Consider the following 55,340-nt stretch of genomic DNA (forward strand, 5'->3'; position numbering starts at 1 on the left):
GCAAGCCGAACCCCGCCCAGACCGCCAAGGAGCGGCTGCAGATCCTGCTGGCTCATGAACGCGCCGGCGGCACCAGCCCGGATTTCCTGCCGCTGCTGCAGCGCGACATCCTCGAGGTCGTCCGCCGTCACATGGAGATCGACGGCGAGCAGGTCGAGGTCAAACTCGAACGCGGCGCGGAACTCTCCAGCCTCGAAATCAACATCGAACTCCCCGGCGCAACTAAGCTGAAGAAAAAAGCAGGCTAGGGCGAGCCGAGCTGGAAAAAGCCGCCGGATAGCGCTCTGTCAGACGTCCGGAAAACCGGGGGTTTGGGCAAGATCGATTCGTTCGGGCTTGTTGATCAATCTTATATGAATACCCCACCACGCTGCATTCGCATGCGTCAGGTCGTCCCATGCGGGTGTTGTCGAATTAGTCAAATTCGATGAATTAATTTTTAAAATTCAAAGATAAACGGCAAATTACCGGCAGGTCATCAGAACCGCACGGTTCATATAAATGCCAATTAGCGTATTGCGCAGTCACTGCTGGCGCATATGCTCAATTTGCAAGCTAGCAATACTCGTGCCCGTCAACGATGCCATGCGAAGGGAAGCACAATGGTCAGTTATGTCTTGGACCCTAATGCGATTGCGACCGGCGAATTCATCCCTGGTATCGGGGGATCGGCCGGGACGATCGATCCCGAGGGGTATCCGGTCACTGATTTCGTTGAGGCAATGGGTGGCGATCCTGCCAATGCGCAAATCATCGTCAGTGTCGAGGGCTCGGCCGAGGATTATGCGGACGGCATTCCCCCCGGCACGCTGATCACCTTGGAGATCGACGTGGATGGTGACGGGGTCGGCGATTATGAAATCAGACCTGCCGGCCAAAACCAGAGCGAGCTTCGCCTGGACAACCAGATCAGCGGCAATGCTGGTTTCTTCGACGGCGATTTCGGAATTTATGCGCCGGGCAGCGATGTGCCGCTCAGTTCGGGATCGGGTCGTTTCTTCCTTACTACCGAACCCGGCGGCTTCACCGACGATGGTTTGCTGATCGAGCCGGGCGACAACCTGAATATGGACGATGTCGATGTCCTGCCCTGCTTCACCCGTGGTTCGCTGATCGACACGCCTGACGGGCCGCGTCTGGTCGAGGAACTGGCGCTTGGTGATCTGGTCATGACCAAGGATCATGGTCCGCAGCCGATCCGGTGGATCGCCTCGCGTCTGGTCGGGGGGCATGCCCTGGATCGCCATCCGAACTTCCAGCCCATCCGCATTGCCGCCGGGGCCTTTGGTCCTTCGGTACCTGCGCGGGATCTGGTGGTTTCGCCGCAGCACCGGGTGCTGCTGTCCTCGCGCATCGTGCAGGCCATGTTCGGGACCGATGAGGTTCTGGTCGCGGCCAAGAAACTGCTGGGCCTGCCGGGGGTCACGCAGGAAAATGTATCGAGCGTCGAGTATTTCCACATCCTGCTGGACCGCCACGAGGTGGTGCGCGCCAATGGCGCCTGGACGGAAACCCTGTTGACCGGCCCGATGGCGCTGAAAGCGCTTGGCCCCGAGGCGGTGCGGGAAATCTCGTTGCTGTTCCCGGAGCTGGCCTCGCCCAGCTATGTCGCGCCTCCGGCCCGGCGGATTGCCGAGCCGCGGCGCGTGGCGCAGATGATCGCGCGGCATCTGAAAAACCAACGCGATCTGGTAGAGATCGAAAAGCGCGCCTGACCGTCAATCGGTCAGCAGCAGTCCCTTGCGGCTGGCGATATCGTCGCGTCCGGCGATCTTGCCCATGAACTTGCCCGGCCAGCCATAGGGCTGGCTGTGGCGGGCAAACAGGCAGCCCGCAGTTTCCGCGTGAACCGGAATCTCATCGCCCAGCGGGTCGAGCAGCGTGGCGATCAGCTGCCCCTCGGCCACCTCGTCTCCCAATTCGGTATGATAGACGATCAGCCCTTCGGACGGGGACTTGATCTGGGCCATGGCGGTCAGTCCGGTGGCCTCGCAGGCCAAGGACGGCAGGTCGGGCAGGGTCTCGCCGGTGATGTAGCCGCGGCGGGCGAGGATGCGGAACAGCGCCTGCGCCTGATCGCGGGCCAGACCTTCATCGACATCGTCATTGCTGCCCATTTCCAGCGTCGCGGCCAGGCAGGCATTCGGAATGGGATGATCCGGATAGAGGCGGGCCAGTTCCCACCACGGGCCGCTCAGCGCCTCATCAAAGGGATTCCCGCCCGAGATTTCGGCCAACAGGACGGCGCGCGCGCCGATCTCGGCAGCGATGTCCAGCGCATCCGGCCATAGCGGCGTGCCGGTGTAGATATGCGGCAAGGCCTGATTGTCGGCATGCAGGTCAAGCACCAGATCGGCATCATGGGCCAACAGCATCAGCCGGTGGCGCATGGCCTCCAGCGCGGTCGTGGGCTGCATGTCGTCAAGCACGCCGCACATGGCTGCGCGGCAGGAGGCGACGTTCTGGGCAGCATCCGGGCTAAGCTGTAGCGGTGGCAGAAGCGCGGCCAGATCGGGATAGTTGCGGTTGAAATTCTCGCCCGAGGCGGTTTCCTTGCGGCCGTAAAGGAAGCCGTCGGGACGCTGGGTCAGGCCCAGCGGATTGGCCTGCGGCAGGATCAGGATTTCGCCCACAATACGGTCCTCGCGCGCGGCAAGTTCCAGCATGGGGCGCAGCAGATGCAGCGCGAACATGCCGGGAAATTCGTCGGCATGCAGTCCGGCCTGCAGATAGGCCTTGGCCCCCGAACCGGGGCGGCCATAGCGAAAGGCGGTGATCTTGTGAACCCGTCCCTGCGCATCGGCGGGAAGGGGGAATTCGAGGCGTTCGCCGATTGCGGGCAGGGTCATCCGGATCGTCCTTGCTGCGGGCGCGGGACGATCCAGCCTTGCCGGGAACCCGGCAAAAGCAGGTTCCCGAGCCTGTTGGTCTGGTCAGGCGTTGAAGAGGAAATGCAGGACGTCGCCGTCCTTGACCTCATAGGACTTGCCCTCGACGCGGAACTTGCCCGCCTCGCGTGCGCCGGCCTCGCCCTTGTAGGTGACGTAGTCGTCATACGCGACGGTTTCCGCACGGATGAAGCCGCGTTCGAAATCGCCGTGGATGACGCCAGCCGCCTGCGGGGCCAGCGTGCCCTTGTGAATGGTCCAGGCGCGGGCCTCTTTCGGGCCGACGGTGAAATAGGTGTCCAGCCCCAGCAGCGAGTAGCCAGCGCGGATCAGGCGATCTAGACCGGCCTCGTGCAGGCCCATTTCCTCAAGGAACATCGTGGCTTCCTCGGCGGGAAGCTGGCTGATTTCCTCTTCGATCTTGGCCGAGATGACGACATGGCCCGCGCCCTGTTCGGCGGCCATTTTCGCCACGCGATCGGACTTGCTGTTACCTTCCGCCGCCTTGTCCTCTTCGACGTTGCAGACGAACAGAACCGGTTTCGCGGTCAGCAGTTGCAGCATGTCCCATGCCTTGCGGTCTTCGTCATCGACCTTGATGGTGCGGGCAGGTTTCCCGGCTTCCAGCGCGGCTTGCGCGGCTTTCAGCAGTTTTTCCTGAGCCACTGCTTCCTTGTCCCCACCCTTCAGCTTGCGGGCGATATTGGCCAGACGACGCTCGACCGATTCCAGATCGGCGATCATCAACTCGGTCTCGATGGTCTCGGCGTCCTCGATCGGATCGACGCGGCCCTCGACATGGGTCACGTCACCGTCCTCAAAACAGCGCAGCACATGGGCGATGGCATCGACTTCGCGGATGTTGGCCAGGAACTGGTTGCCCAGACCCTCGCCCTTGGAGGCGCCCTTCACCAGACCAGCGATATCCACAAAGGTGATACGGGTCGGAATGATCTGCTTGGAGCCCGCGATCTCGGCCAGTTTGTCCAGACGCGTATCGGGAACCGCGACCTCGCCGACATTCGGCTCGATCGTGCAGAAGGGGAAGTTCGCGGCCTGTGCGGCGGCGGTTTTGGTCAGCGCGTTGAACAGCGTCGACTTGCCCACGTTCGGCAGCCCGACGATCCCCATACGAAAGCCCATGATTCACCCCTTTTCCCGGAAAACTGCCGTCTTTTATGGGCGGGCGCGGCTCAAGTCCAGTGCGGGGCGTTGATCTTTCCCCGTGCAAGGGGATAACCCTTGGCGGCGGATTGGAAACGGCGGACAGGGAACCGGGCGCATGAGCAGAATCGACGACACTTTCGCACGGCTTGCCGAGACGAATGGCAAGGCCTTCGTCGCCTATATGATGGGTTGCGATCCCGATTTCGACACCTCGCTGCAGATCATGAAGGGCCTGCCGGAAGCGGGCGTCGACATCATCGAGCTGGGCATGCCCTTCACCGATCCGATGGCGGACGGCCCGACCATTCAGGCGGCGGGACAGCGCGCGCTGGAAGCGGGCGGCAGCGTCACCCGCGTGTTGGACATGGTGCGTGCCTTCCGCGAGGGGAACAGCACCACCCCGATCGTGCTGATGGGCTATTACAACCCGATCTATGCACGGGACGGGGGTGTTGATCGCTTCATCGCCGAAGCCGTCGCAGCGGGCGTTGACGGGCTGATCGTGGTCGACCTGCCCCCCGAAGAGGATGCCGAACTGTGCCTGCCTGCGAAAGCTGCGGGCCTGAACTTCATCCGGTTGGCGACACCGACCACCGATGATCGTCGCCTGCCTGCGGTCGTGCAGAATACCTCGGGCTTTGTCTATTACGTCTCGGTCACAGGGATCACCGGCGGCCCGGCCGCCAATGCTGCCGAAGTCGCCCCCGAGGTTGCGCGCATTCGTGCCTCTGCCGGCCTGCCGGTCGTCGTGGGCTTTGGCATCTCGACGCCCGAAGCGGCATCGGCCGTCGCGGGCGTCGCCGATGGCTGCGTCGTCGGTTCGGCCATCGTCAAGCTGATCGGCGAGGGGCGCCCGGTCCCCGAGGTGCTGGACTTTGTCGCCAAGCTGGCTGCCGGGGCACATTCCGGCAGCTAAGAACAGGGTTCGCGCAACCGTTCGTGTTTTCAGAACACGGGGTTGCGCGCCCTGACCATGGGCAAGCGCCGTCTTCGTGCTAAGTTTCCAGCACAAGAAACGGAGAATGCCATGCCCACCCTGTTCTACCATGCCGGTGCCTGCTCGCTTGCACCCCATATCGTGCTGGAATGGATCGGCGCGCCCTATCAGGCGGTGCCGGTCGAATTCGGCTCATCCGAGCTGCTGGCGGTAAACCCCGCCGGGGCGGTTCCGGCGCTGCGCGAGGATGACGGCTGGATGCTGACCCAATGTGGCGCGATCCTGCGCTATCTTGCACTCAAGCATCCCGAGGCAGGTCTGGACGGTGGCGCGGGCCCTCGGGCGCAGGCGGAAATGGACCGCTGGGCCAGCTTCCTGACCGGCGACCTGCATCCTGCCTTTTTCCCGCTGTTCCTGCCGCAGCGCTATACGACCAGCCGCGACGAGGACGACCGCAATTCCGTGCAGGAAGCTGGCCGCAAGCTGGTCCGCCGCAAGCTGACGCTGCTCGACGACCATTTGCAGGGCCGCGACTGGATGCTGGGCAAGCGCTCGGTGATCGACGCCTATGCCTTTCCGATGATCCGTTGGGCGGCGAAGCTTCTGCCCGAGGGCATCTCGGGCTGGGCGAATGTCTTGGCTTTGCATGACCGTATCGCCGCCGATCCGGCGGTTCAGAAAGTCCTGGCCCTTCAGGAGGCCGCATAAGGAGAAGTCTCATGACCACCGGCATCCATCACGTCACCGGCATCACCCGTCGCGTTCAGGCGAATGTCGACTTCTACGCGGGCTTTCTGGGCCTGCGGCTGGTCAAGCGCACCGGCGGCTTCGAGGATGCCGAGCAGTTGCACCTGTTCTATGGCGATAAGCTTGGCTCGCCCGGCTCGCTGATCACCTTCCTTGTCTGGGAGGACGGTGCGCCGGGCCGGGTCGGCCATGGTCAGGTCGCGGAAATCGCGCTGTCCGTTCCCCCGGACAGCATCGGTGACTGGCTGACCCGCGCCATGACCGCGCGCATCCCGGTCGAGGGCCCCAGCCGCGAGTTCGGCGAAACCGTGCTGCGGCTGAAGGACCCGGACGGGGTGATCGTCAAGCTGGTCGGCGTCGATGCTCCGGCCACTGCGCCGTTGCCCGATCCGATTGCGCCGACCCGCTTGCGCGGGGTCACGCTGTTCACCGAAGATGCGGCGGGCACGCGGGATTTCCTTGGCCAGTTCGGCTACCGGGCTGAGGCGGCTTCCGGTGCCGTGCAACGCATGGTTTCGGACCGGGATGCCGTCGATATCCGCGATGCCAGCGGCTATTTCCCCGGCATTCCCGGTACCGGTACGCTGGATCACGTGGCCTTCCGGGCGGCATCGGTCGATGAGGTGCGTGCACGGCGGTTGGCGCTGAAGGATACCGATGTCACCAGCGTCCATGACCGGAAATACTTCCTGTCGCTCTATGTCCGCGATCCCGCCGGGATATTGCTGGAATATGCCACCGACGCGCCCGGCTTCACGCTGGACGAAACCTCTGAGGAACTGGGCCGGACGTTGTTCGTCCCACCCCATGATGCGGCCCGCGCCGAGGATCTGCGCGTGATGCTGCCGCAATTCGCCCTGCCGGGCGAGGAAAGGATGCCGATGCGCGACTTGCATTTCACCCACCGCTTCCATCGGCCCGAAAACCCGGATGGCAGCACGATCATCCTGCTGCATGGGACCGGCGGCAATGAAACCGACCTGATGCCGCTGGCCCATCGCATCGCACCCAATGCGACGCTGTTGGGTGTGCGCGGCCGCTCGACCGAGGAGGGGATCAATCGCTGGTTCCGTCGCTATGATGCCGTGACCTACGATCAGGCCGACATTCGGTCCGAGGCCGAGGCCTTTACCGCCTTTGTCGAGGATGCCACCCGCGCCTATGGGCTTGATCCGGACCGGATCGGCTTCCTTGGCTATTCGAACGGCGCGAACCTGCTGGGCGCGATCCTGCAACTGCATCCCGATGCGGTGCGCAAGGCGATCCTGCTGCGTGGCATTCAGGTTCTGGAAGCACCGCCCGCCAGCACTGCCGAGGCGCTGCAGGGTGCCAAGGTGCTGATGCTGAACGGCGCGCGCGATCCCTTTGCCCGGATGGCCCCGGCGCTGGAGCAGCAGTTGAGCCGTCTGGGTGCCGAGGTGGACAGCCAGACCCTGCCGGTCGGTCATGAGCTTGCGGCGGACGACCTTCAGGCCAGCAAGGATTGGCTGGCCTGAAGAACCGGGCCCTCCCCGATTGGGGGAGGGCCTTTTCGTGTCAGACGATGATCAGGTCATCCTGCAGGCTGGCGATGCTGGCGTAATCGTCGATTGTCAGCGTCTGGCCATTGGCGAAACGGAAAACGATGTCGCCGCTGACATGGATGGCCATGTTCAGCACCTGCGCCACGCTGCGCGCCCCGCCGCCCCACAGGGCGTCGTCGATGCGAAGCGTGTCGATATTGTTCTGGAAGTCCATGACCGTGTCCCGCCCCGAGGCAAAGACGAAGGTATCGGCGCCGCCATTGCCGAACAGCCGGTCATTGCCAGCCCCCCCATCCAGAAGGTCATTCCCCGCCATCCCGCGCAAGGTATTGTTCAGCGCGTTGCCGGTCATCTGGTTGGCCCCGGCATTACCCGTGCCGTTCAATGCTGCACCTGCCAGCCGCAAATTCTCGAAATTCGAGGCAAGGGTGAAACTCGCGCTGGAGGTCACGGTATCCGTGCCGCCATTCAGCCCCTCGATCAACTGATCCAGACCGTCGGTCAGGTAGGTATCGTTGCCGCCGCCGCCGCTCAGCGTGTCTCGACCGCCAAAACCCTGAAGGGTGTCATTGCCGCGCAACCCGTCAAGCCTGTTGTCGCCCCAAGTCCCGACGAGCCGGTTGGCCAATTCGTTTCCGGTCCCGTTCCGGGCATCGTCGAGCAGGACGAGATTCTCGAAGTTCGCGGCCAAGGTCCGGCTGGTGTCGGAGTAGATCGTGTCGACACCAGAATTCACGGCCTCGATCAACACGTCATGGTCGTCGGCGTGATAGGTATCGTTGCCGTTGCCTCCAATCATTGTGTCGCGGCCGCTGCCGCCAAAGATCGAATCGTTGCCGTCCAGACCCACAATCCGGTCATTGCCGTGATTGCCACCGATGATATTGTTCGACGCGTTGCCACGCAGGAGGTCATTCCCTGACCCTGCGCGCAGGTTCTCGATCACCGTGTTTTCGGCAATGACGATGTTTCCGGTCAGCCCATAGGCATCGGAGATACCAGAAGCGGCCAGATTGATACGCTGGTTGTTGGTATCTCTGGACAGGTTCAGTATGTCGTTGCCGCCGCTGTCGACGATGGTGAAGGTGATGTCGTCGCGCGCATTGGTGGCCAGCATGTTCGAGATGCGGGCATAGTTCCCCCCCGCATTGCTGTCCTCGCCATAGACCGTGTTGCCTTCCCGCAGCGTGGCTGGCCCGTACAGCTCCCGGATCGCAGCGATATCAGCGATCATCGCCGAGGCGACAAAGGCTCGACTTGCGTCGATCGCGGTATTGTCGTCCTGGCTGAAGTACGACATGACCGTCGCCTGCCAACTGTCATTGGCATAATGACTATCGACCCCGTAAGTCGCCGATCCATTATAATTTCCGGCATGACCAAGGCCAAGTGCATGGCCGATTTCGTGAATATAGGTCTGGAAGGAATAGGTGTTGAATCCGGTGCCGGCGGCATCAAGCCATCCCGTCTCGACATTGACGATCGACGACGAAATCACATTGCCGAAGACAGTTGAGGACGACCAGGCACCGGCTTCATTGTCGTCGAAGGTAATATGAACGCGCCTGCCGCTGTCGGGATTCACGACATTGAAGCGGATACCACTGACATCGGTCCAAGCCTGCAACGCGGCGACTGCCAGACGGCGTCCGGCCGCGTCCAATCCTGACACGTCGACATTCAATGCCTGTCCTGGATCGACGTCAAAGGCGCGCCGGCTGCGCCCGCTGCTTTCCCAATACCCGTCCGTCAATTGATCGGCGATCTGCGCAGTGGTGAAAACCGGAGGCGGCGGCACCTCTGCCAACTCCATCGTGTAACGACCCGTATAGCGCGAATTGAACGAATCTGCCTCGATGTAATAAGTTCCGCCCTCGGGAATCGCGATGGTCACACGGGAATTCAGCCCATTAAAGTCATCGTTCGAGGCGACCTCGTTCCCGGCCGAATCGAGCAGGCGCAGATATGGGTCGGACAGCGGAAAGCTGCCTGTTCCCTCCAGTTTGATGGTGTAGGTGCCGGCCTGCAGGTTGACGCGTACCCAGTCCGTATCGCCTGCGTGGCCCAGATTTCCGCTGAACGTATCGCCGACATTCATCGTGTAGGTGGTGTTGTGATTCCCGGCGGCGTCGCCGACCTCGGTCCTGTTGATCCGTGACGTTGAGGATGGCGGTTCGTCCAGCGCGCCCTGAATGCGGTCGGAATGGGGCATCTCAAATTCCTTCTGTCAATGAAATGATGTTGCTCAAAGAGGGGTATGGTCGAGCAAGCTGGCCGCGAATGATCGCAGCGCGCTTTCGGGAATCGAGGCGTGGTCCATTATGGAAAGCTCTGCTTCCTGACCTTCCCGCATAGGGCCGCCATCCACGACTCCAATCCGGGCACGCAGGCCGTGCTGATCAGAGTCACTGGCCTTCAGGATCAGCTGGAATTCAGCATCGGGCTGATCAGAGAAGCCGCGGCGAGCGAGTTCGTCGCGCACGGCGTCGCACAGGCGTATCGCGGCAGGACCCTGCGTTTCGCAGGACAGCCGAATCGGGCGGAGGGATTCTGACCAAGCGTGCTGGGGCAAAACCAGCAAGACACCCATGCAACTGGCAAGCAGGCGGGGCGATTTCATTCGGCATTGGCCACGCCGGGTTTTGGGATTCTGCAAGTGCATGACCGGTACCGAAACTAACAACTCAACTGATGCCAAGCTATCTCGACGGCTGGCCCGGTCCACAGCTAATCGTCAAATGGTTAAAAAAGGGCCCTCAAAGGGGCCCTTTCTTTGTCGTTCTGGTTGGGCTTCCTCAGAAGTCCATCTTCACGCCCAGCGTGACGGTGCGGCCCGGCGCGTACAGCGGAAAGACGTTGCGCGGCGAATACTGAACGTAGCTCGAACGCTCGTAGTAGGTTTCGTCGAACAGGTTATCCACGTTCAGGTGCAGGGCGACGTTCTGGTAGTTCTCGGGACGCCATTCACCATAAAGGTTGACCACGGTGTAGGAGGAGTGATCCTCGAAGCCGGCCTCGGTCAGGTAATCGCCCGACAGATCGCCAGCCCATTCCAGCGTGCCGCCGAATTTCAGGTTATACTGCGCCAGTTCCTGATCGACATAAAGCGCGGCCAGAGTGCCGACCGGGACGACAGTGCCGCCATTGGGCAGGACATCTTCGCCGTTCTGGGTCACGTCAGCCTTGGTCAGGCTCGCACCGACGCGGCCCGTACCCCAGCTGTAGTTCCCTTGCAGGGTGAAGCCCTTGCTGCGGTAGTCATCGGCATTGACCAGTTGGTTGGTCACTTCGGCATCGTATGAGGCCAGCCCCTTCAGGCGCGTGTCGAAGAAGGTCAGGTTGCCGGTCCAGTTGCCCTGGTTGGCGTTCAGACCCAGCTTGACGTTGGTGGCCTCGGCGGGCTCATAGTCGGCGGCGGTGGAAAAGGCCTCGTCACGGGCATGCAGCAGACCGTATTCGCCGATGTCATAGCCCAGCCAGGTCTGCGACGCGCCGGCAAAGATTTCATAGCCTTCGGCAAACTCGTAGGACGTGGTGGCGTTCACGCTGGCGCCGGTATCCGAGCGCTGTTCGCCGTTCCAGTCGGTGAAGCGCTGGTGGTCCAGACGCATGCCGGTCGATACGTCGATGCCATTGTCGAATTCGAACCGGCCCTGCACGAAGGCGCCGATCTGCATCGTCTCAAGCGTATGCACGCCCGGAGCACGGTCGCCGTAATTGTCGATGCGGTAATCGTCATAGGCCCAGTCGACACCGGCCGTGATCTTGCCTTGCTCCATCGAGTAGGTGTTTTTCAACACGCCGCCGATGGTGGTCGATTCCAGATCCATGTCGCCGTTGATCGGACGCAGCGGGTCGGTCGCGTAGTTCGGCCGCCAGTATTCGTTGCGGCTGATATAGACCATCGCCTCGGGGTCCCAGGCGTCGGTCGGCGCGGTCGAGCTGTATTTAAGGCTCAGCGTATTACGCGAGACTTTCAGCGGGAAGACCTCGTCCGTGTGGTCAAGATCCATGTTCATCTTGATGACGCGGTCGGCATCGTCCTTGCTGTATTCATAGGCCAGTTCGACGCGGTGGCCTTCGAATTCATAGCCCAGCTTGGTCAGCGCGCCCTGAGTGGCGGGCTCGGTGCCCGGCATTTCCTTGCCGTCTCCGTTTTCATAATTGTCGCCATTGGCGGCGTGCAGCATGACGAACCAGTCAAAGCCCTCATAAAGGCCGAAACCTGCCAGCGAACCCGACGCGCCGCGACCGTTGGTGCCATAGGACAAGCCGACGCGGCCGCCCATGGTCTGGCCTTCGGCCAGCATGTCCTTTGCACCGACGGTTTCATAGCGCACCGCACCGGCAGCCGCGCCAAAGCCGGAATCGGCGGCGGCAGCGCCAACCTCGACTTCGACCGATTTCAGGAAGGCAGGGTCGATCACGTTCGAGCCGGTATGGTGCCAGCTGGTGACGCCCTGCGGCACGCCGTCGACGCTGACGGCAAGGTTCGACTGTTCCATGCCAAAGACATGGATCCGCTTCGAAGGACCGGCGCCGCCCGAAACGGTGATGGCCGAGTCACGGGCGAACAGTTCGGAAACGTCCGCAGGTTGCATCGCCTCGATGTCCTCGGGTGTCACGGTGACACCGCCGGTGGCCTCGACCTGTTCCTGCCCATTCGCTACGAGGGTAATCGGGGCCAGCTGGATGCCGCCTGTCTCAGGCGTTGTCGCCAGATCCTGCGCCGACAGACCTGTCGCGAGTGCGAGCGAAGACACGCCCGCCAGCAAGAAAATGCTGCGGATTTTCATATACTTACCCTGTAATCGGTTCAAAACTGCGCGGACCATAGGGAGGGCGCGCGGTGATTCACAAGTGTTTCACTCAAGAATTATGGGAAATTGTTAACTGAAATAGTCGGAATTGTGATAAATCTGCCGCAGGTTGTGACCTGTCCATGAGCCGCCTATCAACCTGCAAGGGGCTGGCATGAGAGGGGAAAATGGGGTTAAGCCTCGGCGGACCCAATCACGCACAGCCGGACAGCGCCATGAGCATCCATCTTTATCAGAATGACCTGCCCGACGGTCTGGACCTTGGGCCGCTCGTCGCCATCGACACCGAGACGATGGGGCTGGACATGCGACGCGACCGTCTGTGTCTGGTGCAGCTGTCCTCGGGCGACGGCTCGGCGCATCTGGTGCAGATCGCGCGCGGTCAGCGCAAGGCACCGAACCTGACGCGCATGCTGGCCGATCCCAAGGTGCTCAAGCTGTTTCATTTCGGTCGCTTCGACATTGCCGCGCTGGAGGCTGCCTTTGGTGTCGTCACCGCGCCGGTCTGGTGCACCAAGATCGCTTCGAGGATGATCCGCACCTTTACCGACCGGCATGGGCTGAAATACCTGCTGAGCGAAATGGTCGGTGTCGACATCTCGAAGCAGCAGCAGACCAGCGACTGGGGGGCCGAGACGCTGAGCGATGCGCAGCTGGAATATGCCGCCTCGGACGTGCTGCATCTGCACCGACTGAAGGCCGAACTGGAAAAGCGGCTTGAGCGCGAAGGCCGCATGGGTCTGGCGCAGGCCTGCTTCGACTTCCTTCCCGCCCGCGCCCATCTGGATCTGATGGGCTGGGGGGATGAAAATGACATCTTCCATCACTAGGTGAGGACCATGAACGCATATCTTGATACTGCCCGCCGGGTGGTCCGCACCGAGGCCGACGGTCTTCTCGCCTTGGCCGACAGCCTTGGCGACAGCTTCGACCGCGCGATCGGTCTGATCCTTGCTGCCAAGGGCCGGGTGATCGTCTCGGGGATGGGGAAATCCGGTCACGTCGGTCGCAAGATTGCGGCGACGCTGGCCTCGACCGGGACGCCCGCCCAATTCGTCCATCCGGGCGAGGCGAGCCATGGCGATCTGGGCATGGTCACCGAAAGCGACGTGGCGCTGGTCCTGTCCAACAGCGGCGAAACGCCGGAACTGTCGGACCTGATCGCCCATACCCGGCGCTTCAACATCCCGCTGATCGGCGTGGCCAGCCGGGCCGACTCGACGCTGCTGCGCCAGTCCGACGTGGCGCTGGTGCTGCCCAGCGTGCCCGAGGCCTGTGGCTCGGGGATCGTGCCGACGACCTCGACCACGATGACGCTGGCTTTGGGCGATGCGATCGGCATCGCGCTGATGGAGCATCGCAAGTTCACCCCCGAGCATTTCCGCACCTTCCACCCCGGCGGCAAGCTGGGCGCGAAGCTGTCGCGGGTCGGCGACATGATGCATCTGGACATTCCGCTGGTTCCCGAGGATGCGCCCATGTCCGAGGCGCTGCTGGTCATCAGCCAGAAGGGTTTTGGCGTGACCGGCGTGACCGACGCGCAGGGCCATCTGGCCGGGATCATCACCGATGGTGACCTTCGCCGCCACATGGATGGGCTGCTGGGCCACAAGGCCAGCGAAGTGATGACCCGCAATCCGCGCAGCATCTCGACCGAAAGCCTTGCCGAAGAGGCTTTGGCCCAGATGCAGGCCCGCAAGATCACCAGCCTGTTCGTCGTCAAGGACGACGCCCCGGTTGGCTTGCTGCATATCCACGACTTCCTGCGCACCGGGATGGTCTGAGCCATGCTGCGGTCGCGGATCGTCGCCTGGTTGCGGGTGCTGCTGCCGCTGACCGCGCTGGCGCTGCTTTCGGTGCTGTTCCTGCTGGGACGGCACCCCGAGCCGAATGCGACGATTCCCTATGCCGATGTCGACCCGCAGGATCTGGCCGAGCGGCAGGCGATCACCAATCCGACCTATACCGGGGTGACCACCAACGGTTCGCAACTGACGATCACCGGGACCGAGGCGGTTCCGGGCGGCTCGCAGGATGAGGGGACCGTCCAGACGATCCGCATGACGCTGCGCGCCAAGGACGGCCGCGCCGCCGAGATCAGCGCCGGCACCGGCAAGGTCGAGGGCGATCAGATCGCGCTGCAGGACGGCGTGCGCATGACCACTGCCGATGGCTGGATCGTCACCGCGCCCGAGTTCCACGCCTCGACCAGTGCCGGGACCTTGGCCGCCGACCGCGAGGTCAATGTTCGTGCGCCTTTTGGCGATCTTACCGCGGGCCAGATGGAACTGCGCCCGGTGGCCCCTGACCAGCCCGATCATATTCTTGATTTGAAGGGCGGAGTCCGGTTGATATATCGACCGTGACCCCGATGAACCGCATGGCTTATGCAGCTGCCGCCCGGCCATGCCGCGCGCGCCGGCGACAGAAAGGAATCCTGATGAACCGGCTTGGCCTGCTGCCCCTTGTCCTGACCCTCGCCTTTGCTGGGGTGGCCGCCGCGCAGACCACCGGCTTTGGCAATCCGCAGGACGTGAAAGCCCCGGTCGAGGTGACCGCCGACAATCTGCAGGTCGACCAGAAGACCGGCGAGGCGGTGTTCACCGGCAAGGTGCTGATCGGGCAGGGTGCGATGCGGCTGTCGGCCGACCGCGTCAGCGTGACCTATGCCGATGGTGATCAGCAGCGGATCAAGACGCTCAGGGCCGAAGGCAATGTGACGCTGGCCAGCGGCACCGATGCCGCCGAGGCAAAGACCGCCGATTACGATGTCGAATCCGGCAATGTCGTGCTGAAGGGCAATGTGCTGCTGACCCAGGGCGCGAATGTGCTGGCGGGCGAGACGGTGACGGTGAACCTTGGCACCGGACAGGCCAGCGCCTCGGGCCGGGTGCGCAGTGTGCTGCAACCGGGGAGCAACTGATGAGCGACACCGCCTCTCAGGGCCTGCGCGTTCGCGGCTTGCGCAAATCCTATCGCAACCGGCCCGTCATCCGCGAGGTCGGGTTGACGCTGAACCGCGGCGAGGTCGTGGCGCTGCTGGGGCCGAACGGCTCGGGCAAGACGACCTGTTTCTATTGCGTCGCGGGGCTGGTTTCGCCCGATGCCGGTCAGGTGCTGATCGACGGAGAGGATGCGACACAGCTGCCGATGTATCGCCGCGCCCAGATGGGCATCGGCTATCTGCCGCAGGAAATGTCGATCTTTCGCGGGCTGACGGTTGAACAAAACATCACCGCCGTGCTGGAGTTGGTCTGCCGTGATGCGCATCACCGCCGCGACCGGCTAGAGACGTTGCTGGGCGAATTCTCGATCGAACACCTGCGCAACGCCTCGGCCATGGCGCTGTCGGGGGGTGAGCGTCGTCGGGTCGAGATTGCCCGCTGTCTGGCGGCGAATCCCTCATACCTGCTGCTGGACGAACCCTTCGCGGGCGTCGATCCGATTGCCGTGGGCGAGATTCGCGGCTTGGTCCATGACCTGAAAAGCCGCGGCATCGGCGTGCTGATCACCGATCACAATGTCCGCGAGACGCTCGAGATCGTGGATCGCGCCTATATCCTGCACGATGGCCATGTCCTGAAATCCGGCACAACCGCCGAGATTGTCGACGATCCGCAGGTTCGCCGCGTCTATCTGGGCGAGAGCTTCCGCATGAACTGATCGGCCGTTCGGGGCCTGCGGCAATTCGCGCCCGTTGACAGAAGGGCAGGGCTGTCACCAAATGGATATCAGGAGAGGCAGAGGAACCTCTTCTGCATACCCGGGCGGCATGACCGCGAGGGCGTCGTGCGGAAACGGCCGGGCAACCGAAAGGACGGACCACCATGCGCTATCAGATCAGCGGAAAACAGATTGATGTCGGGGATGCACTCACGACTCATGTGAAGACCGAACTGGGCGGGGTCATGGAGAAATATTCCCAGCGTCCCACCGACGCGACCGTCATCTTTTCCCGTAACGCGCATGAATTCATCAGCGATGCCGTGGTGCATCTGTCGACCGGCCTGACCGTTCAGGCCAAGGGTGCCTCGACCGAGATCTACGCCGCATTCGACCAGTGCAAGGAGCGCATGGACAAGCAGCTGCGCCGCTACAAGCGCCGGCTGAAAGACCACCACAAGGACCGGGTCGAGCCGGTTGCCTTCGAACAGGCGGGCATGTATGTGCTGGCCGCCGATGAGGATGAATGGGAAACGCAGGAAGATGGCCTGCAACCCGTCATCATCGCCGAGATGGAAACGCGTGTTCCTACGCTGTCCGTCGGTGAGGCGGTGATGCAGATGGAACTGGCCGGCTCACCACTACTGGTGTTCCGTAATGAGAAACATGGGGGCGTGAACGTGGTCCACCGTCGTGACGACGGCAACGTGGGCTGGATCGACCCTCGCAACTTGCGCTAGACTGACCGACAAAGCAGTCTGGTTGAATGAATTGTCCCGGTCACGCAATCCGTGGCCGGGGCTTGGACAATTTCGGGCACCATGCAAATCAGCGATATTCTATCACCCTCCGCCGTGCGGACGATGACCCAGAGCACCAGCAAGAAGCGGTTGTTCCAGGAAATCGCCGAGCAGGCGCGCAGCGTCTATGGCGTCGACGCGACCCAGACCCTCGACGCGCTTCAGGAACGGGAATCGCTGGGGCCGACCGGCGTCGGTCATGGCGTGGCACTGCCCCATGCCCGTCTGCATGGGTTGGACCGTGTGGTCGGTCTGTTCCTGCGGCTGGAGAAGCCGCTCGATTTTGACGCGGTGGACCGCCAGCCGGTGGATCTGATCTTTGCGCTGCTGGCACCCAAGAATTCGGGCGTCGATCACCTCAAGGCTCTGGCGCTGGTGTCGCGCACGCTGCGTGACCAGGACCTGCGCGCCAAATTGCGCGCCAATGACGATGCGGTGGCGCTGCATGCGATCCTTTCCGCCGCTCCGGGGATCAAAGCCGCCTGAGGGGTGAAATCCCCGCCGATCCATGCTAGGCTCTCGCCACCAAATGGGGGAGTTTGGCCATGACCAAGCATATTGCCGACAAGTTGCAGGAATCAGGCCCCGGCCGCCTGCGCAACTTCACCCGACAGGAACGCGAAGCCGGGCTGCACCCGTCGATCGCCATCCTGCATGAGCGGCCAAGAAACGCTGCCGAGGCCAAGGGTCGCCGTCTGGCGGAATTCACGCGGATCGATCGCGGCCACCGCGTCTGAGGCATCGCCTGAAATGAAACCGGCCGCAGCATATCGCTGCGGCCGGTTCTTTTTGTCTGAAGGTCGGCTTACGCGCGGACCAGCTTTTCGTAATCCGCGGCGATATCGCGGGTGGTCTGGCCGACCTGGAAATGCCAGTCGCCGATCTGGCCAACCGGGGTGACCTCGGCGGCGGTGCCGGTCAGGAAGCATTCCTGGAAGCCGTCCAGTTCCTCGGGCTTGATGCGGCGCTCATGCACCACGACGCCCTTGTCCTTGAGCATCTGCACGATGGTCTGGCGGGTGATGCCGTTCAGGAAACGGTCGGCCAGCGGGGTGTGAACCTCACCATCCTTGACGAAGAACACGTTCGCGCCGGTCGCCTCGGCGACATAGCCCTCCCAATCCATGAACAGCGCGTCCGAGCAGCCTTTGGCCTCAGCGGCGTGCTTGGACATGGTGCAGATCATGTAAAGACCGGCAGCCTTGGCGGCGGTCGGAATGGTTTCGGGGCTGGGACGTTTCCATTTCGCGATGTCGAGCTTTGCGCCCTGCCATTTCGCGTCGCCGTAATAGTTGCCCCATTCCCAGGCGGCGACGGCCATGCGCACCGGATTGCGTGCAGCCGAGACGCCCATATCCTCGCCCGAACCGCGCCACATCACCGCGCGCACATAGGCATCGGTAAAGCCATTGGCCTTCAGGACCGCTTCCTTGGCCGCGTCGATTTCCTCGGCGGTGTAGGGCGAGGTCATGTCCAGAAGACGGGCCGACTCGATCAGCCGGAGCGAATGTTCGTGCCCTTTGAAAATCTTGCCGCTATAGCAGCGCTCGCCCTCGAATACCGAGCTTGCGTAATGCAGGCCATGGGTCAGGATGTGGACATTGGCGTCGCGCCAATCCACAAGCTTGCCATCCATCCAGATTTTGCCGTCACGATCGTCGTAAGCGCCTGCCATTTTGTCCTCCGGCCGGTCAGTTTTTTCGGATTGTTGCGTCAGCTAATCAGTTTCCGCATATAAAGTTGCGCAACACAGGGCTTCAGCTATCCATTGGTGATTGGAAAGTCAACAAGTCTGACGTAATAAGAGCCATGCAATACGGGGGAACCATGCAGAACAAAGTCGGCATCGCGCCCGTTTCGGGTGAAAATCTGCTGTTCCTGACCGACGATCAGCTGCGTCGCGGGATTGAGGCAATGTTCTTTGCCTATCGCGCCTTCACGGCCGATCCGGACCTGATCCTTGCCGACATGGATTACGGTCGTGCCCATCACCGGGCGCTGCACTTCATCCATCGCGATCCGGGGCTGACGGTCACGGCGCTTCTTGACGTGCTGGGCGTGACCAAGCAATCGCTGAACCGCGTGCTGCGCACCCTGATCGAGGACGGTCTGGTCGAAAGCCGCGTCGGTCATCGCGACCGCCGCGAAAGGCAGCTGTTCCTGACCGAAAAGGGCGCGGCCCTTGAGCGGCGCCTGTCCGAAACCCAGCGCGCACGCATGCGCAGCGCCTATCGTGCTGCCGGACCACAGGCGGTCGCGGGTTTCAGACAGGTGCTTGAGGCGATGATGGACCGTGATACGCTGCGGCAGTTCAAAGCCCTGAAAGATCTACCCGACCCGTCATGACCCAAACGGACCAGCCCTTGGCCCATATCCTTGTCGTCGATGACGATGAGCGCATCCGCAGCCTGCTCCGTCGCTTTCTCATGCGCAGCGGTTTTCTGGTCACGACCGCACGGGATGCGGCCCATGCCCGGCGGCTGCTGGCCGGGCTGGATTTCGATCTGATCGTGCTGGACGTGATGATGCCGGGTGAGGACGGCGTGTCGCTGACCCGCCATCTGCGCCAAAGCCGCACTGTTCCGATCCTGCTTCTGACCGCGAAAAGTGAAACCGAGGATCGGATCTCTGGCCTCGAAAGCGGGGCAGATGACTATCTGGCGAAACCGTTCGAGCCGCGCGAACTGCTGCTGCGCATCGCCGCCATTCTGCGCCGCATTCCTGCCTCTGAGTCGAAGGGACCGAAATTCCTGTCGATCGGGCAGTTGCGCTATGACGCCGACAAGGGAGAGTTGTGGCAGGGCGAATTGCCGCTGCGCCTGACCGGCACGGAGCACGCGCTGCTCAGGCGCTTGGCGGACACGCCGCGGCAGCCTGTCAGCCGGGCCGAGCTGATCGAGGATCTGGGCCGCAGCCCCGGCGAGGACAGCGGCGAGAACTCGGAACGCGCCATCGATGTCCAGATCACCCGCCTGCGCCGCAAGATCGAGCCCGACCCGAAAGAGCCGCGCTACCTGCAGACGGTACGTGGGACCGGTTACATGCTGGTTCCTGACTGATCAGCCTTGCGATGGTAGAGGCGTCATTATTGTGAAACGGTGAAGGGCTGAGCGCGGCGCCCGGTCTTTCACCGTTTCCTAAATACCCATGCCAAGCGTGCCGCGGTCGATGCGCATGAAAAAGGGGCCCGAAGGCCCCCAACTCATGCCAGCGCGCCGTGGCAGTGCTTGAACTTGTTCCCCGAGCCGCAGGGGCAGGGATCATTGCGCGAGGGGTTGCCCCAGGTGGTGGGGTCGGTTTCGTCGAAGCCAGCGACGCGGCCCGAGACCTCACCACCCTCGGCCTCTTCATGCTCGGGATGCATCTGCGCCTGCGAGGCTGCCAGCTGCTGCTGATAGTCGCGCATCATCTCTTCGCGTTCGGCATCGGTCAGCGGACGGATGCGGGCAAGCTGCTGGGTCACGTCATAGCGCAGCCCGTCCAGCATCGAATCGAACAGCTGGAAGCCTTCGGTCTTGTATTCCGACAGCGGGTCGCGCTGCGCATAGCTGCGGAAGCCCACGACCGAGCGCAGATGCTCAAGCGTCACCAGATGCTCGCGCCATTTGGCGTCGATCTGCTGCAGCAGGACCTGCTTCTCGATCTGGCGCATGTTTTCCGGGCCGAACTGCTCGGCCTTTTGCGACATGTAGGCATCGACGGATTGCTGGATGCGCTCGCGCATCGTGTCGTGGTCCACCCCGTCCTCGGCCGCCCATTCCTTGACCGGAAGGTCCATGTTCAGGCGGTCGATGATGGCCTCTTTGAGGCCCTCGGTGTTCCACTGCTCGGCATAGGAGCGCGGCGGCATGAATTCGTCGACCAGATCATCCACGACTTGGTTGCGCATGTCTGCCGCGACCTCGCCAACCTCGTCGGTATGCATGATTTCCAGACGCTGGCTGAAGATCGCCTTGCGCTGGTCGTTCATCACATCGTCGAATTTCAGCAGCTGCTTGCGGATGTCGAAGTTGCGGCCTTCAACCTTGGCCTGGGCGCGTTCCAGCGACTTGTTGACCCAAGGATGAACGATCGCCTCGCCATCCTTCATGCCCAGCGTCGACAGGACCTTGTCCAGACGCTCGGAGCCGAAGATACGCATCAGGTCGTCTTCCAGCGACAGGAAGAACAGCGAGCGGCCGGGGTCGCCTTGACGGCCCGAGCGGCCGCGCAGCTGGTTGTCGATACGGCGCGATTCGTGGCGCTCGGTGGCCAGAACGAAGAGCCCGCCGGCGTCCAGCACTTCCTGCTTGGCGGTGGCGTGCTCTGCCTCGATGCGGGCGCGCAGTTCATCGGGATGGGCTTCGGGATCGGCGGCCAGCGCCTCCATCACCTTCATCTCGACATTGCCGCCCAGCTGGATGTCGGTGCCGCGACCGGCCATGTTGGTGGCGATGGTCACCGCACCCAGCTTGCCGGCATCGGCAACGATCTGGGCTTCCAGCTCGTGCTGGCGTGCGTTCAGGACGTTGTGCGGGATGCCGGCCTGATCCAGCATCTGCGAGAGCATTTCGGACTTCTCGATCGAGGTCGTGCCGACCAGCATCGGCTGGCCCTTGGCATGGGCTTCCTTGATCGCTTCCAGCACGGCGGCGTATTTTTCCGCGGCGGTGCGGTAGACGCGATCATGCTCGTCGATCCGCTGGATCGGACGGTTGGTCGGAACCTCGACCACGCCCAGCTTGTAGATCTCGGCGAATTCCTCGGCTTCAGTCGCGGCGGTACCGGTCATGCCGCCCAGCTTCGCATAAAGGCGGAAGTAGTTCTGGAAGGTGACCGAGGCCAGCGTCACGTTTTCCGGCTGGATCTGGACGTTTTCCTTGGCCTCGATGGCCTGATGCAGACCGTCGGACAGGCGGCGGCCCTTCATCATCCGGCCGGTGAATTCGTCGATCAGCACGATCTCATCGTCGCGGACGATGTAATGCTGGTCGCGCATGAACAGCTTATGCGCGCGCATCGCCTGGTTGGCGTGGTGGACGATGGTGGTCGATTCCGGGTCGTAAAGCGTCTGGTCCTGCGGCAGGACGCCTGCGGCCTGCAGGCGTTTTTCCAGATACTCGTTGCCTTCCTCGGTGAAGGTGGCGTTGCGGGTCTTTTCGTCCAGCTTGTAATGCTCGGGCGTCAGTTCGGGCATGAAGGCGTCCAGCGTGCGGTACAGCTCGCTGCGGTCCTGCGAGGGACCCGAGATGATCAGCGGCGTGCGCGCCTCGTCGATCAGGATCGAATCGACCTCGTCGACGATGGCGTAGAAATGGCCGCGCTGGACCATCTGGTCAATCGAGCCCTTCATGTTGTCGCGCAGGTAGTCGAAGCCCAGCTCATTGTTCGTCGCATAGGTCACGTCGGCCTGATAGGCCTGCCGCTTTTCCTCATCGGGCTGGAACGGATAGACGACGCCCGTGGTCATACCCAGCTGGGCAAAGACCTTGCTCATCCATTCGGCGTCGCGCTTGGCCAGATAGTCGTTGACCGTGACGACATGGACGCCCTTGCCCGCCAGCGCGTTCAGGTAGGCGGGGAAGGTCGCGACCAGGGTCTTGCCCTCACCGGTCTTCATTTCCGCGATATTGCCCTGATGCAGGAAGATCCCGCCCATCAGCTGCGTGTCGAAGGCGCGCAGGCCAAGCGCGCGGCGCGCCCCTTCGCGGCAGTTGGCGAAGGCTTCGGGCAGAAGCTTGTCCAGATCCTCGCCGCCCTGCGCACGGCCCTGCAGCTCGCGCGTCTTGGCGATCAGGTCCGCGTCCGACATGGCGCGGAATTTGTCTTCCAGCGCATTGACCTGCGCGACCAGCGGACGCACAGATTTTACCTTGCGGTCGTTGGGAGTTCCAAAGACCAGTTTCGCCAAGTTTCCGATGCCGAGCATGTGAGCCTTCAAAATCGCGTATCTGTGGAAGCGCGGGACGTTCCGCCCACTTGCCGCCACCGTTCGCCATGCCCTATCACATGGGCCGGAAAAACGGCGACGGGCGCGCATTTTCGGTTGGGCCGGATGTATGCGTCAGATGCCTTACTGTCAACGCTCACGCCGGTTCACCCCTGCGTGGACGTGCCCGAAATGAACCAGTCCCGGAAAGGGGAAACGATGCTGAAAACGCTTCTTGCCGCTACTGCCCTCACCGCTGTCTCGCTTGGCGCGCTGCCCGCGCTCGCGCAGGATGCGGATACGGTGGTCGCGACTGTCAATGGCGAGACGATCACGCTGGGTCAGCTGATCGCCATGCGGCAGGGACTGGATGCCGAGCAGACCCAGGGTCTGCCCGATGCGGCCCTGTGGGATCTGATGCTTGACCAGATGATCCGCCAGACCGCCGTGGCACAGGTCGCCTCGAAGGATCTGAGCAAGCGCGATGCGATCGGCCTCGAGATCGAGCGCCGCGCCTATCTGGCTGGATCGGCACTGGAAAAGGTCGCCGCCGCCGAGCCGACCGAAGCTGAACTGAAAGCCGCTTATGACCAGATCTTCGGCGGCGAGACCGAGCCCAAGATCGAATACAATGCAGCCCATATCCTTGTGAAAACCAAGGAAGAAGCCGAGGCGATCGAAAAGCAGCTGAAAGAGGGCGGCGATTTCGGCGCCATTGCCGCCGAGAAGTCGACGGATCCGGGTTCGGGGCCGAACAAGGGCGATCTGGGCTGGTTCCAGCCCGAGCAGATGGTCCAGCCCTTTGCCGATGTCGTGAAGACGCTGAAGAAGGATGAAATCTCGGCCCCGGTCGAGACCCAGTTCGGCTGGCATGTCATCAAGCTGATCGACCAACGCGAAGTGACTCCGCCGAAGCTGGACGAGGTCAAGGACCAGCTGGTCATCCAGATCCGCCGCGACAAGGTTCAGGCCGAGATCGAGAAGCGCGTGGCCGAATCCAAGGTCGAAAAGACCGAAGGCCTCAGCCCCGAACTGCTGAAAAAGACCGAGCTTCTGGGAGAGTGAGCCATGGCGAAAGCCGAAAAGAAGGCCAAGATCGACGACTCCGACAAGGTCAAGAAGCTCAAGAAAAAGCTCAAAAAGCTCAAGGCGGTCGTGCAGGGTGCCGAAGGCAAGGTTGAGGCGGGCGTCGCCGCCGTCACGAAAAAGGACAAGCTGGTGTCGCCTTTGGCACCGGCGGCCTTCGCCGAACTGCCGGTCATCGCGGGCGTCGAATTCGGCGCCGGGGCTGCCGGGGTCAAGTATCGCGGCCGCACCGACGTCACGCTGGTGCGTCTGGCACCGGGAACCGCGATCGCCGGGGCTTTCACCAAGTCCTCGACCCGCGCGGCCAGCGTGCTGGACTGTCAGGCCAAACTGGCGCTGAAGCAGGACGTGCTGTCAGGTGCTGCGATCATCGTGAACTCGGGCAATGCCAATGCCTTTACCGGCAAGAACGGCCAAGAGGCGGTGGACAAGGTCACGGGCGGGGTCGCGCAGGCCCTGTCCATCCCGCGCGAACGGGTGTTCTCGTCCTCGACCGGCGTGATCGGCGAGCCGCTTCCGGCGGAGCGTATCACCGCTGTCATCGGTGAACTCACGGGCAACCTGTCCGAGGGCGGTGCTGCCGATGCCGCACGCGCCATCATGACCACCGACACCTTCCCGAAGGGTGCCACCGCCAGCTTCGAGGCGGAGGGCGGCAAGATCAACATCGTCGGCATCGCCAAGGGTTCGGGGATGATCGCGCCGGATATGGCGACGATGCTGGTCTATGTCTTCACCGACGCCAAGATCGCGCCGGATCTGCTGCAAAAGATGCTGTCCAAGCAGTTGGATGGCAGCTTCAACGCGATCACGGTGGACAGCGATACCTCGACCTCGGACGCGCTGATCCTGGCTGCTACGGGCAAGTCCGCGGCCGCTCCGATCACCGACATGCGCTCGGCCGCAGCCAAGGCCTTCGTCAAGGCGCTGGGGCAGGTGATGCTGGATCTGGCGCATCAGGTGGTCAAGGACGGCGAGGGCGCGACGAAATTCGTCGAGGTCAAGGTGACGGGCGCGGCCACTGCCGCCGACGCGCATCGCGTGGCCATGGCCATCGCCAACTCGCCGCTGGTCAAGACCGCCATCGCCGGCGAGGACGCGAACTGGGGCCGGGTCGTCATGGCCGTCGGCAAGTCCGGCGCACAGGCGGATCGCGACAAGTTGACCATCCGCTTCGGCGACATGGTGCTGGCCGAGAACGGCTGGCGCGCGCCCTCCTATGACGAGGCCAAGGCCAGCGCCTATATGAAGCGCGACAATCTGGTCATCGGCGTCGATCTGGGGCTGGGACGGGCCAAGCGCACGGTCTGGACCTGCGATCTGACCCACGGCTACATCGACATCAACGCCGATTACCGCTCATGAAGATCGTGCTTGTCGCGGCCGTCGCCCTGATCGACAGGGACGGCCGCGTCCTTCTGGCGCAGCGCCCCGAGGGGAAATCCCTCGCGGGCCTGTGGGAATTCCCCGGCGGCAAGGTCGAGCCGGGGGAAAGCCCCGAGGATGCGTTGATCCGCGAATTGCACGAGGAACTGGGAATCGAGACCTGGAGCTCATGCCTTGCGCCGCTGACATTCGCCAGTCACCGCTACGAATCCTTCCATTTGCTGATGCCGCTTTACGCATGTCGCAAGTGGGATGGCATTCCGGTTCCATGCGAAGGCCAGAATCTGGCTTGGGTTAACGCAACGGAATTGTCCAATTACCCTATGCCACCCGCGGATGTCCCCTTGATTCCGATCCTCAGGGATTGGATATGAGGCTGCCCGGTAACGGAGTCGCGCAAAATTTACATTCTGCCGCTCTGTTACACAAAATTAGTTAACTCTTAACGAATTTGTGGCACAAATGAAATCCTGCGAGGGAGGAGACTGGACATGATTCGCACGATTACGATCGGTAGCTGCATTTCGGTCCAAGGCGTCTTTGAACGTCAAGTGTCGAACGGAAACATCATTGTACGCGTCGGCACCAAGACTTTCGAAGGCAAGCCGGTGGTCATGGCGTGAAACACGCTTAAGAACAGCAGTGCTCATAAGAAGATAACGGGGCTGCCCAGAAGGGCTGCCCCGTTCTTTTTTGTCCATTTACCTGCACCGGACGGCGCCCGTCCTGCCGGGCTGGAAATGAAAAAGGGCGGGTGCCGAAGCGCCCGCCCTTTTCGATCAGTTTTCCGCAGGGATCACAGCTTACGCTGCACTTCCTCGCGCTCGAAGATCTCGATGATATCGCCCTTGCGGATATCGTCGTAATTCTCGAAGGCCATGCCGCATTCCTGACCGGACTGGACTTCCTTGACCTCGTCCTTGAAGCGCTTGAGCGTCTTCAGCGTGCCCTCGTGGACCACGACGTTGTCGCGCAGCAGGCGGACGCCAGCCGAACGACGGGCCACACCCTCGGTGACAAGGCAGCCGGCGACATTGCCGACGCCCGTGACGCGGAAGGTTTCGCGGATCTCGGCATAGCCGATGAAATGCTCGCGCACTTCGGCCGAAAGCAGACCCGAGGCCGCCGCTTTGATGTCATCCATGAGGTCATAGATGATCGAGTAGTAGCGGATCTCGACACCCTTCTGGTTCGCGGCATTCCGCGCCGGAGCGTTCGCCCGGACGTTGAAGCCGATAACCGGAGCGCGGCTGGCTTCGGCCAGGCCCACATCCGACTCGGTGATGGCACCGACGCCGTAATGCAGGACGCGAACACGAACCTCGTCGTTGCCGACTTTTTCCAGCGCCTGGACGATGGCTTCGGCAGAACCCTGCACATCGGCCTTGATGACGACCGGCAGCTCGGCGACGTTCTTGTCGGCCTTGGCCTTGGCCAGCATCTGGTCCAGCGTGATCGCGGCACCTGCTGCAGCACGTTTGTCCTTGGCAGCCGAGATACGGTAATCCGCAATCTCACGGGCCTGCGCTTCGGTCGAAACGACGTTCAGCACGTCACCGGCTTCCGGCGTCCCGTCCAGACCCAGCACCTCAACCGGAACCGACGGACCGGCTTCGTCGACGCGCTCGCCCTGATCGTTGATCAGCGCACGGACCTTGCCCCATTGCTGACCGACGACAAAGATGTCGCCGCGCTTCAGCGTGCCGTTCTGCACCAGAACCGTCGCGACCGGGCCACGACCCACATCCAGCTTGGCCTCGATCACGGCACCCGAGGCGGCGCGTTCGGGGTTGGCTTTCAGCTCAAGAAGCTCGGCCTGCAGCGCGATGGCTTCCAGCAGGTTGTCCATGCCCTTGCCGGTCTTGGCGGAAACTTCGACATCCTGCACTTCGCCCGACATCGCCTCGACGACGACTTCGTGCTGCAGCAGGTCGGTGCGGACTTTCTGCGGATCGGCACCGTGCTTGTCGACCTTGTTGATCGCCACGATCATCGGCACTTTGGCGGCCTTGGCGTGGTTGATCGCCTCGATGGTCTGCGGCATGACCGCGTCATCGGCAGCGACGACCAGCACGACAATATCCGTCACCTGCGCGCCACGGGCACGCATCGAGGTGAAGGCGGCGTGGCCGGGCGTGTCGAGGAAGGTCAGCAGCGCGCCGGATTCGGTTTTCACCTGATAGGCGCCGATATGCTGCGTGATGCCCCCGGCCTCGCCCGAAACGACGTTCGCCTTGCGGATCGCGTCCAGAAGAGAGGTCTTGCCGTGGTCGACGTGACCCATGATCGTGATGACCGGCGGGCGCGACTGCAGATCCTCGGACTTGTCCTCGACCTGATCGATGACCTGTTCGACATCGGCGTCCGAGACGCGGACGGCGCGGTGGCCGAATTCGTCGATCACCAGTTCTGCGGTATCAGCATCAACCGCCTGGTTGGCGGTGACCATCATGCCCATGCGCATCAGCGATTTGATGACATCGGGCGTACGCTCGGCCATCCGGTTCGCCAGCTCGGACACCAGAATGGTTTCCGGCAGCTGCACTTCGCGGAACTGCTTTTCGGCGCGCTGGTGGCCGCCCATGGCTTTCTGCCGGGCTTTTTCCTGCTTGCGCTTCATCGCGGCCAGCGAACGCTGACGTCCGCCTTCGCCGTCCAGAGCCTGCGTCACCGACAGCTTGCCGGTGCGGCGGCTGTCGTCGCGGGCCTTGTTGCGGCTGTCGCGGTCATCGGTGCTGCGCTCGCGGTCGGTCTTGCGCGGAGCCGGGGCGCTGACGCCCTTGGTCTCGGCGCGCGACGCGGCGGCTTCTGCGGCGGCACGATCAGCCGGCGAGGCCGGACGGGCCTCGGGGGCCTTCGGCTTCGACACTTCGGCCTTTTTCTGGGCGCGCAGCTCGGCCTCGCGGGCACGGCGCTCGTCCTCTTCGGCCTTCAGGCGGAGGGCTTCCTCGCGTTCGCGATCCTCGCGCTCCTTGGCTTCCATCTCAAGGCGGCGACGCTCGCGCTCTTCCTCGCGGGCCTTTTCCTCGGCCTCGCGCTGTGCGGCTTCCTCGACCTCGCGGGCCTTGGCGGCACGCAGCGCGGCAAGGCGGCGCTCCATCTCGGCATCCGAGATCCCGGCGGGACGCTTGGAAGGATCGCCGCCGATGGCGGAGCCAGAACCCGAGCGCGAACCGCCCGCTGCCGCACCGGGTTTGCCCGGCACGACGACGCGCTTGCGTTTGACCTCGACCGCGACATTATGGGTCCGACCGTGGCTGAAGCTCTGCTTCACCTGGCCCGAACGGCCAGAGCCGCCACCAAGACCCAGGGGTTTCTTTCCGTCAGTATCGCTCATTCCGATCTTTAATCCTTCCCGGCGGAAACACCGCCGTCATGCCCTCGCAGACCCGTCAGTCTGCTCGCGTCCCTGATCAACATGTCGGTCAGGCGCCCCGGCGCAAGCGCGCTGTGTATGACATGATCGCGCCCAAAGGACAAACCCAATTCTGATGCGGTGAGGCAGCCGAACCAGCGCCCGCCGGGCGGTGTCCAGAGCTTGCCCTTGCCGCGGTCCGATCCGTCGCTGGCCTGCAGCAGGACCTTTGCCCTGCCACCCGCCAGCCAGTCCTTGACCTTCTCGAAGCCGGCCACCGCTTTGCCGGCTTTCCGAGCCAGCGAAAGCGTGTCGGTCACGCGCTTCGCAAGCCCCTTTTCAAGCATCTCCAGCAGTTCCGGAGGGACCGAGACTTGCGCCTTTGCCCCCCGCGAAAACAAGCCTTTAGATGCGGCCTTGTCCAAGGCCTGGCGATCCGAGACGACCCAGAAGCCGCGTCCCGGCAGCTTCTCGGCCAGATCCGGCACGACAACTGCATCAGGGCCCGCGACAAAGCGGATCAACCCAGCCTTGGGCTGGGTTTCACCCGTCACGATACAGCGACGTTCCGGTGTCTCGCGGTCCTTTGTCTGGCCCCCGCGTGTCATTAGCCTCCCGGGGCGTTACACCCCGGCCTCCTTTTCGTCGGTTTCTTTGGTCTCGGCTTCGTCAGCCGATTCCATTTCGGTCGGATCGACCCAGCCCAGCATCACGCGGGCGGTCATCACCATGGTCTGCGCTTCTTCCAGCGACACGTCGAAGGGCTCAAGAATGCCCTCGTCCTTGACGCGCTGGCCGTTCGCGGTGGTCCAGCCACCGGCCAGTTCCCAGTCGGCGCAGGTCGCGAAGTCTTCCAGCGTCTTCACGTCGTCCTTGGCCAGAGCCTCGACCATCTGGGGCGTCAGGCCCTCGAATTCGATCAGGCTGTCCTCGGCCCCAAGCGCACGGGCATTTTCCAGCGCGGCGCGGTTCGCCGCTTCCAGATGCTCGCGAGCACGGGTCTGCAGTTCTGCGGCCGTGCCTTCGTCGACACCGTCGATCGAGGTCAGCTCGTCCAGTTCGATATAGGCCACCTCTTCGAGGTTGGTGAAGCCCTCGGCGACCAGAAGCTGGGCAAAGAACTCGTCCAGATCCAGCGCATCCATGAACAGCTTGGTGCGGGCGTTGAACTCGGCCTGACGACGCTTCGATTCTTCTTCTTCGGTCAGGATGTCGATATCCAGACCGGTCAGCTGCGAGGCCAGACGCACGTTCTGACCGCGACGGCCGATCGCAAGGCTTAGTTGTTCATCGGGGACGACAACTTCAATACGCGAAGCATCCTCATCGAACACAACTTTTGCAACTTCGGCCGGCTGCAGCGCGTTCACCAGGAAAGTCGCCTGATCTTCCGACCACGGAATGATGTCGATCTTTTCGCCCTGAAGCTCTCCGACGACGGCCTGAACGCGCGAACCGCGCATACCGACGCAGGCGCCGACCGGGTCGATCGAGTTGTCATAGCTGATGACCGCGATCTTTGCGCGCGAACCCGGATCACGGGCCACGGCCTTGATCTCGATCACGCCATCATAGATCTCCGGCACTTCCATCTTGAACAGTTCGGCCATGAACTGCGGATCGGTGCGCGACAGGAAGATCTGCGGACCACGGCTCTCGCGGCGCACGTCCTTGACATAGGCGCGGATGCGGTCGTTCGGGCGGTAGCTCTCGCGGCCGATCTTTTCGTTGCGGCGCAGGATGGCTTCGCCACGGCCCACATCGACGATGATGTTGCCGTATTCCTCGCGCTTGACGACGCCGTTGATGATGGTGCCGGCGCGGTCCTTGAATTCTTCGTACTGGCGGTCACGCTCGGCTTCGCGGACCTTCTGCAGGATGACCTGCTTGGCCGATTGCGCGGCGATGCGGCCCAGTTCGACCGGCGGAACCTGGTCGATGATCTCGTCGCCGACCTTGGGATTGTCCAGATAGGGGCGGGCCTGAGCAACCGTCACCTGAGCCTGATAGTTCTCGACCTCTTCATCCTCGACGACGGTCCGGACGCGGGTGAAGGTGGCGTTGCCGGTCTTGCGGTCGATATGGACGCGAATGTCCATTTCCGAGCCATAGCGCGACTTCGCAGCGCGGGCGAGGCTGTCCTCCATCGCCTGGATCACCAGATCCGGGTCGATCATCTTCTCGCGCGCGACCGCCTCGGCGGTCTGCAGAAGCTCAAGCTGGTTGGCAGAGGTAATGGCCATTCCTCACTCCTTCGCGTCGGCGTTGCTTTCGCCGGATTCTGTTTCGATCTCGTCAAAGGCGGTCTCGTCCAGATTTTCGATCTGCACGCCCGCTTCCTTCTTTTGCCGAAGCATTTCGGCGATCAACTCGTCAGTCAGCACAAGCTTGGCATCCGAAAGCCAGTCGAAATTCAGCCCAATCGTGTGGGTTTCGCCGGCTTCCTCGATATTCAACAGGACTTCTTCGCCCTCGATGCCGGCCAGCATGCCCTTGAAGCGCTTGCGGCCATCGATTGCTTGGTTGGTTTCCAACCGCACTTCGTAACCTTCGAAGGTCTCGAAATCCTTCATCCGGGTCAGCGGCCGGTCGATGCCGGGGCTGCTGACTTCCAGATGATAGGCATCCTCCAGCGGATCCTCGACATCAAGGAAGGCGCTGACGGCGGTCGAGATATCGGCGCAGTCATCGACATTGATGCCGCCCTCGGGCCGGTCGGCCATGATCTGCAAGGTTGCGGTCTTTCCGCCCTGCAGGCGGATGCGCACCAGTTCGAAACCCAGATCCTCGATGACCGGGGTAAGCAGCTCGGCCAGACGCCGGTCGATGGCGGTCTTGGCGATAAGGTCAGTCATATCGCTATCCCAAAAACAAAAAGCGGGCCAAAGCGGCCCGCACGTCTTATCGGTGGGCAGGCTGTGGACACCTGCGCCGCTGTTGAGCGTCATATACGCACATCAACGGCGAATTGCAAGGAAAAGCGAAGCGGGCTCAGGCCGCCTCGCTGTCGCGGTTCTCCTGCCAGATATGCAGGTTCAGGACGGTGGCAAAGGACAGCCAGCCCAGATAGGCCAGAAACACCATGCCGGCCAACAGGTCATGCCAAAAGGCCGCAATCGCCATCACCGCCACCACGACCCACAGCGCCGCAATGACCCCCAGGGCCCAGTCCGGCTTGCGCGCTCCGAAAAACACCGGGGTCCACAGCGTGTTAAGCGCAATCTGTGCCGACCACAGCGCCAGAACGAAACCCGTTCCCGGCAGTACCGCCAGCCGTGCGGCGGCCCAGGCGATCAGGATGTAAAGCAGGCTCCATGCCACCGGAAACACCCAACGCGGCGGGGTGAAGGGCGGCTTGACCAGTTCGTCATACCAGCTGTCGGGTTTGAAAATCAGCCCGGTCGCGGCCGCAGCCCCGCAGGCAATCAGGAAGGTCAGGAAAAGCATGCTGCACCGTCAGGCGACGCGGCCGCCCCGTTGCGCCGCATCACGCAAACCATCCATCACCCGCACAAGTTCCGTAGCGATTCGCGGCTCGCTCAGCGCATGACCCGAGGCCGGGACCATCCGCAGTTCGGCCCGGTCCCAGCCCTGCGCCAGTTCCCAGGCGGTCTGCGGCGGGCAGACCATGTCGTAGCGGCCCTGCACGATGACGGCGGGGATATGCTCGATGCGGTGACGGTCGCGCAGCAACTGGCCCTCGTCCAGAAAGCAGCCATGGGCGAAGTAATGGTTCTCCAGCCGGGCAAAGGCGCGGGCGTAATCCGGCGGCGCATGGCCCGAGCTGGAAATCTCCAGCCCCGCCAGCGCGTTTTCCCACATGATCCACGGCAACGAGTAGCGAATCTCTTGCCCGCGATCGCCACCGAACAGGCGGCGGTGATAGGCCATGATCATGTCGTCGCGTTCGGATTCGGGAATGGGTCGCTGGAATTCGGCCCAGCGATCCGGGAAGAACCGCGCAACGCCACCGCCATAGAACCAGTCCAGCTCGGCCCGCCGCCCAAGGAACACCCCGCGCAGCACCAGCGCCAGTACTGCATCTGGATGGGCCTGCGCATGGGCCAGCGCCAAGGTCGCGCCCCAGCTGCCGCCGAACAGGATCACCCGACCCAGCCCCAGCCGTTGGCGGATCAGCTCGATATCGGCGACCAGATGCTGCGTGGTATTGGCCGCGACCTCGGCATGGGGGCGCGAACGCCCGCAGCCGCGCTGGTCGAACAGCACCGCCCGATAATGCTTCGGATCAAAGAAACGCCGCATGAAGGGGCTGCAACCGCCGCCCGGACCGCCATGCAGGACGATAACGGGGACGCCTTCGGGATTGCCGCTTTGTTCCACGTGAAGGATGTGGCCATCGCCAACGTCGATCTGCCGCTGGTCGAAGGGTTCGACCATCGGGTGCAGCTTGCCCTGCGACGGATTGCCTCCGATTTGCCCTGCCAATCTGTCCATGCCCCGACTATATAACGGCCCGCAGGCGCCCGCCATACGAAGGACGGCCAGATGAACGAAAGACCGCAGACCAGCAGCATCGACCCCGCCGAGGTGGCCAAGTTCCAGGCGATGTCGCAGGAATGGTGGGACCCGCAGGGCAAGTTCAAGCCGTTGCACATGCTCAATCCGACCCGGCTGGACTATGTCACCACCCAGATCGCGGCGCAGTTCGGCCGTGACCGCGACGCGGCGCTGCCCTTCGAAGGGCTGACCGTGCTGGATATCGGCTGCGGCGGCGGCCTGATGTCCGAACCGCTGGCCCGTCTGGGAGCAACCGTCACCGGTGCCGACGCCGCGTCGGAAAACACCGCCATCGCGGCGCTGCACGCCAAGAAGCAGGGTCTCGACATCGACTACCGCGCCACCACCTCCGAGGCACTGGCTGCCGAGGGGCACAGCTATGACATCGTCATGGCGCTGGAAATCGTCGAGCATGTCGCCGACCCGGCGGAATTCATCGCCACCTGCCGTGATCTGGTGAAACCGGGCGGCATGCTGATCCAGTCGACGCTGAACCGGACCATGCGCAGCTTCGGCGCAGCGATCATCGGCGCGGAATGGGTGATGCGCTGGCTGCCCAAGGGCACGCATGACTGGAATCGCTTCATCACCCCGGATGAACTGTCAGCCATGACCGAGGCTACCGGCATGCAAGTGGTCGATCGCTGCGGCATGGTCTTCAACCCGCTGGGCTTCAGCTGGTCACTCTCGCATCGCGACCTGTCGGTGAACTACGCGCTCACCGCGCTTCGCGACGCCTGAGTTTCTTCGTTTCCTAAATACCCAATGCTGACCGCGCCACTGTCGCGGTCAGCGCTCTTCCGGGCGCAAGGCTTCCTCAAGCTGGCGGCGCAGCAGGCGCAGCACCGGCAGGGCGGCGCGCACGCGCTCGGCCCCGATCTCGCGCACGACATCGCCGATCCGCGGCATGAAGGCCGCCAAAGCCGCATCGCGCGCCGCGCGTCCCGCCGGGCTGATGGCCACGAATTTCCGCCGTGCATCATCCCAGTCGGGCCGGATATGGATATGTCCTGCCCATTCCAGCCGTGACAGGGTGTTGGTCATCGCCCCCCGCGTCACGTGAAACGCCTCGGCCAGTTCCGCCGGGCTGCGCTCGACCCCCAGATGTGCCAGCAGGTTCAGGACCGAGAAATGCGAGATCTGCATGCCCTTGGGCAGCGATTTCCCGATCAGATCGCGCGCCAGTTGATCTGCGATGAAGACCTCGGAAAACAGGCTCGCCGCCAATGCATCGGCGGAACCCTCGGTACCGGAGGGTTGATGTTCAACGGGCTTGCCTGGCATTGCTCTCTCATGGTCCCGAGTAAACTCGGTCGTGGGTCAGGGATGGGATGCGGGAACGTGCCCCGACTACCGCCGCCGGGTCAAGGGTCACAAGCGTGACGCCGGGTTCGGTTCCTGCATCCGCCAACACCTTTCCCCAGGGATCGACAGCCATCGTATGCCCATAGCTGCGCCGGTGCGGGCGACCCGACGACAACACGTTTTCGTGCAAACCCGCCTGCGCCGGGGCCAGCACGTAGCAGCCGGTCTCGATGGCGCGGGCGCGCAGCAGCACCTCCCAATGGGCGGCACCGGTGGTGACGTTGAAGGCGGCGGGCACGGTCAGCACCTGCGCGCCAGCCTTGGCCAGATCGCGGTAAAGATGCGGGAAGCGCAGGTCGTAACAGACCGTCATCCCGATCGGCCACGAACCTTCGGCCACCATCGCCGTCGCGCCGGGCCGGAACGAGGCGGATTCGCGATAGGTCTCGGTCGGCGAAACCTGCACGTCGAACATATGCAGCTTGTCGTAGCGCGCGACGATCCCGCCATCCGGCGCAATCAGGAAGCTGCGATTGGCAAAGCGGCTGTCCTCGGGGTCGCCGGTCTTCAGCGACAGCGACCCGATCAGCAACCAGATGCCCAGTTCGCGCGCTTCTGCGCGCAGGGCGGCCAGCGTGGGGTCGCTGTCCTCGGTGCATAGCACGCGATCCTGCGTCTTGCGGTCGGCGTTCAGGATATTCGTGGCCTCGGGCGTCAGCACAAATTCCGCGCCGCGCCCGGCGGCCTCGCGGATCAGGGCGCGAGTGGTGATCAGGTTCCGCGCCGGATCGTCCGACACGCAAAGCTGCACCAGCCCGGCCGTGACCGCAGCCAGCGTCATGCGGCCTGTCCGAGCAGCCGGTCCAGCTTGCCGTCGCGCTCCAGCGCGTGGATGTCATCGCAGCCGCCGACATGCTGACCGTCGATGAAGATCTGCGGCACGGTCCGGCGGCCACCGGCGCGCTGGGTCATCGCGACGCGCAGGTCGGGATCGCGCGCGACATCGGTTTCCTCAAAGGGCACGCCCTTGCGGTTCAGCAGCGCCTTGGCTGCGACGCAATAGGGGCAGGTGGGGGTGGTATAGATTTCGACCTTGGCCATCATCACGACTCTCAGTGTGTTTCCGTCCCGCCTTATCTAGGTATCCTTGACCGCGCGTGCCAGAACCACGACCGAGATCGGCCCTGATCCCGCGGCGCGCAGCGTCTCGGCCGCCGCAGCCAGCGTCGCCCCCGAGGCCATCACGTCATCGACCAGCAGGATGGAACGGCCCCGGATGTCGCTGGCATGGCGGCGGGTGATGCCAAAGGCATCCTCGACATTGGCGAAGCGGTCGTCGACGCTGCCATGATCCTGCATCGGCGAATGGCGCAGCCGCCGCAACCCGTGCGGCAGGTGAATCAGGTCATAGACATGGGCGACCCGGTCGGCCAGCAGCTCGGCCTGATTGTATTTCCGACCGATCAGCCGCCGGATATGGACCGGGATCGGAATGACCAGCATCTCGGGGCGGATCAGCGAGGCTGCGGCGCGCGCCACCCAGTCGCCAAGAATCGGGGACAGGTCGGGCCGGTCATTATGCTTGAGCATCATCGCCAGCTTGCGCCCGGCCCCGTCATAGACCATCGCCGCCCGCGCGCGCAGCCAAGGCCGGACCATGTGCAGGCATTCGTCGCAGATCAGAAAGCCGCCCTCATCGTCCTCATCGCCCAGAAGCTCTCCGGGCAGGGGGGCACCGCAGCGCGAACAGGCGCAGCCGGTGATGAAGCTCGTGTCCGACCAGCAGGTGGCGCATAGCGCGCCATCCTCGGCAACCGCTTCGCCGCAGCACAGGCATTGCGGCGGAAAGATCAGCCGCAAACCGCCTTTCATCATGCCACGAAGCCCATTATTGTGCGCCACCATGATGAATGCCCATCAAAAACCCGTCCCCCAATTGATTGACCGAGCCGCGCTTATGCGCAATCGGGCCCGTGCAGAGCGCATGGGTAGTGTCGATTTCCTGCATCGCCTTATCGCTGACGAAATCGAGGATAGACTGGCCGAGGTTAACAGGCAGTTTACCGATATTGCCGTCGTGACCGGCATGCCGGAATTCTGGCAAGGCGTCTTTCCTCAGGCGAAGATCGTCGCGGACAGTCCCGATCTGGCGCTGGAATCCGGCGCACATGATCTGGTGATCCATGCCATGGCGCTGCATTGGTCCGAAGATCCGGTCGGCCAGATCGTGCAATGCGCCCGTGCCCTGCGCCCCGATGGCCTGTTCATCGCCGCCTGTCCCGGCGGTCGCAGCCTGTTCGAGCTGCGCGATGCCCTGACCCGCGCCGAGGCCGAGGTCGCAGGCGGTCTGTCACCGCGCATCCTGCCCATGGGCGAGATCCGCGATCTGGGTGCGCTTCTGGGCCGGGCGGGGCTGTCCCTGCCGGTCGCGGACCAGATCAGCCAGAATGTCAGCTATCGCGGGCTGATCCATCTGGCGCATGACCTGCGCGCCATGGGCGAGGGCAATGCCCTGAATGCCCGCCTGCGCCGTCCGACGCGACGAGATGTCCTGTTGCGGGCAGCCACGCTGTATGCCGAATCCCATCCCGATCCGGTGGATCCCGAACGCATCCGTGCCACCTTCGATCTGGTCTTTCTGACCGGTTGGGCGCCCGATGCCAGTCAGCAACAGCCGCTGCGTCCGGGTTCTGCAAAGATGCCGCTTGCCGAAGCGCTAGCCCAGTTGAGGAAGACCGACGAATGAGCCTGTCCGCGACCGTTCCCGCCGATCACCCCAAGGCCGCCCCCCGCCGCATCGGCGTGCTGGTCGCCAATCTGGGCACGCCGGACGGCACGGATTACTGGTCGATGCGGCGCTATCTGAACGAGTTCCTCTCGGACAAGCGGGTGATCGACCTGCCAAGCTGGAAATGGCAGCCGATCCTGCAAGGCATCGTGCTGACCAAGCGACCCTTCACCTCGGGGGCGAACTACAAGACGGTCTGGAACAATGAGGCCGATGAAAGCCCCTTGATGACCATCACCAAGGCTCAGGTCGCGGGCCTGCGCGAGCGGGTGCAGGAGATCTGGGGCGACCGGGTGTTGGTCGATTTCTGCATGCGCTACGGCAATCCCTCGACCGAGTCGGTGGTGGAGCGCATGGTCAAGGCAGGCTGCGACCGCATCCTGTTCTTTCCGCTTTATCCGCAATATGCGGGGGCGACCTCGGCCACGGCGAATGACCAGTTCTTCCGCGCGCTGATGGCGCAGAAATGGCAGCCCGCCGCCCGGACCGTCTCTGCCTATTTCGACCGTCCCGACTATATCGAGGCGCTGGCCGGATCGGTCGAGAAGGCGCTGAACGGGGCCACGCCGCGCAAGCTGGTCGCCAGCTATCACGGCATGCCGAAACGCTACCTGATGCAGGGCGATCCCTATCATTGCCAGTGCCAGAAGACCTCGCGCCTGCTGCGCGAACGTCTGGGCTGGGCACCGGAAGTGATCGACACCACCTTCCAGTCGGTCTTTGGCAAGGAAGAATGGCTGAGACCCTATACCGTCCAGCATGTCGCGGAGCTGGCGAAACAGGGCATCACCGAGATCGCCGTGATCTCGCCCGCCTTTTCGGCGGACTGCATCGAGACGCTGGAGGAAATTCAGGGCGAGATCCGCGAGGCCTTCATCCATGCCGGGGGCAAGGAGTTCACCTATATCCCCTGCCTGAACGCCGAGCCTTCGCATCTGGACGTGCTGACCACCATCATCGCCGAGAATCTGGGCGGCTGGACATGAAAAAGGCCCCCTCGGGGGCCTTTCGCATTCTAAGGTGATCCGCGTCAGATCAGCAGCACCTGCGTCCCGATCTTGGTCAGGTCATACATCTGCTGGATGTGTTCGTTATACAGGCCGATGCAGCCGTTCGACGACTTGCGGCCGATCTTGCGCGTGTCATGCGTGCCGTGGATGCGGTAATACTGCCAGCTCAGCCACAGCGCATGGGTGCCCAGCGGGTTGTCCGGACCGGCCGGCACGAAATCGGGCCATTCCGGGTTGCGCTTCTTCATCTCGGGGGTGGGGGACCAGGTCGGGCCCTTGACCTTCTTGATGATCTCGGTGCGGCCGGTGCGGGTCAGGTCCGAGCTGACCGGAACCGAAGTCGGGAACAGTTTGTAGACCGTCTGATCCTCGGACCAGAAATGCAGCGCGCGCGAGGTCAGGTCGACCAGAATCGCGCCGTTCTTCAGGTCGCTGAAATAGGGCTGCCAGTCCTGCATGCGGAAGCTGGAGATGTTGCGGCGCGAATCCTGGTTGCTGTCATATTGCACCATGCCCGCATCCGGGGTGGCGCCGCCGCCGGTGCCCTGCAGGGGCTGGCCGGTATAGGGATCGATCGACTGGGCAATGGCCGGTGCAGCAAGCCCGGCCGCCCCAAGCGCCACCGAGGTGGACAGAAACTTCCGGCGCGAGACCGGATTTTTCGGGGTGATCATGTATCGCTCCTGAATAAGTCGTGGACCGCGATTGGCGGCCGACACTGCCCGTTTTTTGTTTGAGGTGTTCCGAGGGGGAATTACGCGCAGGCGGGGGCGCTTGCAATTCAAACTCGCGTCATTGTCGCTTCCTTGCCGCAGTATGTTGCGCTCACGCAATCTTGGGTTTGAAGCCGGGCGGTGGCTTTTGTAAGGCTGGCGGCAAAATTTCTTGCGGACAGAAACAACATGCTGAAACTTTCTACCCTCGCGCTGGTCTCGGTGCTGGCACTGGCGGCCTGCCAGTCGCAGCAGCAACCCCAGCTTGGTCCCGACGGTCAGCCGATTCCCGTGGCCTATAAGATCACCCCGCGCGAAGAGGCCCAGATCCCCGGCCGCGTCGCCGGTCAGATCAACCAGCTGCGCGCCAATATCGGTGCGCCCGCCGTGATGCAGAACCCGATGCTGGACATGGCCGCGAAAGCCCATGCCCGCGACATGGCTGCCCAGAACCGCGCCTGGCATTTCGGCTCGGACGGCTCGTCGCCGCTCGACCGCATCCGGCGTCAGGGCTACACGGGCCACCTGATCGGCGAGAACATCTCGGAAACCTACGAGAACGAGATCACCACGCTGAACGCATGGATGCAGAACCGCGACACCCGCGACGTCACCATGGACCCGCGCGCGACCGATTTCGGCATCGGTTGGTATCAGGAACCGTCGGGCAAGATCTGGTGGGTGCTGCTGACCGGCTCGAACTCGATGGCGGCACCTGTCGCTGCGGGCGGCATGACGCTGGCGCAAGCTCCGGGCCTCTGATCCGGTCCTGAAATGCGAAAGGCCCCGAGGTTTCGGGGCCTTTTTTCATGCCCGGCGGGCAGAGTCGTCAGGGGTAAAGAAAGATCGGCGTGCCCGGCCGAACCATGGCGAATATCTCTTCGATCTCCTGATCGGTGACGGCGATGCAACCGGCGGTCCAGTCGGGGCGGTTCAGCGCACGCCCTTCGGGGCCAAGCCCGTGGATCATGATGTCGCCGCCCGGACGCAGGCCCATCATCGCGGCCCGCGCCACATCCTCGGTCGAGGGATAGGAGATCCCGACCGACAGGTGATAGCGGCTGCGCGGGTTCATGCGGTCGATGAAATACGCGCCCTCGGGGGTGCGGCTGTCACCTTCGAACATCTTGGGGCCGATGGGCTGGCCGCCAAGATTGATGGCGTAGCTTTTCAGCACGGTGCGACCGCTGATCAGATACATCTGACGTTCGCCCTTTTTCACCACGACCTGCGTGACCGGCGGACCATGGTAGGTCTTGAACTTGCTGCTGGGTGGCTGGACGCTGTCGCCCCCGCAGTTCGCCAAAAGCGAAACCGCAACCACCGCGATCAATGCGCGAATTGCCCGTATCATTCACTGCCCTCTGCGTGCCTGTGCACGGTCTCGTTGGGCATTGGATAGCATGGGGGTAAATAATTCGCTAGCTTCGGCGAATTTCCGCCACCGTTTCGACATGGGGTGACCAGCGGAACTGATCGATCACGAAAAGACGGGAAATCACCAGCCCGGACTCGGCGAGAATCCGCGCATCACGGGCAAAAGTCACCGGGTCGCAACTGACCCAAGCTGCTCTTTCGACGCCGGATTTCGCGATTTCGCGGGCCTGCGCCTCGGCTCCGGCGCGGGGCGGATCGATCACGATCGCGTCAAAACGCAGTTCGTCGGGCAGCAGTGGGCGGCGGGCAAGGTCGCGGATCTCATGGGTGATTCGATGCAATCCGGCAACGCGTCGAGCGGCCGCGTCCAGCGCCTGAAGCGGCGCGGACAGCCCCTCGACGGCATGGACATCGGCGGTTTCGGCCAAGGGCAACGAGAAGGTGCCGCAGCCCGCAAACAGGTCCAGAACGCGCGCGGCCCCCCGTGTGATGTCGCGGACAGCGGCCAGAAGCGCGGCCTCGCCTTCGGCTGTGGCCTGCAAGAAACTGCCCGGAGGCGGGGTGACCTGCGCCCGGCCAAAGGGGATCAGCGGCGGGCGACGGGTGATCGACTGGTCGTCCCAGGTCAGGCGGGCCAGATCGCCTTCATCGGCCAGTGCGGCAAGGGTCTGGAACAGTTCCGGCTCCATCGGCTTGCCGCCGGTCACCGCGACATCCAGCCCGGTCAGGCTTTCACTGACGGTCAAGGACAACTCACCCGCGCGCGATCCGCCCGCGATGACGATGCGGCGCAGCAGCGGCAGCGCCGCATGAATCGCCGGGCGCAGCACATGGCAATCCGCAATGTCGACGATGACCTCCGAGGCGCGGGCGTGAAAGCCCAGAAGCGCCCCTTTTTTCGTGCGCCGCCCCGACAGCACCGCCCGCCGACGCGAGCGCGGCGGCGACACATGCACACCGGCGATTGGCGCGGCCAGTCCCTGCGCGCGCAGGGCTTCGGTCACGACGCCGACTTTCCAGCCCCGCACGAATTCCTCGGAGCCATGCATCAGCGAACAGCCGCCGCAGGCGCGGTAATGCGGGCAGGCAGGGCGAACGCGGTCAGCCGAAGGCGTCACGATGCGCGGCGCGGCGATGCGGCCGGCCTCGGCCTCGCCCTCGATCACTTCGCCGGGCAGGGTCAGCGCGGCCAAGGCGCGCGCACCATCGGTGATGGCCACGCCATCGCCCTTGCGGCCCAGCCGCTCAACAGTCCAGATCGTCACTCGGCAGCCTCGGTCGTCTCGTCTTCGTCAGTTCCAAGGAACCCGCCCGATTGGCGGTTCCAGTAGCGGGCATAGGTTCCGTCTTGCGCCAGCAATTGCGCATGCGTGCCCTGTTCCACGATCTGCCCGTCCTCCAGCACGACGATGCGGTCCAGCTCGGCGATGGTTGACAGGCGGTGTGCGATGGCCAGCACGGTCTTGCCCTGCATGGCGCGGTGCAGCGCGTCCTGAACCTGTGCCTCGACCTCGCTGTCCAACGCGCTGGTGGCCTCGTCCAGCACGAGGATCGGGGAATCCTTCAGCAGGGCACGTGCCAAGGCGATGCGCTGGCGCTGCCCGCCCGACAGTTTCACGCCCCGCTCGCCCAGATGGGCGTCATAGCCGACGCGTCCGGCATGATCGCGCAGGTTCAGGATGAAGTCATGCGCCTCGGCGGCGCGGGCGGCGGCGATGATCTGCTCCTTGGTCGCATCGGGGCGGCCATACAGAATGTTGTCATAGGCCGAGCGGTTGAACATCGCAGTTTCCTGCGTGACCATCGCGATATTGCGGCGCAGGCTTTCCTGCGTGACCGCGCGCAGGTCATGTCCGTCGATCCGAACCGCGCCCTTTTCCACGTCGTAAAGCCGCAGCAGCAGCGACACCATCGTGGACTTCCCGGCTCCTGAGGCGCCGACGATGCCCAGCTTTTCACCCGGTGCGATCTGCAGGTTCAGGTCATGGATGCCGCCCTCGGGGCGGCCATAGGCGAAATCGACATGGTCGAATTCGATGCGCCCCGCGACGCGACCCAGTTCGATCGCATCCGGCGCATCGGTCAGGGCATGCGGCGGGGACAGGGTCTTCATCCCGTCCTCAACCTCGCCGATCGAGCCCCAGACGCCCATCAGCGCCATGCTGACCCAACCGGTCATCTGCGCCAGCCGCATGGCGATTGCGCCCGATGTGGCGATATCGCCGGGCGTGGCCATGCCGTTGCGCCACAGCATCATCGTGCCGCCCACCAGAATGACCGGCAGCGCGCCCGCGACGGTGATCAGCGACAGGCGGAACCATGTCGAGACCCGGCCGAAATCCAGCGCCCTTTCGCGGAACCCGGCCATCGCACCAAGGGCGGCGCGGTCCTCATGCTCGGCATGGGCGAACAGCTTGACGGTCTTGATATTGGTGATCGTGTCGACGACCTGACCGGTAACCAGCGCTCTGGCCGAGGCCCGCCCGGCCGAGCTTTGCCGGATGCGGGGCAGGAAGTAGCGGATCAGCGCGAAGTATGAGCCCAGCCAGACCAGCAAGGCCAGCGCCCCCCAGCCATCGACCGAGACCAGAAACGCCGCCGAGCCCAGCACCGAGGCCAGCGCAAAGGCCACCACGTTGACCATCTCCGAGGCGACCTCGGTCACTGCCCGCGCGGTCTGCATCTGCTTTTGCGCGATGCGCCCGGCGAAATCATTGTCAAAGAAGGTGACCGAATGGCCCATGGTCCAGCGATGCAGCCGCGACAACACCAAGGGCATGATATTGGGGTTGATGATCACGCTGGAACTGGCGGTCGACAGCCAGCCAATGGCCGGACGGACCACCAGAAAGAACAGCACGAACCCGGCCAGCAGTCTGCCATGCTGGGACAGGAACTGCTCGGGCGAGGTCGCGACCACCGCGTCGATGACCCAGCCCAGCAGCACCGCCGTCATCACATCGGCTACGCCCCCCAGTGCCGAGGCGATGCCCGCAATGGTCAGCCCCGTCCACGCCCCGGCCAGACACCAGCGGAAAAAGGCCAACAGGGTGCGCGGCGGTGGCCCGTCCGCCGGGCGGAAGGCGTCGATCATGCGGGCGAAGCGGTCATGCATCATTCAGTCACTCTTGCGCTGCCGGTCCTGGCCAAGGGCCAAGGCAAGCAGTTCTTGTTTCGAAAGCGAGAAGCCGCTGTCGATAAAGGCAGTCTCGGCCTGCCGCAATGCCGCGCCGATGGCGGGACCGGACAGTTCGGGCATCAGGTGGCGGGCCGCGATGGGCAGCTGCGCATCGGCGGCATGGGCAATCTGTTGCTGCCAGTCCGGCGCGGGTGGCGTGCCGCGCGCGGTGGCGATCAGCGCGGCACTGCGCGCGATATGGGGGCCGAAGCGATAGGCGGCGGCAGGCAGCGGCAGGGTCAGGGCGGTGGCGATCTGGTCCTGCAGGCGGGTCTCGTCGCGTGACAGGCGCAGGGCCTGTGCGGCGTTATCGGCACCCAGAAGCGCCAGCCGGACCGGCCATTCCGCGGGCAGTCCCAACGTGGCTTCGGCCGCGATCAGCGCGGGCAGGTCGTGGGTGTCGGCACCGGGCAGGATATGGCCAAGAACACCGGCCCGGGCCATCAGTGCGACGGCTTCGGTCGGGTCGGGGGCGGCCAGCAGCTTGCGCGTCTCGGCCCCGATCCGCTCATGCGAGATCCCGTCAAGCCCTGCGGCCAGTTCGGCGCAGGCGGCAAGCGCCTCCGGATCGGCGGCGCCCTTGGCGCCATACCATGCGTGGAAGCGGAAAAAGCGCAGGATGCGCAGGTAATCCTCGGTGATGCGGGCGCGGGGTTCGCCGACAAAGCGCAGGCGTCGCGCCGCCAGATCGTCCAGCCCGCCGACCGGATCAATCACCTCGCCCGAGGCATCGGCGTAAAGCGCGTTCATGGTGAAATCGCGGCGATGCGCGTCTTCCTCGATCCGGTCCGAGAAGGCCACCACAGCGCGGCGGCCATCGGTTTCCACATCGCGGCGGAAGGTGGTGACCTCATAGCCATGACCATCGGCGACCACGGTGATGGTGCCATGCTCGATCCCGGTCGGCACGGCGCGCAGACCTGCTGCTTCGGTCAGGGTGACGGTCTGTTCGGGCAGGGACGAGGTGGCGATATCGATATCGGAAACAGGCTGGCCCAGCAGGGCGTTCCTGACCGCGCCGCCGACGATCAGCGCCTGATGACCCGCACCGGTCAGCGCGGTCAGCACGCGATGCAGCCCGGAATCGTCAAGGAAAGGTGCGGAAATCCGGGTCATTGCGCCAGCCGCAGTGCCAGCGCATGCAGCACCCGCGCCGTCGCCCCCCAGATGTAATAGGGACCCCAGGGCGCCACGTAATAGGAACGCCAGCCGCCCAGCCAGCGGCGACGCTCGATGCGGTAGCTGGCCGGGTCCGCGATATGGGCGAAGGGGACGGCAAAGACCTCATCGACCTCGCCGGACTCGGGGATTGGGGTGAAATCGCCACGGATCAGGCCGATGACCGGGGTCATGGCAAAATTGGTGACGGTGCGATGGGCGGGCAGCACGCCAAGGACTTCCACCTGCGAGGGTGGCAGGCCGATTTCCTCATGCGCCTCGCGCAGCGCCGCTCCGACCGGGCCGTCATCGCCCGGCTCGACCTTGCCGCCGGGCAGGGCGATCTGGCCGGGATGGTGGCGCAGCCCGCTGGCCCGCTTGGTCAGGACCAGACGCCCCTGCCGGTCGAATGCGGCAAGAACGCCGGCCGGTCGCGGCTCGGTCGCGGCCAGGGGCAGGCTGTCCAGATCATGATCCGAGGAAGGCCCCGCCGGAACCGACAGGGCCTTGATCAGCCTTTCGCGCAGCAGGGATTGCGGCGCGGTCAGCATGTCATTGCGCCGCTTGATCGGCGCGGGGCAGCGGCTTGCCATGCTCGTCCAGCGTCGCCTCAAAGCCAAGGCTGCGCGGGTCGAACTCGTAATGCGCGCCGCAGAACTGGCAATCGGCGGTGACGATGCCGTCTTCGGTCGTCATGTGGCCGATATCCTTGGCCGAATAGATCGACAGCGTGCCGCGCACCCGGTCCGGGTTGCACGAGCAGCCGAAATGCAGGCCCTGACGCTCGAACGCGGTCGGCTGTTCCTCGTGGAACAGGCGGAACAGCAGGTTGGGCAGCGGCAGGCCGGGATCGACCAGTTCCATCGCCTCGACCGTGGCCAGCAGTATGTTGGCGCGGTTCCAGTCCTCGGATTGCGCGCCTTGCAGGATGTCGGCCGATTCCAGTTCCTCGCCATTCTCGGCGATGGCGCGGGGCTGGGCGGGCAGGGTCTGCAGCATGATGCCACCCGCGCGCCAGTGATCCTCGGCCTGACCGGCCAGACGCGAGCGACCCACGGTCACCTCGAACTTGGTCGGCAGCTGCTCGGACTGCTCGAAATAGGCCTGCGCGCAATGCGACAGCGAGCCACCGGCCAGCGGCGTCAGGCCCTGATAGGGGGTGTTCCCCTCGCCCTGATCGATCAGCACGGCGAAATAGCCCTCGCCAATCTGCTCGAAGGCGGGACGGTCGTTGCTGAGGCGCGCCGCGTCAAAGCTGGCCCAGGCGCGGATGCGGGCGGGGCCGCCCTCGGTCTCGGGGGCGTAGTAATCGGTGGCGATGGTACGGATCGCGCCATTGCCGCGCACCTGCAGCGACAGCTTCCAGCGCAGCTTGATGGTCGGGCCGATCAGCGCGGTCAGCGTGACCAGTTCCGCGACCATGGCGCTGACGGCCAGCGGGTAGTCGTGACGCGACAGGATATGCTCAAGCAGCGGACCGACCCGAGTGACGCGTCCACGCACGCCCGAGAGTTCAAGCTGAAAGGGCAACACGCTGTCGTCCCAGGAAAGATCCTTCGTTTGAGCCATGATATGTCCTTCGGAATGAGGGGCGCGACCCGGCCTTCTGGCGGCGCGCGTTGCCCCCAATATAGAGCTTGGACCGAAAAGCCCAAGGGGGGCGCTTAGACCTGCGGCAGGAATGAGCCCTTCATGTCGCGGATATGGTCATGCACCCGCATCCCGGCGGGCGAAAGCTGGGTGTCCTCGCGCTTGAGCAGGAACCAGCTGCGCTGGATCGGCAGCCCGATCGCCCGGACGGAAACCAGCCGCCCCGAACGCAATTCCTCGGTCACCGTATGCAGGCTGATCAGCGCGATCCCAAGCCCCGCGATCACCGCCTGCTTGATGGTTTCGTTGGTGCCCATCTCGACCATGCGCCAGGGCGTCCCGTCGCCGATCCGGTCCAGAAACCGCGTCATCAGGATGCGCGTCCCCGAACCGCGTTCCCGCGCCAGAAAGGTTTCCCCCAGCAGGTCCTGCGGCAAGGCGGGATCGGCATCGGCCAGCGGATGGTCGGGGGCGGCGACGATGACATGGGGATGGGGGCCGACGGGTTCTGCCACGACGGCGGGGCTGCGCGGCGGACGCCCCATGATCGCCAGATCGACGGCCCTTGCGCCCAGCCATTGGATCACCGCCTCGCGGTTGCCGATGCGCAGGGTCACCTCGACATCGGGCAGGGCGCGGCGCAGCACGGCCACCAGATGCGGCGCGAAGTATTTCCCGGTCGAGACCACCCCCAGCGACACTGCCCCGGTATGGCCGCTTTGCAGGGCGGCGACCCGGCGCGCGCAGGTTTCCAGCGCGACGGCGATCTGGGCCTCGGCCTCCAGCATGGCGCGACCCTCCTCCGTTGGTCGGAAGGCACCATGTTCCGCCCGGATGACAAGGGGGGCGGACATCAGGTCCTCCAGCGCGCGCAACTGGCCATGAATCGCGGGCGGGCTCAGACCAAGGTCGGTTGCCGCCCCGGTCAGCGAACCGCTGTCGATGACCGCGCGCAGGGCGCGCAGCTGGCGCAGGGTGACGGCATCGATGCGCGACATTCGGAATTCCTGAAAGATGGTTTCAGTTTATTAAATGTTCCTGAATGTCAGCCCGTGTCAACAAAGAGGTGGGAACCAGCCACGGGAGGGGCCGATGACCGCCACCAGCATCGACACCGCGCTGATTCCGGGCGAATTCCGTCCGCTGATGCAGGCCATTTCGGAAGCTGCGGTCAAGCTTTCCGAACTGATCCGGCAGGGCGGCGATCTGGCCCGCCCGGTCGGCACGAATTCGGACGGCGATGGCCAGAAGGCACTGGACGTGATGGCGGACGATCTGTTCCGCACCACGCTGGGCCGGGCCGGTCTGCGCTGGTTCGCATCCGAGGAACAGGACAGCTCCATCGAGATGAACCCCTCGGGTCGGATGGCCATCGCCATCGATCCGTTGGACGGATCGTCGAACATCGACACCAATGTCTCGATCGGGACGATCTTTTCGGTCTATCCGGCCGAAGCCACGGCCGAGGCCAGCTTCCTGCGCCCGATGCGCGAACAGATCGCGGCAGGCTACATCATCTATGGTCCGCGCTGCGCGATGATGGTCAGCTTTGGCGACGGGTTGCAGCATTACGCGCTGGACCCCCGCTCGGGCCAGTTCCGCCCGGTCGCGGCACGGATGGAGATCCCCGAGGCTGCGTCGGAATTCGCCATCAACGCCTCGAACTACCGGCATTGGGCACGGCCGATCCGGGCCTATATCGACGACTGTCTGGCCGGGACCGACGGCCCCTGCGAGACGAATTTCAACATGCGCTGGATCGCCTCGCTGGTGGCCGAGGCGCATCGCATCCTGATCCGCGGCGGCGTGTTCCTGTACCCGTCCGACGCCCGCAAGGGTTATGAGCGCGGGCGTCTGCGGATGCTGTATGAATGCGGGCCCATCGCCTTCCTTGTCGAACAAGCGGGCGGCAAGGCCACCGACGGCTGCGAGCCAATCTTGGATCAACGGGTCGAAACGCTGCACCAGCGCACGCCCTTCGTCTTTGGCTCGACCGACAAGGTTGCCCGCATCGCCGCCTATCACGACCTGCCCGAATCCGAGGTCTCGGCCCTGTTCGGTCATCGCGGCCTTTTCCGTGCCTGAGGGGGGACAAGAATGAGCAAGAAACACCCGATCATCTCGGTCACCGGCTCGTCCGGCGCGGGGACGACCACGATCAAGAACACCTTCGACCAGATCTTTCGTCGCGAGGGCATCAAGGCGGTGTCAATCGAGGGCGACGCCTTCCACCGCTTCGACCGCGCCGCGATGAAGGCGGAACTGACGAGGCGGACCGCAGGTGGCGACCACACCTTCAGTCATTTCAGCATCGACGCGAATGAGCTGGCGACGCTGGAAGGGGTCTTTCGCAGCTATGCTGAGACCGGCACCGGCCGCACCCGTCATTACATCCATGACGACCGCGAGGCCGCGGTCCGCGGCACGCCGCCCGGCACTTTCACTGAATGGGCGGAATTCGCGCCGGATTCGGACCTGCTGTTCTACGAAGGATTGCATGGCGCGGTGAAATCCGACGGCATCGACATCGCCGGGCTTGCCGATCTCAAGATCGGGGTCGTTCCGGTCATCAATCTGGAATGGATCCAGAAGATCCACCGCGACAAGGCGAGCCGGGGCTATTCGACGGAAGCCGTCACCGATGTGATCCTGCGCCGGATGCACGCCTATGTGCATGTCATCTGTCCGCAGTTCACCCATACCGACATCAATTTCCAGCGCGTGCCGGTGGTCGATACCTCGAACCCGTTCATCGCGCGTTGGATACCGACGCATGACGAAAGCCTTGTCGTCATCCGCTTCCGAAATCCGCGCGGGATCGATTTCCCCTACCTGACCTCGATGATGCAGGGGTCATGGATGAGCCGTGCGAATTCCATCGTCATTCCGGGGCCGAAGCTCGACCTCGCCATGCAGCTGATCCTGACGCCGATGATCCTGCGGATGATCAGCGAATCCAAACGCGCCTGAAAGGAGCGAAGCGATGAACCAGATGGCAAGCGTTCACCCCGATCTTGAGGCCCAGATGGCCACCGCCATCCGCGTGCTGGCGATGGATGCGGTCGAGGCCGCGAAATCCGGCCATCCCGGCGCGCCGATGGGCATGGCGGATGTGGCGGCGGTGCTGTTCAACCGCTTCATCCGCATTGACCCGGCGGATGATAAATGGCCCGACCGCGACCGTTTCGTGATGTCGGCGGGGCATGGCTCGATGCTGGTCTACGCGATCCATCACATGCTAGGTTACGACGACATGCCGATGGATCAACTGCGCGCCTTTCGCCAGCTTGGCTCGCGCACGGCAGGGCATCCGGAATATGGCCATGCCAAGGGGATCGAAACCACCACCGGTCCCCTTGGCCAGGGCATAAGCACCGCCGTCGGCATGGCCCTGGCCGAGCGGATGATGAATGCGCGCTTTGGCGACGATCTGGTCGATCACTGGACCTATGTCATCTGCGGCGATGGCTGCCTGATGGAAGGGATCAGTCACGAGGCCATCGACTTTGCGGGTCATCAGCGCCTTGGCCGCTTGATCGTGCTGTGGGACGACAACCGCATCACCATCGACGGCGGGACTGAGCTTTCCACTTCGACCGACCAGCAGGCGCGGTTTGCGGCCTCGGGCTGGCATGTGCAGGCGGTGGACGGCCATGACCGCGATTCTGTCGCCCGCGCCATTCAGGCCGCGCGCGAGGACGAGCGCCCCTCGATGATTGCCTGCCGCACGGTGATCGGCTTTGGCGCGCCGAACAAGCAGGGCAGCCATGACGTGCATGGCGCGCCCTTGGGTGCAGCCGAGATCGCCGCCGCGCGTGAACATCTGGGCTGGTCCCATGAGCCCTTCGTGCTTCCCGATGACATCCTTGGCTCCTGGCGCAATGTCGCGGCGCGAGGGGCGGCGGCGCGGGCGGCATGGCAGGAACGGCTGACCAACTCCCCCCTGACAGCCGAGTTTTCCGCCATGCTGGCCGCGCCCGATGCCGCGCGGTTGCGCGAGGCGATTGCCACGCATGTCGCTGCGTTGGCTGCTGACCGGCCCAAGGTTGCCACCCGCAAGTCCAGCGAAATGGCGCTGGAGGTGGTGAACGCGACCCTGCCGAATACGGTCGGCGGCTCGGCTGACCTGACCGGCTCGAACAACACCCGGACCAAGGGGATGACAGCGGTGACCGACGTCGACCGTTCAGGCCGCTACATCCATTACGGCATCCGCGAGCATGGCATGGCGGCCGCGATGAACGGCATCGCGCTGCATGGCGGGCTGATCCCCTATGGCGGGACGTTTCTGGCTTTCAGCGACTATTCCCGGCCCGCGATCCGGCTGGGGGCACTGATGGGGGTGCCGGTCGTCCATGTGATGACCCATGACAGCATCGGTCTGGGCGAGGATGGCCCGACCCACCAGCCGGTCGAGCAGGTCGCGGCGCTGCGTGCCATTCCGAACCTGCTGGTCTTCCGTCCTGCCGATGCGATCGAGACCGCCGAGGCATGGGAGATCGCCCTGACCGCGCCCCACACCCCCTCGGTCCTGTGCCTGTCGCGGCAGAACCTGCCGACTCTGCGCGCCGATGCCGGGGAAAACCTGACCCGGCAAGGGGCCTACACCCTGCGAGAGACTGACGGCCCGCGCGACGTGACCCTGATCGCGACGGGCTCCGAGGTCGAGATCGCCCTTGCCGCCGCCGATCTGCTGGCCGCGCAGGGTGTCCGGGCGGCCGTCGTCTCGGCCCCCAGCTTTGAACTCTTCGTCGCCCGTCCCGCGCCCGAACGCGAGGCAGTTCTGGGCCAAGCCCCCCGCATCGGCATCGAGGCGCTGATCCGGCAGGGCTGGGACGGGCTGTTCCTGCGCCCCGGCGACGGCTTCATCGGCATGACCGGCTTTGGCGCATCCGCCCCGGCCCCCGATCTTTACCGCCATTTCGGCATCACCGCTGAGGCGACCGCTGAACTTGCCAATCAACTGATCCGGGGAGGAAAGTGATGGCCCTTATCACCCTTAGGCAACTTCTGGACCACGCCGCCGAGCATGGCTACGGCGTGCCCGCCTTCAACATCAACAATATGGAGCAAGGCCTTGCCATCGTGAAGGCGGCGGCGGAAACCGATGCTCCGGTCATCCTGCAGGCCAGCCGCGGCGCGCGGTCCTATGCCGGTGACATCATGCTGCGTCGCATGGTCGAGGCCTTGGCCGAGATGAACCCCGCGATCCCGATCTGCCTGCATCAGGATCACGGCAACAACCTTGCCACCTGCATGTCCGCGATCCGGCATGGGTTTACCAGCGTCATGATGGACGGCTCGCTGCTGGAGGACATGAAGACCCCCGCCGATTACGACTACAACGTCGCGGTGACGGCCAAGGTCGCGGAAGCTGCCCATGCCGTCGGGGCCAGCGTCGAGGGCGAGTTGGGCGTGCTGGGCAGCCTGGAAACCGGTGAGGCCGCTGCCGAGGATGGCTCGGGCGCGGAAGGCAAGCTCGATCACAGCCAGCTTCTGACCGACCCCGATCAGGCGGTGGATTTCGTGCTGCGGACCGGCTGCGATGCCTTGGCCATCGCCTGTGGCACCAGCCATGGCGCCTATAAATTCACCCGCAAGCCCGATGGCGACATTCTGGCGATGCATGTGATCGAGGCGATCCATCAGCGCCTGCCCGGCACGCATCTGGTCATGCATGGATCAAGCAGCGTCCCGCAATATCTGCAGGATCTGATCAACCAATCCGGCGGGGTGATGCCGCAGACCTACGGCGTCCCCGTCGAAGAGATCGAGCGCGGCATCCGCCACGGCGTCCGCAAGGTCAATATCGACACCGATTGCCGGATGGCGATGACCGGGCATTTCCGCAAGGTCGCCCGCGACCGCCCCGATGAGTTCGACCCCCGCAAATTCATGATCCCGGCGATGAACGAACTGACCGCTTTGTGCCGCGACCGGTTCGAGCGCTTCGGGACTGCGGGCATGGCCCACAAGATCAAGGTCATCGCGATGGACGAGATGGCCAAACGCTACGCGTCGGGGGCGTTGGACCCGGCCATCACCGGTTCCAAAGCCGCTTGAAACAGGGAGGAGTTGCGATGAACGAGATGTCCAAGACCGAGATCACCGACGCCAAGAAACGCTATGCGGCGGGCGTCCTGAAATACGCCCAAATGGGCTATTGGGATGGCGATTACGAGCCCAAGGAGACCGATATCCTTGCGCTTTTTCGCATCACCCCGCAGGAGGGCGTGGACCCCATCGAGGCGGCAGCTGCCGTTGCTGGTGAAAGCTCGACCGCGACATGGACGGTGGTCTGGACCGATCGGCTGACCGCCTGCGATCAGTATCGCGCCAAGGCCTATAAGGTCGAACCGGTGCCCGGCACGCCGGGGCAGTTCTTCTGTTACGTCGCCTATGACCTGATCCTGTTCGAGGAAGGCTCGATCGCCAACGTGACGGCCTCGATCATCGGGAACGTGTTCAGCTTCAAGCCGCTGAAGGCCGCCCGGCTTGAGGATATGCGCTTCCCCGTTGCCTATATGAAGACCTTCGCCGGTCCGCCCACCGGCATCGTGGTCGAGCGTGAGCGTCTGGACAAATTCGGCCGCCCCTTGCTGGGGGCCACGACCAAGCCGAAGCTGGGCCTGTCGGGCAAGAACTATGGCCGCGTCGTCTATGAGGGGCTGAAGGGTGGCCTCGACTTCATGAAGGACGACGAGAACATCAACTCGCAGCCCTTCATGCATTGGCGCGACCGCTTCCTTTACTGCATGGAGGCGGTGAACAAGGCCAGCGCCCAGACCGGCGAGATCAAGGGCCACTACCTGAACGTCACCGCCGGCACGATGGAGGAGATGTATCGCCGCGCGGAATTCGCCAAGGAACTCGGCTCGGTCATCATCATGGTCGACCTGATCATCGGCTGGACGGCGACGCAGTCGATCTCGAACTGGGCGCGGCAGAATGACATGATCCTGCACATGCACCGGGCGGGCCACGGGACTTACACCCGCCAGAAGAACCACGGCATCAGCTTCCGCGTGATCGCGAAATGGCTGCGCATGGCCGGGGTCGACCACCTGCATTGCGGCACCGCCGTCGGCAAGTTGGAAGGCGATCCGATGACCGTGCAGGGTTACTACAACGTCTGCCGCGAGACCCGGAACGAGGTCGACCTGCCGAGGGGCATCTTCTTCGAGCAGGATTGGGCGAACCTGAAAAAGACCCTGCCGGTGGCCTCGGGTGGCATCCATGCCGGGCAGATGCACCAGCTAATCGACCTGTTCGGCGATGACGTGGTCTTGCAATTCGGCGGTGGCACCATCGGGCATCCGATGGGCATTCAGGCTGGCGCGACCGCCAACCGCGTGGCGCTGGAGGCGATGGTTCTGGCCCGCAACGAAGGCGTCGACATCAAGAACGAAGGCCCGGAAGTCCTGCGCAAGGCCGCCAAATGGTGCAAGCCGCTGGAGGCCGCGCTGGATACCTGGGGCAACATCACCTTCAATTACACGCCCACCGACACCTCGGATTACGTTCCGACCGCATCCGTCAGCTGAGAAGGAGAGAAAGATGCGTATCACTCAGGGCTGCTTTTCCTTCCTGCCCGATCTGACCGACGAGCAGATCCGCGATCAGGTCGAATATATCCTGTCGCGGGAATGGGCGGTCGGAATCGAGTTCACCGACGAGCCTCATCCCCGCAACACCTATTGGGAGATGTGGGGCCATCCGATGTTCGACCTGAAAGATGCCAAGGGCGCGATGATGGAGCTGGATGAATGCCGCAAGGCGCATGGCGACGCCTATATCCGCATCAACGCCTTTGACAGCACCCGTGGCTGGGAGACGGTGATGATGTCCTTTATCGTCAATCGTCCGTCCCGCGAGCCGACCTTCCGCAGCTGGCGGCAAGAGGTCGATGGTCGCAGCATCCGCTACACGCATGAGATGGTCGGATGACGTCAAGGGCGGGGGGCTGTCTGCCCCCCGCACCCCCCGAGGGTATTTTCGAAACGGAGAAGGGTTGGGTCATGGACGATGCGGCGCCGGTGACGGTCGATCTGAAGGCGGAGTATGAAAGCTCGGGCGTGCGCGAGATCTTGGATGAGCTGGACCGCGAGCTGATCGGGCTGGCTCCGGTCAAGGAGCGCATTCGCGAGACTGCCGCTTTGTTGCTGGTCGACCGGGCGCGGCGACAGATGGGGTTGGCACATGAGACACCGACCTTGCACATGTCCTTTACTGGCAATCCGGGCACCGGAAAGACCACGGTTGCGCTGAAGATGGCCGGGCTGCTGCATCGCCTGGGCTATGTCCGCAAGGGGCATCTGGTCAGCGTGACGCGCGATGATCTGGTCGGGCAATATATCGGCCATACCGCCCCCAAGACCAAGGAAGTGCTGAAAAAGGCGATGGGCGGTGTCCTGTTCATCGACGAGGCCTATTACCTGTATAAACCGGACAATGAGCGCGATTACGGGCAGGAGGCGATCGAGATCCTGCTGCAAGTGATGGAGAACAATCGCGACGATCTGGTGGTCATCATGGCCGGTTATGCCGACCGGATGGACCGCTTCTTTGCCGCCAATCCGGGGTTCCGTTCGCGTATCGCCCATCACATCGAATTCCCGGATTACAGCGATGAGGAGCTGGAGCGGATCTCGGCCGCGATGCTGGCAGGGCAGGGCTATGTCATGGATGCTGGCGGGCGGACCGCGATGACCGAATATGTCCGCCTGCGCCGTGAGCAGCCGCATTTCGCCAATGCCCGCAGCATCCGCAATGCCTTGGACCGGGCGCGGTTACGTCAGGCAAATCGACTGTTTTCCGGCGCGGGCGTGGTTGACGCGAAAACGCTTTCCACGATAACGGAGGCCGATATTCGTGCGAGCCGCGTCTTTTCCGGCGGGCTCGACATTGACGGCAGCCGCAGGAAGGATTTGCCATGAGCTTCGACCGCAGCATCAAGATCGCCCCCTCGATCCTTTCGGCTGATTTCGCGAATTTCGGGCAGGAAATCCGCGCAGTCGAAGATCAAGGCGCAGATTGGGTCCATGTCGACGTGATGGACGGGCATTTCGTGCCGAACATCACCTTTGGTCCCGCGACCTGCAAGGCGATCCGCCCGCATATCCGCGGCGTGATGGATGTCCATCTGATGATCTCGCCGGTCGATGCCTATATCGACGCTTTCGCGCAATCGGGCGCTGATTTCATCACCGCGCATCTTGAAGCCGGGCCGCATATCCACCGCACTTTGCAGGCGATCCGGGCAACCGGGGCCAAGGCCGGTCTGGCGCTGAATCCCGGCACCCCGGTCGAGGCGGCCAAGGGTCTGCTGGATGATGTCGATCTGGTCTGCATCATGACGGTGAACCCCGGCTTTGGCGGGCAGAAATTCATCCACAGCCAGATCGACAAGGTCCGCGCCTTGCG

At 63.7% G+C, this 55,340-nt stretch carries 56 protein-coding genes (1 of these 56 running past the window's edge); 31 read left to right on the forward strand and 25 right to left on the reverse strand.

What is annotated here, in order from left to right; genetic code table 11:
* The coding region (gene minE, locus GL300_RS22320; protein WP_155041893.1) for a cell division topological specificity factor MinE at positions 1-248 on the forward strand (248 nt) is incomplete at its 5' end.
* Positions 249-602: 354 nt separating this feature from the next.
* Positions 603-1,715, forward strand: a complete 1,113-nt coding sequence (locus GL300_RS26900; protein WP_246195347.1) for a Hint domain-containing protein — start codon at positions 603-605, stop codon at positions 1,713-1,715.
* A 3-nt stretch (positions 1,716-1,718) separates the two neighbouring features.
* Here the strand turns inward: GL300_RS26900 and GL300_RS22330 are convergent, their stop codons facing one another.
* The gene (locus GL300_RS22330) at positions 1,719-2,849 is read right to left on the reverse strand and encodes a succinylglutamate desuccinylase/aspartoacylase family protein (protein ID WP_155041894.1); all 1,131 of its coding nucleotides are present in this window, start codon (positions 2,847-2,849) and stop codon (positions 1,719-1,721) included.
* Between the two features lie 84 nt (positions 2,850-2,933).
* A complete protein-coding gene (gene ychF, locus GL300_RS22335) occupies positions 2,934-4,031 on the reverse strand; it encodes a redox-regulated ATPase YchF (RefSeq protein WP_155041895.1) in 1,098 nt (365 codons plus the stop codon).
* A 139-nt stretch (positions 4,032-4,170) separates the two neighbouring features.
* Between ychF and trpA the strand changes: the two genes are divergently transcribed.
* The 3 genes from trpA (at position 4,171) to GL300_RS22350 (ending at position 7,235) form a co-directional block, all read left to right on the forward strand.
* Complete coding sequence (gene trpA / locus GL300_RS22340; protein ID WP_155041896.1) at positions 4,171-4,971, forward strand: tryptophan synthase subunit alpha; 801 nt, start codon at positions 4,171-4,173, stop codon at positions 4,969-4,971.
* A 111-nt stretch (positions 4,972-5,082) separates the two neighbouring features.
* Positions 5,083-5,700, forward strand: coding sequence for a glutathione S-transferase family protein (locus GL300_RS22345; RefSeq protein ID WP_155041897.1), 618 nt, complete (start codon positions 5,083-5,085; stop codon positions 5,698-5,700).
* An 11-nt stretch (positions 5,701-5,711) separates the two neighbouring features.
* The gene (locus tag GL300_RS22350) at positions 5,712-7,235 is read left to right on the forward strand and encodes a VOC family protein (RefSeq protein ID WP_155041898.1); all 1,524 of its coding nucleotides are present in this window, start codon (positions 5,712-5,714) and stop codon (positions 7,233-7,235) included.
* Between the two features lie 40 nt (positions 7,236-7,275).
* Here GL300_RS22350 and GL300_RS22355 read toward each other — a convergent pair whose 3' ends face one another.
* From GL300_RS22355 to GL300_RS22365, 3 genes are all read right to left on the reverse strand, one after another.
* Complete coding sequence (locus tag GL300_RS22355; protein ID WP_155041899.1) at positions 7,276-9,474, reverse strand: M10 family metallopeptidase C-terminal domain-containing protein; 2,199 nt, start codon at positions 9,472-9,474, stop codon at positions 7,276-7,278.
* 33 nt (positions 9,475-9,507) lie between these two features.
* A complete protein-coding gene (locus GL300_RS26285) occupies positions 9,508-9,882 on the reverse strand; it encodes a hypothetical protein (protein ID WP_170297780.1) in 375 nt (124 codons plus the stop codon).
* A 175-nt stretch (positions 9,883-10,057) separates the two neighbouring features.
* Positions 10,058-12,058, reverse strand: a complete 2,001-nt coding sequence (locus GL300_RS22365) for a TonB-dependent receptor domain-containing protein (protein WP_155041901.1) — start codon at positions 12,056-12,058, stop codon at positions 10,058-10,060.
* Between the two features lie 239 nt (positions 12,059-12,297).
* Between GL300_RS22365 and GL300_RS22370 the strand changes: the two genes are divergently transcribed.
* The 8 genes from GL300_RS22370 to GL300_RS22405 all read left to right on the forward strand — a co-directional run bounded on the left by GL300_RS22370 (position 12,298) and on the right by GL300_RS22405 (position 17,282).
* Complete coding sequence (locus tag GL300_RS22370; protein WP_155041902.1) at positions 12,298-12,912, forward strand: ribonuclease D; 615 nt, start codon at positions 12,298-12,300, stop codon at positions 12,910-12,912.
* A 9-nt stretch (positions 12,913-12,921) separates the two neighbouring features.
* On the forward strand, positions 12,922-13,866 hold the full coding sequence (locus GL300_RS22375; RefSeq protein ID WP_155041903.1) for a KpsF/GutQ family sugar-phosphate isomerase: 945 nt from the start codon (positions 12,922-12,924) through the stop codon (positions 13,864-13,866).
* Between the two features lie 3 nt (positions 13,867-13,869).
* Positions 13,870-14,448, forward strand: coding sequence for an LPS export ABC transporter periplasmic protein LptC (gene lptC / locus GL300_RS22380; RefSeq protein ID WP_155041904.1), 579 nt, complete (start codon positions 13,870-13,872; stop codon positions 14,446-14,448).
* A gap of 74 nt (positions 14,449-14,522) precedes the next feature.
* Entirely contained in the window at positions 14,523-15,005 is a 483-nt protein-coding gene (gene lptA / locus GL300_RS22385; RefSeq protein ID WP_155041905.1) for a lipopolysaccharide transport periplasmic protein LptA, read from the forward strand.
* A complete protein-coding gene (gene lptB / locus GL300_RS22390; RefSeq protein WP_155041906.1) occupies positions 15,005-15,745 on the forward strand; it encodes an LPS export ABC transporter ATP-binding protein in 741 nt (246 codons plus the stop codon). Before lptA ends, lptB begins: the two co-directional genes overlap by 1 nt.
* 164 nt (positions 15,746-15,909) lie before the next feature.
* Positions 15,910-16,485, forward strand: coding sequence for a ribosome hibernation-promoting factor, HPF/YfiA family (gene hpf, locus GL300_RS22395; RefSeq protein WP_155041907.1), 576 nt, complete (start codon positions 15,910-15,912; stop codon positions 16,483-16,485).
* Positions 16,486-16,566: 81 nt separating this feature from the next.
* Positions 16,567-17,031: a PTS sugar transporter subunit IIA gene (locus GL300_RS22400; protein WP_155041908.1), complete on the forward strand. Its 465-nt coding sequence runs from the start codon at positions 16,567-16,569 to the stop codon at positions 17,029-17,031.
* Between the two features lie 59 nt (positions 17,032-17,090).
* The gene (locus GL300_RS22405) at positions 17,091-17,282 is read left to right on the forward strand and encodes a hypothetical protein (RefSeq protein ID WP_155041909.1); all 192 of its coding nucleotides are present in this window, start codon (positions 17,091-17,093) and stop codon (positions 17,280-17,282) included.
* A gap of 68 nt (positions 17,283-17,350) precedes the next feature.
* Here the strand turns inward: GL300_RS22405 and GL300_RS22410 are convergent, their stop codons facing one another.
* Positions 17,351-18,220 carry a branched-chain amino acid aminotransferase gene (locus tag GL300_RS22410; protein WP_155041910.1) on the reverse strand — a complete coding sequence of 290 codons (870 nt, stop codon included), beginning with the start codon at positions 18,218-18,220 and terminating at the stop codon, positions 17,351-17,353.
* 152 nt (positions 18,221-18,372) lie between these two features.
* On the opposite strand from GL300_RS22410, the gene GL300_RS22415 reads away from it, so the two are divergent.
* Both GL300_RS22415 and GL300_RS22420 read left to right on the forward strand, forming a co-directional pair.
* Complete coding sequence (locus GL300_RS22415; RefSeq protein ID WP_155041911.1) at positions 18,373-18,891, forward strand: MarR family winged helix-turn-helix transcriptional regulator; 519 nt, start codon at positions 18,373-18,375, stop codon at positions 18,889-18,891.
* Complete coding sequence (locus GL300_RS22420; protein WP_155041912.1) at positions 18,888-19,604, forward strand: response regulator; 717 nt, start codon at positions 18,888-18,890, stop codon at positions 19,602-19,604. The genes GL300_RS22415 and GL300_RS22420 overlap by 4 nt, the downstream gene beginning before the upstream one ends.
* A 143-nt stretch (positions 19,605-19,747) precedes the next feature.
* On the opposite strand, the gene secA is transcribed toward GL300_RS22420, so the two are convergent.
* Positions 19,748-22,453, reverse strand: coding sequence for a preprotein translocase subunit SecA (gene secA / locus GL300_RS22425; RefSeq protein ID WP_155041913.1), 2,706 nt, complete (start codon positions 22,451-22,453; stop codon positions 19,748-19,750).
* Positions 22,454-22,672: 219 nt separating this feature from the next.
* Between secA and GL300_RS22430 the strand changes: the two genes are divergently transcribed.
* The 4 genes from GL300_RS22430 to GL300_RS27200 all read left to right on the forward strand — a co-directional run bounded on the left by GL300_RS22430 (position 22,673) and on the right by GL300_RS27200 (position 25,548).
* Positions 22,673-23,518, forward strand: a complete 846-nt coding sequence (locus GL300_RS22430; RefSeq protein WP_155041914.1) for a peptidylprolyl isomerase — start codon at positions 22,673-22,675, stop codon at positions 23,516-23,518.
* 3 nt (positions 23,519-23,521) lie between these two features.
* Positions 23,522-24,904 (forward strand): bifunctional glutamate N-acetyltransferase/amino-acid acetyltransferase ArgJ, encoded by a 1,383-nt coding sequence (gene argJ / locus GL300_RS22435; RefSeq protein ID WP_155041915.1) that lies wholly within the window; start codon positions 23,522-23,524, stop codon positions 24,902-24,904.
* Positions 24,901-25,299 (forward strand): (deoxy)nucleoside triphosphate pyrophosphohydrolase, encoded by a 399-nt coding sequence (locus GL300_RS22440; RefSeq protein ID WP_155041916.1) that lies wholly within the window; start codon positions 24,901-24,903, stop codon positions 25,297-25,299. The genes argJ and GL300_RS22440 overlap by 4 nt, the downstream gene beginning before the upstream one ends.
* A gap of 117 nt (positions 25,300-25,416) precedes the next feature.
* Positions 25,417-25,548, forward strand: a complete 132-nt coding sequence (locus GL300_RS27200; RefSeq protein WP_255524401.1) for a hypothetical protein — start codon at positions 25,417-25,419, stop codon at positions 25,546-25,548.
* A gap of 173 nt (positions 25,549-25,721) precedes the next feature.
* Here GL300_RS27200 and infB read toward each other — a convergent pair whose 3' ends face one another.
* The 6 genes from infB to pip all read right to left on the reverse strand — a co-directional run bounded on the left by infB (position 25,722) and on the right by pip (position 32,735).
* The gene (gene infB, locus GL300_RS22445; protein ID WP_155041917.1) at positions 25,722-28,262 is read right to left on the reverse strand and encodes a translation initiation factor IF-2; all 2,541 of its coding nucleotides are present in this window, start codon (positions 28,260-28,262) and stop codon (positions 25,722-25,724) included.
* An 8-nt stretch (positions 28,263-28,270) separates the two neighbouring features.
* A complete protein-coding gene (locus tag GL300_RS22450; RefSeq protein WP_155041918.1) occupies positions 28,271-28,888 on the reverse strand; it encodes an RNA-binding protein in 618 nt (205 codons plus the stop codon).
* Positions 28,889-28,903: 15 nt separating this feature from the next.
* Positions 28,904-30,523, reverse strand: coding sequence for a transcription termination factor NusA (gene nusA, locus GL300_RS22455; RefSeq protein WP_155041919.1), 1,620 nt, complete (start codon positions 30,521-30,523; stop codon positions 28,904-28,906).
* Between the two features lie 3 nt (positions 30,524-30,526).
* Entirely contained in the window at positions 30,527-31,135 is a 609-nt protein-coding gene (gene rimP, locus GL300_RS22460; RefSeq protein ID WP_155041920.1) for a ribosome maturation factor RimP, read from the reverse strand.
* Between the two features lie 136 nt (positions 31,136-31,271).
* Positions 31,272-31,727 carry a tryptophan-rich sensory protein TspO gene (gene tspO, locus GL300_RS22465; RefSeq protein ID WP_155041921.1) on the reverse strand — a complete coding sequence of 152 codons (456 nt, stop codon included), beginning with the start codon at positions 31,725-31,727 and terminating at the stop codon, positions 31,272-31,274.
* A gap of 9 nt (positions 31,728-31,736) precedes the next feature.
* Positions 31,737-32,735: a prolyl aminopeptidase gene (gene pip, locus GL300_RS22470; protein WP_155041922.1), complete on the reverse strand. Its 999-nt coding sequence runs from the start codon at positions 32,733-32,735 to the stop codon at positions 31,737-31,739.
* A 51-nt stretch (positions 32,736-32,786) separates the two neighbouring features.
* Here pip and ubiG point away from each other — a divergent pair, with 51 nt between their 5' ends.
* A complete protein-coding gene (gene ubiG / locus GL300_RS22475) occupies positions 32,787-33,539 on the forward strand; it encodes a bifunctional 2-polyprenyl-6-hydroxyphenol methylase/3-demethylubiquinol 3-O-methyltransferase UbiG (protein ID WP_155041923.1) in 753 nt (250 codons plus the stop codon).
* A 48-nt stretch (positions 33,540-33,587) separates the two neighbouring features.
* Here the strand turns inward: ubiG and GL300_RS22480 are convergent, their stop codons facing one another.
* From GL300_RS22480 to GL300_RS22495, 4 genes are read right to left on the reverse strand one after another with little or no spacing between them, the layout of a single operon-like run.
* Positions 33,588-34,082, reverse strand: a complete 495-nt coding sequence (locus GL300_RS22480) for a MarR family winged helix-turn-helix transcriptional regulator (protein ID WP_155041924.1) — start codon at positions 34,080-34,082, stop codon at positions 33,588-33,590.
* A 7-nt stretch (positions 34,083-34,089) separates the two neighbouring features.
* Entirely contained in the window at positions 34,090-34,944 is an 855-nt protein-coding gene (locus GL300_RS22485) for a carbon-nitrogen hydrolase family protein (RefSeq protein ID WP_155041925.1), read from the reverse strand.
* Positions 34,941-35,204 carry a glutaredoxin 3 gene (gene grxC, locus GL300_RS22490; protein WP_155041955.1) on the reverse strand — a complete coding sequence of 88 codons (264 nt, stop codon included), beginning with the start codon at positions 35,202-35,204 and terminating at the stop codon, positions 34,941-34,943. The genes GL300_RS22485 and grxC overlap by 4 nt, the downstream gene beginning before the upstream one ends.
* A gap of 36 nt (positions 35,205-35,240) precedes the next feature.
* Complete coding sequence (locus GL300_RS22495) at positions 35,241-35,978, reverse strand: double zinc ribbon domain-containing protein (RefSeq protein WP_246195350.1); 738 nt, start codon at positions 35,976-35,978, stop codon at positions 35,241-35,243.
* A gap of 31 nt (positions 35,979-36,009) precedes the next feature.
* On the opposite strand from GL300_RS22495, the gene GL300_RS22500 reads away from it, so the two are divergent.
* Together GL300_RS22500 and hemH are read left to right on the forward strand one after the other, a co-directional pair.
* Complete coding sequence (locus GL300_RS22500) at positions 36,010-36,849, forward strand: methyltransferase domain-containing protein (protein WP_394207948.1); 840 nt, start codon at positions 36,010-36,012, stop codon at positions 36,847-36,849.
* Positions 36,846-37,877, forward strand: a complete 1,032-nt coding sequence (gene hemH / locus GL300_RS22505; protein WP_155041927.1) for a ferrochelatase — start codon at positions 36,846-36,848, stop codon at positions 37,875-37,877. The genes GL300_RS22500 and hemH overlap by 4 nt, the downstream gene beginning before the upstream one ends.
* 44 nt (positions 37,878-37,921) lie before the next feature.
* Here hemH and GL300_RS22510 read toward each other — a convergent pair whose 3' ends face one another.
* Entirely contained in the window at positions 37,922-38,575 is a 654-nt protein-coding gene (locus GL300_RS22510) for a L,D-transpeptidase (protein ID WP_155041928.1), read from the reverse strand.
* Between the two features lie 228 nt (positions 38,576-38,803).
* Between GL300_RS22510 and dalA the strand changes: the two genes are divergently transcribed.
* Positions 38,804-39,376, forward strand: a complete 573-nt coding sequence (dalA, locus tag GL300_RS22515) for a divisome-associated lipoprotein DalA (protein WP_155041929.1) — start codon at positions 38,804-38,806, stop codon at positions 39,374-39,376.
* A 67-nt stretch (positions 39,377-39,443) separates the two neighbouring features.
* On the opposite strand, the gene GL300_RS22520 is transcribed toward dalA, so the two are convergent.
* From GL300_RS22520 to cbbR, 7 genes are all read right to left on the reverse strand, one after another.
* Entirely contained in the window at positions 39,444-39,968 is a 525-nt protein-coding gene (locus tag GL300_RS22520; protein ID WP_155041930.1) for a L,D-transpeptidase family protein, read from the reverse strand.
* 67 nt (positions 39,969-40,035) lie between these two features.
* Positions 40,036-41,256 carry a class I SAM-dependent RNA methyltransferase gene (locus GL300_RS22525; RefSeq protein WP_343043172.1) on the reverse strand — a complete coding sequence of 407 codons (1,221 nt, stop codon included), beginning with the start codon at positions 41,254-41,256 and terminating at the stop codon, positions 40,036-40,038.
* The gene (locus GL300_RS22530; RefSeq protein ID WP_155041958.1) at positions 41,253-43,106 is read right to left on the reverse strand and encodes an ABC transporter ATP-binding protein; all 1,854 of its coding nucleotides are present in this window, start codon (positions 43,104-43,106) and stop codon (positions 41,253-41,255) included. Before GL300_RS22530 ends, GL300_RS22525 begins: the two co-directional genes overlap by 4 nt.
* A gap of 3 nt (positions 43,107-43,109) precedes the next feature.
* Positions 43,110-44,285 (reverse strand): CCA tRNA nucleotidyltransferase, encoded by a 1,176-nt coding sequence (locus GL300_RS22535; RefSeq protein ID WP_155041931.1) that lies wholly within the window; start codon positions 44,283-44,285, stop codon positions 43,110-43,112.
* Positions 44,282-44,878, reverse strand: coding sequence for an NUDIX hydrolase (locus GL300_RS22540; RefSeq protein ID WP_155041959.1), 597 nt, complete (start codon positions 44,876-44,878; stop codon positions 44,282-44,284). The genes GL300_RS22535 and GL300_RS22540 overlap by 4 nt, the downstream gene beginning before the upstream one ends.
* 1 nt (position 44,879) lies before the next feature.
* A complete protein-coding gene (hslO, locus tag GL300_RS22545) occupies positions 44,880-45,896 on the reverse strand; it encodes an Hsp33 family molecular chaperone HslO (RefSeq protein WP_155041932.1) in 1,017 nt (338 codons plus the stop codon).
* 95 nt (positions 45,897-45,991) lie between these two features.
* Positions 45,992-46,915 (reverse strand): LysR family regulator CbbR, encoded by a 924-nt coding sequence (gene cbbR, locus GL300_RS22550; protein ID WP_155041933.1) that lies wholly within the window; start codon positions 46,913-46,915, stop codon positions 45,992-45,994.
* A gap of 94 nt (positions 46,916-47,009) precedes the next feature.
* Here cbbR and GL300_RS22555 point away from each other — a divergent pair, with 94 nt between their 5' ends.
* From GL300_RS22555 to rpe, 8 genes are all read left to right on the forward strand, one after another.
* The gene (locus GL300_RS22555; protein ID WP_155041934.1) at positions 47,010-48,002 is read left to right on the forward strand and encodes a class 1 fructose-bisphosphatase; all 993 of its coding nucleotides are present in this window, start codon (positions 47,010-47,012) and stop codon (positions 48,000-48,002) included.
* Positions 48,003-48,014: 12 nt separating this feature from the next.
* On the forward strand, positions 48,015-48,887 hold the full coding sequence (locus tag GL300_RS22560; RefSeq protein ID WP_155041935.1) for a phosphoribulokinase: 873 nt from the start codon (positions 48,015-48,017) through the stop codon (positions 48,885-48,887).
* Positions 48,888-48,900: 13 nt separating this feature from the next.
* Positions 48,901-50,901, forward strand: a complete 2,001-nt coding sequence (gene tkt / locus GL300_RS22565; protein WP_170297781.1) for a transketolase — start codon at positions 48,901-48,903, stop codon at positions 50,899-50,901.
* The gene (fba, locus tag GL300_RS22570) at positions 50,901-51,980 is read left to right on the forward strand and encodes a class II fructose-bisphosphate aldolase (protein WP_155041936.1); all 1,080 of its coding nucleotides are present in this window, start codon (positions 50,901-50,903) and stop codon (positions 51,978-51,980) included. The genes tkt and fba overlap by 1 nt, the downstream gene beginning before the upstream one ends.
* Positions 51,981-52,006: 26 nt before the next feature.
* The gene (locus GL300_RS22575; protein WP_370576961.1) at positions 52,007-53,461 is read left to right on the forward strand and encodes a form I ribulose bisphosphate carboxylase large subunit; all 1,455 of its coding nucleotides are present in this window, start codon (positions 52,007-52,009) and stop codon (positions 53,459-53,461) included.
* Positions 53,462-53,474: 13 nt separating this feature from the next.
* On the forward strand, positions 53,475-53,864 hold the full coding sequence (locus tag GL300_RS22580; protein ID WP_155041938.1) for a ribulose bisphosphate carboxylase small subunit: 390 nt from the start codon (positions 53,475-53,477) through the stop codon (positions 53,862-53,864).
* Between the two features lie 71 nt (positions 53,865-53,935).
* Positions 53,936-54,853 carry a CbbX protein gene (gene cbbX, locus GL300_RS22585; RefSeq protein ID WP_155041939.1) on the forward strand — a complete coding sequence of 306 codons (918 nt, stop codon included), beginning with the start codon at positions 53,936-53,938 and terminating at the stop codon, positions 54,851-54,853.
* Positions 54,850-55,340, forward strand: the 5' portion of a protein-coding gene (gene rpe, locus GL300_RS22590) for a ribulose-phosphate 3-epimerase (protein ID WP_155041940.1). Its footprint extends 202 nt past the window's final position; only the first 491 of its 693 coding nucleotides appear in the window; it begins with the start codon at positions 54,850-54,852; its stop codon lies beyond the right edge, outside the window. The genes cbbX and rpe overlap by 4 nt, the downstream gene beginning before the upstream one ends.

The organism is Paracoccus litorisediminis (genome assembly GCF_009711205.1).
Lineage (GTDB): Bacteria > Pseudomonadota > Alphaproteobacteria > Rhodobacterales > Rhodobacteraceae > Paracoccus > Paracoccus litorisediminis.

What these genes read in the sequence shown, in the direction of transcription:
- GL300_RS26900 (WP_246195347.1), top strand. Translation starts at nt 603, where the DNA reads ATGGTCAGTTATGTCTTGGACCCTAATGCGATTGCGACCGGCGAATTC.
- GL300_RS22330 (WP_155041894.1), bottom strand. Translation starts at nt 2,849, where the DNA reads ATGACCCTGCCCGCAATCGGCGAACGCCTCGAATTCCCCCTTCCCGCC.
- ychF (WP_155041895.1), bottom strand. Translation starts at nt 4,031, where the DNA reads ATGGGCTTTCGTATGGGGATCGTCGGGCTGCCGAACGTGGGCAAGTCG.
- trpA (WP_155041896.1), top strand. Translation starts at nt 4,171, where the DNA reads ATGAGCAGAATCGACGACACTTTCGCACGGCTTGCCGAGACGAATGGC.
- GL300_RS22345 (WP_155041897.1), top strand. Translation starts at nt 5,083, where the DNA reads ATGCCCACCCTGTTCTACCATGCCGGTGCCTGCTCGCTTGCACCCCAT.
- GL300_RS22350 (WP_155041898.1), top strand. Translation starts at nt 5,712, where the DNA reads ATGACCACCGGCATCCATCACGTCACCGGCATCACCCGTCGCGTTCAG.
- GL300_RS22355 (WP_155041899.1), bottom strand. Translation starts at nt 9,474, where the DNA reads ATGCCCCATTCCGACCGCATTCAGGGCGCGCTGGACGAACCGCCATCC.
- GL300_RS26285 (WP_170297780.1), bottom strand. Translation starts at nt 9,882, where the DNA reads ATGAAATCGCCCCGCCTGCTTGCCAGTTGCATGGGTGTCTTGCTGGTT.
- GL300_RS22365 (WP_155041901.1), bottom strand. Translation starts at nt 12,058, where the DNA reads ATGAAAATCCGCAGCATTTTCTTGCTGGCGGGCGTGTCTTCGCTCGCA.
- GL300_RS22370 (WP_155041902.1), top strand. Translation starts at nt 12,298, where the DNA reads ATGAGCATCCATCTTTATCAGAATGACCTGCCCGACGGTCTGGACCTT.
- GL300_RS22375 (WP_155041903.1), top strand. Translation starts at nt 12,922, where the DNA reads ATGAACGCATATCTTGATACTGCCCGCCGGGTGGTCCGCACCGAGGCC.
- lptC (WP_155041904.1), top strand. Translation starts at nt 13,870, where the DNA reads ATGCTGCGGTCGCGGATCGTCGCCTGGTTGCGGGTGCTGCTGCCGCTG.
- lptA (WP_155041905.1), top strand. Translation starts at nt 14,523, where the DNA reads ATGAACCGGCTTGGCCTGCTGCCCCTTGTCCTGACCCTCGCCTTTGCT.
- lptB (WP_155041906.1), top strand. Translation starts at nt 15,005, where the DNA reads ATGAGCGACACCGCCTCTCAGGGCCTGCGCGTTCGCGGCTTGCGCAAA.
- hpf (WP_155041907.1), top strand. Translation starts at nt 15,910, where the DNA reads ATGCGCTATCAGATCAGCGGAAAACAGATTGATGTCGGGGATGCACTC.
- GL300_RS22400 (WP_155041908.1), top strand. Translation starts at nt 16,567, where the DNA reads ATGCAAATCAGCGATATTCTATCACCCTCCGCCGTGCGGACGATGACC.
- GL300_RS22405 (WP_155041909.1), top strand. Translation starts at nt 17,091, where the DNA reads ATGACCAAGCATATTGCCGACAAGTTGCAGGAATCAGGCCCCGGCCGC.
- GL300_RS22410 (WP_155041910.1), bottom strand. Translation starts at nt 18,220, where the DNA reads ATGGCAGGCGCTTACGACGATCGTGACGGCAAAATCTGGATGGATGGC.
- GL300_RS22415 (WP_155041911.1), top strand. Translation starts at nt 18,373, where the DNA reads ATGCAGAACAAAGTCGGCATCGCGCCCGTTTCGGGTGAAAATCTGCTG.
- GL300_RS22420 (WP_155041912.1), top strand. Translation starts at nt 18,888, where the DNA reads ATGACCCAAACGGACCAGCCCTTGGCCCATATCCTTGTCGTCGATGAC.
- secA (WP_155041913.1), bottom strand. Translation starts at nt 22,453, where the DNA reads ATGCTCGGCATCGGAAACTTGGCGAAACTGGTCTTTGGAACTCCCAAC.
- GL300_RS22430 (WP_155041914.1), top strand. Translation starts at nt 22,673, where the DNA reads ATGCTGAAAACGCTTCTTGCCGCTACTGCCCTCACCGCTGTCTCGCTT.
- argJ (WP_155041915.1), top strand. Translation starts at nt 23,522, where the DNA reads ATGGCGAAAGCCGAAAAGAAGGCCAAGATCGACGACTCCGACAAGGTC.
- GL300_RS22440 (WP_155041916.1), top strand. Translation starts at nt 24,901, where the DNA reads ATGAAGATCGTGCTTGTCGCGGCCGTCGCCCTGATCGACAGGGACGGC.
- GL300_RS27200 (WP_255524401.1), top strand. Translation starts at nt 25,417, where the DNA reads ATGATTCGCACGATTACGATCGGTAGCTGCATTTCGGTCCAAGGCGTC.
- infB (WP_155041917.1), bottom strand. Translation starts at nt 28,262, where the DNA reads ATGAGCGATACTGACGGAAAGAAACCCCTGGGTCTTGGTGGCGGCTCT.
- GL300_RS22450 (WP_155041918.1), bottom strand. Translation starts at nt 28,888, where the DNA reads ATGACACGCGGGGGCCAGACAAAGGACCGCGAGACACCGGAACGTCGC.
- nusA (WP_155041919.1), bottom strand. Translation starts at nt 30,523, where the DNA reads ATGGCCATTACCTCTGCCAACCAGCTTGAGCTTCTGCAGACCGCCGAG.
- rimP (WP_155041920.1), bottom strand. Translation starts at nt 31,135, where the DNA reads ATGACTGACCTTATCGCCAAGACCGCCATCGACCGGCGTCTGGCCGAG.
- tspO (WP_155041921.1), bottom strand. Translation starts at nt 31,727, where the DNA reads ATGCTTTTCCTGACCTTCCTGATTGCCTGCGGGGCTGCGGCCGCGACC.
- pip (WP_155041922.1), bottom strand. Translation starts at nt 32,735, where the DNA reads ATGGACAGATTGGCAGGGCAAATCGGAGGCAATCCGTCGCAGGGCAAG.
- ubiG (WP_155041923.1), top strand. Translation starts at nt 32,787, where the DNA reads ATGAACGAAAGACCGCAGACCAGCAGCATCGACCCCGCCGAGGTGGCC.
- GL300_RS22480 (WP_155041924.1), bottom strand. Translation starts at nt 34,082, where the DNA reads ATGCCAGGCAAGCCCGTTGAACATCAACCCTCCGGTACCGAGGGTTCC.
- GL300_RS22485 (WP_155041925.1), bottom strand. Translation starts at nt 34,944, where the DNA reads ATGACGCTGGCTGCGGTCACGGCCGGGCTGGTGCAGCTTTGCGTGTCG.
- grxC (WP_155041955.1), bottom strand. Translation starts at nt 35,204, where the DNA reads ATGGCCAAGGTCGAAATCTATACCACCCCCACCTGCCCCTATTGCGTC.
- GL300_RS22495 (WP_246195350.1), bottom strand. Translation starts at nt 35,978, where the DNA reads ATGATGAAAGGCGGTTTGCGGCTGATCTTTCCGCCGCAATGCCTGTGC.
- GL300_RS22500 (WP_394207948.1), top strand. Translation starts at nt 36,010, where the DNA reads ATGAATGCCCATCAAAAACCCGTCCCCCAATTGATTGACCGAGCCGCG.
- hemH (WP_155041927.1), top strand. Translation starts at nt 36,846, where the DNA reads ATGAGCCTGTCCGCGACCGTTCCCGCCGATCACCCCAAGGCCGCCCCC.
- GL300_RS22510 (WP_155041928.1), bottom strand. Translation starts at nt 38,575, where the DNA reads ATGATCACCCCGAAAAATCCGGTCTCGCGCCGGAAGTTTCTGTCCACC.
- dalA (WP_155041929.1), top strand. Translation starts at nt 38,804, where the DNA reads ATGCTGAAACTTTCTACCCTCGCGCTGGTCTCGGTGCTGGCACTGGCG.
- GL300_RS22520 (WP_155041930.1), bottom strand. Translation starts at nt 39,968, where the DNA reads ATGATACGGGCAATTCGCGCATTGATCGCGGTGGTTGCGGTTTCGCTT.
- GL300_RS22530 (WP_155041958.1), bottom strand. Translation starts at nt 43,106, where the DNA reads ATGCATGACCGCTTCGCCCGCATGATCGACGCCTTCCGCCCGGCGGAC.
- GL300_RS22535 (WP_155041931.1), bottom strand. Translation starts at nt 44,285, where the DNA reads ATGACCCGGATTTCCGCACCTTTCCTTGACGATTCCGGGCTGCATCGC.
- GL300_RS22540 (WP_155041959.1), bottom strand. Translation starts at nt 44,878, where the DNA reads ATGCTGACCGCGCCGCAATCCCTGCTGCGCGAAAGGCTGATCAAGGCC.
- hslO (WP_155041932.1), bottom strand. Translation starts at nt 45,896, where the DNA reads ATGGCTCAAACGAAGGATCTTTCCTGGGACGACAGCGTGTTGCCCTTT.
- cbbR (WP_155041933.1), bottom strand. Translation starts at nt 46,915, where the DNA reads ATGTCGCGCATCGATGCCGTCACCCTGCGCCAGCTGCGCGCCCTGCGC.
- GL300_RS22555 (WP_155041934.1), top strand. Translation starts at nt 47,010, where the DNA reads ATGACCGCCACCAGCATCGACACCGCGCTGATTCCGGGCGAATTCCGT.
- GL300_RS22560 (WP_155041935.1), top strand. Translation starts at nt 48,015, where the DNA reads ATGAGCAAGAAACACCCGATCATCTCGGTCACCGGCTCGTCCGGCGCG.
- tkt (WP_170297781.1), top strand. Translation starts at nt 48,901, where the DNA reads ATGAACCAGATGGCAAGCGTTCACCCCGATCTTGAGGCCCAGATGGCC.
- fba (WP_155041936.1), top strand. Translation starts at nt 50,901, where the DNA reads ATGGCCCTTATCACCCTTAGGCAACTTCTGGACCACGCCGCCGAGCAT.
- GL300_RS22575 (WP_370576961.1), top strand. Translation starts at nt 52,007, where the DNA reads ATGTCCAAGACCGAGATCACCGACGCCAAGAAACGCTATGCGGCGGGC.
- GL300_RS22580 (WP_155041938.1), top strand. Translation starts at nt 53,475, where the DNA reads ATGCGTATCACTCAGGGCTGCTTTTCCTTCCTGCCCGATCTGACCGAC.
- cbbX (WP_155041939.1), top strand. Translation starts at nt 53,936, where the DNA reads ATGGACGATGCGGCGCCGGTGACGGTCGATCTGAAGGCGGAGTATGAA.